The sequence below is a fragment of the Flagellimonas myxillae genome, assembly GCF_023502235.1.
Lineage (GTDB): Bacteria > Bacteroidota > Bacteroidia > Flavobacteriales > Flavobacteriaceae > Flagellimonas > Flagellimonas myxillae.
In genome coordinates, this window is sequence record NZ_JAMFLY010000001.1 from 1,787,819 (window position 1) to 1,845,489 (window position 57,671).

At 42.8% G+C, this 57,671-nt stretch carries 56 protein-coding genes (2 of these 56 running past the window's edge); 28 read left to right on the top strand and 28 right to left on the bottom strand.

Annotation, left to right across the window (positions count from 1 at the left end):
• The 3 genes from M3P07_RS07995 to rpsA form a co-directional block, all read right to left on the bottom strand.
• Positions 1-563 carry the 5' portion of an aspartate carbamoyltransferase catalytic subunit gene (locus M3P07_RS07995; protein WP_249969351.1) on the bottom strand. 361 nt of this gene lie to the left of the window's left edge, so 563 of the gene's 924 nt are visible here — the first part of the coding sequence; the start codon lies at positions 561-563; its stop codon lies off the left edge, out of view.
• Positions 564-569: 6 nt separating this feature from the next.
• Entirely contained in the window at positions 570-1,109 is a 540-nt protein-coding gene (gene pyrR, locus M3P07_RS08000; RefSeq protein ID WP_249969352.1) for a bifunctional pyr operon transcriptional regulator/uracil phosphoribosyltransferase PyrR, read from the bottom strand.
• Between the two features lie 115 nt (positions 1,110-1,224).
• Positions 1,225-3,060 carry a 30S ribosomal protein S1 gene (gene rpsA / locus M3P07_RS08005; RefSeq protein ID WP_249969353.1) on the bottom strand — a complete coding sequence of 612 codons (1,836 nt, stop codon included), beginning with the start codon at positions 3,058-3,060 and terminating at the stop codon, positions 1,225-1,227.
• A 262-nt stretch (positions 3,061-3,322) separates the two neighbouring features.
• Here rpsA and M3P07_RS08010 point away from each other — a divergent pair, with 262 nt between their 5' ends.
• Complete coding sequence (locus tag M3P07_RS08010) at positions 3,323-3,703, top strand: LysM peptidoglycan-binding domain-containing protein (RefSeq protein ID WP_249969354.1); 381 nt, start codon at positions 3,323-3,325, stop codon at positions 3,701-3,703.
• A 29-nt stretch (positions 3,704-3,732) separates the two neighbouring features.
• Here the strand turns inward: M3P07_RS08010 and M3P07_RS08015 are convergent, their stop codons facing one another.
• Entirely contained in the window at positions 3,733-4,680 is a 948-nt protein-coding gene (locus M3P07_RS08015) for a GlxA family transcriptional regulator (protein ID WP_249969355.1), read from the bottom strand.
• Between the two features lie 75 nt (positions 4,681-4,755).
• A complete protein-coding gene (locus tag M3P07_RS08020) occupies positions 4,756-6,225 on the bottom strand; it encodes an MBL fold metallo-hydrolase (RefSeq protein WP_249969356.1) in 1,470 nt (489 codons plus the stop codon).
• 255 nt (positions 6,226-6,480) lie between these two features.
• On the opposite strand from M3P07_RS08020, the gene M3P07_RS08025 reads away from it, so the two are divergent.
• Complete coding sequence (locus tag M3P07_RS08025) at positions 6,481-7,251, top strand: hypothetical protein (RefSeq protein WP_249969357.1); 771 nt, start codon at positions 6,481-6,483, stop codon at positions 7,249-7,251.
• A gap of 101 nt (positions 7,252-7,352) precedes the next feature.
• Here M3P07_RS08025 and M3P07_RS08030 read toward each other — a convergent pair whose 3' ends face one another.
• From M3P07_RS08030 to lon, 3 genes are all read right to left on the bottom strand, one after another.
• The gene (locus M3P07_RS08030) at positions 7,353-7,547 is read right to left on the bottom strand and encodes a (d)CMP kinase (protein WP_249969358.1); all 195 of its coding nucleotides are present in this window, start codon (positions 7,545-7,547) and stop codon (positions 7,353-7,355) included.
• Between the two features lie 153 nt (positions 7,548-7,700).
• A complete protein-coding gene (gene cmk, locus M3P07_RS08035) occupies positions 7,701-8,387 on the bottom strand; it encodes a (d)CMP kinase (RefSeq protein ID WP_249969359.1) in 687 nt (228 codons plus the stop codon).
• A gap of 49 nt (positions 8,388-8,436) precedes the next feature.
• On the bottom strand, positions 8,437-10,887 hold the full coding sequence (gene lon, locus M3P07_RS08040) for an endopeptidase La (RefSeq protein WP_249969360.1): 2,451 nt from the start codon (positions 10,885-10,887) through the stop codon (positions 8,437-8,439).
• Positions 10,888-11,266: 379 nt separating this feature from the next.
• On the opposite strand from lon, the gene M3P07_RS08045 reads away from it, so the two are divergent.
• The 4 genes from M3P07_RS08045 to M3P07_RS08060 are packed head-to-tail and all read left to right on the top strand — an operon-like array spanning position 11,267 to position 14,215.
• Positions 11,267-11,824 carry an RNA polymerase sigma factor gene (locus M3P07_RS08045; RefSeq protein WP_249969361.1) on the top strand — a complete coding sequence of 186 codons (558 nt, stop codon included), beginning with the start codon at positions 11,267-11,269 and terminating at the stop codon, positions 11,822-11,824.
• Positions 11,825-11,826: 2 nt separating this feature from the next.
• Positions 11,827-12,387 carry a hypothetical protein gene (locus M3P07_RS08050; RefSeq protein ID WP_249969362.1) on the top strand — a complete coding sequence of 187 codons (561 nt, stop codon included), beginning with the start codon at positions 11,827-11,829 and terminating at the stop codon, positions 12,385-12,387.
• The gene (locus M3P07_RS08055; RefSeq protein WP_249969456.1) at positions 12,368-13,459 is read left to right on the top strand and encodes a DUF4097 family beta strand repeat-containing protein; all 1,092 of its coding nucleotides are present in this window, start codon (positions 12,368-12,370) and stop codon (positions 13,457-13,459) included. The genes M3P07_RS08050 and M3P07_RS08055 overlap by 20 nt, the downstream gene beginning before the upstream one ends.
• Positions 13,460-13,489: 30 nt before the next feature.
• Complete coding sequence (locus M3P07_RS08060) at positions 13,490-14,215, top strand: head GIN domain-containing protein (RefSeq protein WP_249969363.1); 726 nt, start codon at positions 13,490-13,492, stop codon at positions 14,213-14,215.
• Positions 14,216-14,272: 57 nt separating this feature from the next.
• Here M3P07_RS08060 and M3P07_RS08065 read toward each other — a convergent pair whose 3' ends face one another.
• Positions 14,273-14,890: a hypothetical protein gene (locus M3P07_RS08065; protein ID WP_249969364.1), complete on the bottom strand. Its 618-nt coding sequence runs from the start codon at positions 14,888-14,890 to the stop codon at positions 14,273-14,275.
• A 294-nt stretch (positions 14,891-15,184) separates the two neighbouring features.
• Here M3P07_RS08065 and M3P07_RS08070 point away from each other — a divergent pair, with 294 nt between their 5' ends.
• Positions 15,185-16,030 carry a glycerophosphodiester phosphodiesterase gene (locus M3P07_RS08070; RefSeq protein ID WP_249969365.1) on the top strand — a complete coding sequence of 282 codons (846 nt, stop codon included), beginning with the start codon at positions 15,185-15,187 and terminating at the stop codon, positions 16,028-16,030.
• Between the two features lie 3 nt (positions 16,031-16,033).
• On the opposite strand, the gene M3P07_RS08075 is transcribed toward M3P07_RS08070, so the two are convergent.
• From M3P07_RS08075 to glgB, 5 genes are all read right to left on the bottom strand, one after another.
• Positions 16,034-16,747 carry a hypothetical protein gene (locus M3P07_RS08075; protein WP_249969366.1) on the bottom strand — a complete coding sequence of 238 codons (714 nt, stop codon included), beginning with the start codon at positions 16,745-16,747 and terminating at the stop codon, positions 16,034-16,036.
• Between the two features lie 30 nt (positions 16,748-16,777).
• Positions 16,778-18,118: an MFS transporter gene (locus tag M3P07_RS08080; protein WP_249969367.1), complete on the bottom strand. Its 1,341-nt coding sequence runs from the start codon at positions 18,116-18,118 to the stop codon at positions 16,778-16,780.
• A 92-nt stretch (positions 18,119-18,210) separates the two neighbouring features.
• Positions 18,211-19,020: a M48 family metallopeptidase gene (locus tag M3P07_RS08085; RefSeq protein WP_249969457.1), complete on the bottom strand. Its 810-nt coding sequence runs from the start codon at positions 19,018-19,020 to the stop codon at positions 18,211-18,213.
• Positions 19,021-19,060: 40 nt separating this feature from the next.
• Complete coding sequence (locus M3P07_RS08090) at positions 19,061-21,460, bottom strand: glycoside hydrolase family 31 protein (RefSeq protein WP_249969368.1); 2,400 nt, start codon at positions 21,458-21,460, stop codon at positions 19,061-19,063.
• Between the two features lie 98 nt (positions 21,461-21,558).
• Positions 21,559-23,454 (bottom strand): 1,4-alpha-glucan branching protein GlgB, encoded by a 1,896-nt coding sequence (gene glgB / locus M3P07_RS08095; RefSeq protein WP_249969369.1) that lies wholly within the window; start codon positions 23,452-23,454, stop codon positions 21,559-21,561.
• Positions 23,455-23,613: 159 nt separating this feature from the next.
• On the opposite strand from glgB, the gene M3P07_RS08100 reads away from it, so the two are divergent.
• The 7 genes from M3P07_RS08100 (at position 23,614) to M3P07_RS08130 (ending at position 28,253) form a co-directional block, all read left to right on the top strand.
• On the top strand, positions 23,614-24,201 hold the full coding sequence (locus M3P07_RS08100; protein WP_249969370.1) for a collagen-like protein: 588 nt from the start codon (positions 23,614-23,616) through the stop codon (positions 24,199-24,201).
• 105 nt (positions 24,202-24,306) lie between these two features.
• Positions 24,307-24,798, top strand: a complete 492-nt coding sequence (gene msrB / locus M3P07_RS08105; protein WP_249969371.1) for a peptide-methionine (R)-S-oxide reductase MsrB — start codon at positions 24,307-24,309, stop codon at positions 24,796-24,798.
• A gap of 72 nt (positions 24,799-24,870) precedes the next feature.
• The gene (gene msrB / locus M3P07_RS08110; protein WP_249969372.1) at positions 24,871-25,275 is read left to right on the top strand and encodes a peptide-methionine (R)-S-oxide reductase MsrB; all 405 of its coding nucleotides are present in this window, start codon (positions 24,871-24,873) and stop codon (positions 25,273-25,275) included.
• Positions 25,275-25,799, top strand: coding sequence for a DUF1572 family protein (locus M3P07_RS08115; RefSeq protein WP_249969373.1), 525 nt, complete (start codon positions 25,275-25,277; stop codon positions 25,797-25,799). Before msrB (M3P07_RS08110) ends, M3P07_RS08115 begins: the two co-directional genes overlap by 1 nt.
• A 134-nt stretch (positions 25,800-25,933) precedes the next feature.
• On the top strand, positions 25,934-27,325 hold the full coding sequence (lpdA, locus tag M3P07_RS08120) for a dihydrolipoyl dehydrogenase (protein WP_249969374.1): 1,392 nt from the start codon (positions 25,934-25,936) through the stop codon (positions 27,323-27,325).
• Positions 27,326-27,328: 3 nt separating this feature from the next.
• Positions 27,329-27,610: a DUF3817 domain-containing protein gene (locus M3P07_RS08125; RefSeq protein WP_249969375.1), complete on the top strand. Its 282-nt coding sequence runs from the start codon at positions 27,329-27,331 to the stop codon at positions 27,608-27,610.
• Between the two features lie 328 nt (positions 27,611-27,938).
• On the top strand, positions 27,939-28,253 hold the full coding sequence (locus M3P07_RS08130) for a hypothetical protein (protein ID WP_249969376.1): 315 nt from the start codon (positions 27,939-27,941) through the stop codon (positions 28,251-28,253).
• A 35-nt stretch (positions 28,254-28,288) separates the two neighbouring features.
• On the opposite strand, the gene aroQ is transcribed toward M3P07_RS08130, so the two are convergent.
• The 3 genes from aroQ to M3P07_RS08145 form a co-directional block, all read right to left on the bottom strand.
• Positions 28,289-28,702 carry a type II 3-dehydroquinate dehydratase gene (aroQ, locus tag M3P07_RS08135; protein WP_249969458.1) on the bottom strand — a complete coding sequence of 138 codons (414 nt, stop codon included), beginning with the start codon at positions 28,700-28,702 and terminating at the stop codon, positions 28,289-28,291.
• A 75-nt stretch (positions 28,703-28,777) separates the two neighbouring features.
• Complete coding sequence (locus M3P07_RS08140) at positions 28,778-29,242, bottom strand: hypothetical protein (protein WP_249969377.1); 465 nt, start codon at positions 29,240-29,242, stop codon at positions 28,778-28,780.
• Positions 29,243-29,351: 109 nt separating this feature from the next.
• A complete protein-coding gene (locus M3P07_RS08145; protein ID WP_249969378.1) occupies positions 29,352-29,843 on the bottom strand; it encodes a hypothetical protein in 492 nt (163 codons plus the stop codon).
• A 219-nt stretch (positions 29,844-30,062) separates the two neighbouring features.
• Between M3P07_RS08145 and xerD the strand changes: the two genes are divergently transcribed.
• Entirely contained in the window at positions 30,063-30,965 is a 903-nt protein-coding gene (xerD, locus tag M3P07_RS08150; RefSeq protein WP_249969379.1) for a site-specific tyrosine recombinase XerD, read from the top strand.
• Between the two features lie 26 nt (positions 30,966-30,991).
• Here the strand turns inward: xerD and M3P07_RS08155 are convergent, their stop codons facing one another.
• A complete protein-coding gene (locus M3P07_RS08155) occupies positions 30,992-32,293 on the bottom strand; it encodes an NAD(P)/FAD-dependent oxidoreductase (protein WP_249969459.1) in 1,302 nt (433 codons plus the stop codon).
• Between the two features lie 103 nt (positions 32,294-32,396).
• Between M3P07_RS08155 and M3P07_RS08160 the strand changes: the two genes are divergently transcribed.
• From M3P07_RS08160 to M3P07_RS08170, 3 genes are all read left to right on the top strand, one after another.
• The gene (locus tag M3P07_RS08160) at positions 32,397-33,824 is read left to right on the top strand and encodes an amidohydrolase (protein WP_249969380.1); all 1,428 of its coding nucleotides are present in this window, start codon (positions 32,397-32,399) and stop codon (positions 33,822-33,824) included.
• Between the two features lie 67 nt (positions 33,825-33,891).
• A complete protein-coding gene (locus M3P07_RS08165; protein WP_249969381.1) occupies positions 33,892-34,386 on the top strand; it encodes an RNA polymerase sigma factor in 495 nt (164 codons plus the stop codon).
• Between the two features lie 3 nt (positions 34,387-34,389).
• Positions 34,390-35,040 carry a hypothetical protein gene (locus M3P07_RS08170; RefSeq protein ID WP_249969382.1) on the top strand — a complete coding sequence of 217 codons (651 nt, stop codon included), beginning with the start codon at positions 34,390-34,392 and terminating at the stop codon, positions 35,038-35,040.
• Here M3P07_RS08170 and M3P07_RS08175 read toward each other — a convergent pair.
• Both M3P07_RS08175 and M3P07_RS08180 read right to left on the bottom strand, forming a co-directional pair.
• A complete protein-coding gene (locus tag M3P07_RS08175; RefSeq protein ID WP_249969383.1) occupies positions 35,037-35,849 on the bottom strand; it encodes a lysophospholipid acyltransferase family protein in 813 nt (270 codons plus the stop codon). The genes M3P07_RS08170 and M3P07_RS08175 overlap by 4 nt on opposite strands.
• A gap of 35 nt (positions 35,850-35,884) precedes the next feature.
• Positions 35,885-36,526 carry an NUDIX hydrolase gene (locus M3P07_RS08180; protein ID WP_249969384.1) on the bottom strand — a complete coding sequence of 214 codons (642 nt, stop codon included), beginning with the start codon at positions 36,524-36,526 and terminating at the stop codon, positions 35,885-35,887.
• On the opposite strand from M3P07_RS08180, the gene M3P07_RS08185 reads away from it, so the two are divergent.
• A complete protein-coding gene (locus M3P07_RS08185) occupies positions 36,525-37,241 on the top strand; it encodes a peptidylprolyl isomerase (protein WP_249969385.1) in 717 nt (238 codons plus the stop codon). The two genes, M3P07_RS08180 and M3P07_RS08185, sit on opposite strands and share 2 nt — an antisense overlap.
• Here the strand turns inward: M3P07_RS08185 and M3P07_RS08190 are convergent, their stop codons facing one another.
• Positions 37,242-37,853, bottom strand: coding sequence for a trimeric intracellular cation channel family protein (locus tag M3P07_RS08190; RefSeq protein ID WP_249969386.1), 612 nt, complete (start codon positions 37,851-37,853; stop codon positions 37,242-37,244).
• Between the two features lie 2 nt (positions 37,854-37,855).
• Positions 37,856-38,572: an RDD family protein gene (locus M3P07_RS08195; protein WP_249969387.1), complete on the bottom strand. Its 717-nt coding sequence runs from the start codon at positions 38,570-38,572 to the stop codon at positions 37,856-37,858.
• Between the two features lie 32 nt (positions 38,573-38,604).
• On the opposite strand from M3P07_RS08195, the gene M3P07_RS08200 reads away from it, so the two are divergent.
• Genes M3P07_RS08200 through M3P07_RS08225 form a run of 6 tightly spaced genes read left to right on the top strand, consistent with a single transcriptional unit; the run spans position 38,605 to position 44,687 of the window.
• Positions 38,605-39,576: a stage II sporulation protein M gene (locus M3P07_RS08200; RefSeq protein ID WP_249969388.1), complete on the top strand. Its 972-nt coding sequence runs from the start codon at positions 38,605-38,607 to the stop codon at positions 39,574-39,576.
• The gene (locus M3P07_RS08205) at positions 39,560-40,438 is read left to right on the top strand and encodes a hypothetical protein (RefSeq protein WP_249969389.1); all 879 of its coding nucleotides are present in this window, start codon (positions 39,560-39,562) and stop codon (positions 40,436-40,438) included. The genes M3P07_RS08200 and M3P07_RS08205 overlap by 17 nt, the downstream gene beginning before the upstream one ends.
• Positions 40,439-41,173: a DUF4129 domain-containing protein gene (locus M3P07_RS08210; protein WP_249969390.1), complete on the top strand. Its 735-nt coding sequence runs from the start codon at positions 40,439-40,441 to the stop codon at positions 41,171-41,173.
• Entirely contained in the window at positions 41,166-42,380 is a 1,215-nt protein-coding gene (locus M3P07_RS08215; protein ID WP_249969391.1) for a DUF4350 domain-containing protein, read from the top strand. The genes M3P07_RS08210 and M3P07_RS08215 overlap by 8 nt, the downstream gene beginning before the upstream one ends.
• The gene (locus tag M3P07_RS08220; protein WP_249969392.1) at positions 42,370-43,353 is read left to right on the top strand and encodes an AAA family ATPase; all 984 of its coding nucleotides are present in this window, start codon (positions 42,370-42,372) and stop codon (positions 43,351-43,353) included. Before M3P07_RS08215 ends, M3P07_RS08220 begins: the two co-directional genes overlap by 11 nt.
• 2 nt (positions 43,354-43,355) lie before the next feature.
• Complete coding sequence (locus tag M3P07_RS08225; protein ID WP_249969393.1) at positions 43,356-44,687, top strand: DUF58 domain-containing protein; 1,332 nt, start codon at positions 43,356-43,358, stop codon at positions 44,685-44,687.
• On the opposite strand, the gene M3P07_RS08230 is transcribed toward M3P07_RS08225, so the two are convergent.
• The 3 genes from M3P07_RS08230 to mnmA are packed head-to-tail and all read right to left on the bottom strand — an operon-like array spanning position 44,679 to position 47,329.
• Positions 44,679-45,152 carry a YfiM family lipoprotein gene (locus M3P07_RS08230; protein ID WP_249969394.1) on the bottom strand — a complete coding sequence of 158 codons (474 nt, stop codon included), beginning with the start codon at positions 45,150-45,152 and terminating at the stop codon, positions 44,679-44,681. The genes M3P07_RS08225 and M3P07_RS08230 overlap by 9 nt on opposite strands.
• Before the next feature lie 39 nt (positions 45,153-45,191).
• A complete protein-coding gene (locus M3P07_RS08235; protein ID WP_249969395.1) occupies positions 45,192-46,136 on the bottom strand; it encodes an NAD(P)H-dependent flavin oxidoreductase in 945 nt (314 codons plus the stop codon).
• 2 nt (positions 46,137-46,138) lie between these two features.
• A complete protein-coding gene (gene mnmA, locus M3P07_RS08240; protein WP_249969396.1) occupies positions 46,139-47,329 on the bottom strand; it encodes a tRNA 2-thiouridine(34) synthase MnmA in 1,191 nt (396 codons plus the stop codon).
• A 486-nt stretch (positions 47,330-47,815) separates the two neighbouring features.
• Between mnmA and M3P07_RS08245 the strand changes: the two genes are divergently transcribed.
• Together M3P07_RS08245 and M3P07_RS17765 are read left to right on the top strand one after the other, a co-directional pair.
• Complete coding sequence (locus M3P07_RS08245) at positions 47,816-49,699, top strand: fasciclin domain-containing protein (RefSeq protein ID WP_249969397.1); 1,884 nt, start codon at positions 47,816-47,818, stop codon at positions 49,697-49,699.
• 73 nt (positions 49,700-49,772) lie between these two features.
• Positions 49,773-52,739, top strand: a complete 2,967-nt coding sequence (locus M3P07_RS17765) for a fasciclin domain-containing protein (RefSeq protein WP_284042098.1) — start codon at positions 49,773-49,775, stop codon at positions 52,737-52,739.
• 282 nt (positions 52,740-53,021) lie between these two features.
• Here M3P07_RS17765 and yidC read toward each other — a convergent pair whose 3' ends face one another.
• The 3 genes from yidC to M3P07_RS08275 all read right to left on the bottom strand — a co-directional run bounded on the left by yidC (position 53,022) and on the right by M3P07_RS08275 (position 56,877).
• Positions 53,022-54,884, bottom strand: a complete 1,863-nt coding sequence (yidC, locus tag M3P07_RS08265; RefSeq protein ID WP_249969398.1) for a membrane protein insertase YidC — start codon at positions 54,882-54,884, stop codon at positions 53,022-53,024.
• A gap of 67 nt (positions 54,885-54,951) precedes the next feature.
• Positions 54,952-56,586, bottom strand: coding sequence for a CTP synthase (locus M3P07_RS08270; RefSeq protein WP_249969399.1), 1,635 nt, complete (start codon positions 56,584-56,586; stop codon positions 54,952-54,954).
• Between the two features lie 54 nt (positions 56,587-56,640).
• Complete coding sequence (locus tag M3P07_RS08275) at positions 56,641-56,877, bottom strand: DUF3820 family protein (protein ID WP_249969400.1); 237 nt, start codon at positions 56,875-56,877, stop codon at positions 56,641-56,643.
• A 44-nt stretch (positions 56,878-56,921) separates the two neighbouring features.
• Between M3P07_RS08275 and M3P07_RS08280 the strand changes: the two genes are divergently transcribed.
• Positions 56,922-57,671: the 5' portion of a hydroxypyruvate isomerase family protein gene (locus M3P07_RS08280; RefSeq protein ID WP_249969401.1), read on the top strand. The gene runs 114 nt beyond the window's last position; 750 of the gene's 864 nt are visible here — the first part of the coding sequence; the start codon lies at positions 56,922-56,924; its stop codon lies beyond the right edge, outside the window.

The window sequence follows — 57,671 nt, forward strand, 5'->3', positions numbered from 1 at the left end:
ACCTTTACATTGGCGCCTTGCAATTTAAGGGCAAATATATTGGATAACGCAACCCTGGAATGCAGGATGTCCCCAACAATAACCACATTTTTTCCGCCAACGTCCCCAAGTTTCTCTCTAATGGAATAGGAGTCCAACAAGGCCTGGGTAGGATGTTCGTGAGCGCCATCTCCCGCATTGATAATGGAGGCATCCACATGCTTGGACAAAAAGATTCCCGCTCCCGGATTGGGATGCCTCATAACCACCATATCCACTTTCATGGAAAGTATATTGTTCACGGTATCTATTAAGGTTTCCCCTTTTTTTACCGAAGATTGCGAGGCAGAAAAGTTCACCACATCTGCGGACAACCGCTTTTCGGCAAGTTCAAAGGATAACTTGGTTCGTGTGCTGTTTTCAAAGAATATGTTCGCTATGGTAATATCCCGAAGCGTTGGCACCTTTCTTATGGAACGGTTAATGACCTCTTTAAAATGGTCGGCAGTTTCAAAAATGAGCTCGATATCCTTTTTGTTCAGATACTTAATTCCCAATAAGTGGTCTACACTTAGTTCGCCCATTTCCAATTATTTATTTACCAAATACACAACATCTTCACCATCGTTCTCCTTCCACATCACCTTAACTTTTTCCTCATTTATGGCATCTACCTGTCTCCCACGATAATTGGGCTGTATGGGCAAATGCCTGCTGAACCTGCGGTCTATCAAGGTTAGCAATTCAATGTCCGAGGGTCTTCCAAACGATTGAATGGCAGTCAGAGCAGCCCTTATGCTCCTACCTGTATAGAGCACATCGTCTATAAACACCACATTTTTATCCTCGACCAGAAAATCAATTTTTGTAGTGTTGGCTTTTAAGGTTTTATCGCCCCGACCAAAGTCATCCCTATAAAAAGTGATGTCCAGAAAGCCCAGTTCAATATTCTTTACTTTGTAATCTTCCCTGAGAATCTTGGTCAACCTTTCGGCCAAATAGACGCCTCTGGGTTGAATTCCAATCAATGCAGTGTTCGAAAAATCAAGGTGGTTTTCTAAAAGTTGACAAGCCAAACGGTGCAGAATGATATTGATCTCTTTGGAGGTAAGAAGTACTTTTTGACTCATTTGCTAGGCTTCCAACTCAGGTTGAATGCAAAAGTAAACATTTCTGCAAAAGATTGGGGTACAAAAAAAGCCCCGACTGTTACCAGCGGGGCTTTTGATTTGATAGGAACTCGGATTACTTTTTCTTGGAATCCGCTTCCATTTTATCCTTCAACGCCTGTAGTTGGGCATTGGCATCGCCGAATGTAGTTTTGGTCTCCTCTGCAGAAGCCGCTGCTTTTCTTCGTGCCGCGCTAACATTGCGTTCTTCTTGCTCTCTAAAGATGGCAGTGTGGCTAGCCACAACTCTTTTGAAGTCCTTGTTGAACTCAATGATCTTGAAATCAACCTCTTCTCCCTTACCAACTTTTTTACCGTCTTCTTTTTCCATGTGTCTGGATGGAACAAATCCAACGATATCCTCATTGAAGTTGATGGTCGCGCCTTTATCAACAATTTCTGCGATAGCAGCTTTGTGGATGGTTCCTTCAGCGAACTCCTCGGCATACTTGTCCCAAGGGTTTTCTGTAGTCTGCTTGTGACCCAAGCTCAACTTACGGCCTTCAACATCCAATTCCAATACTTCTACCTCCAAGGTGTCGCCAACAGTTACGAATTCTGATGGGTGCTTGATTTTCTTGGTCCAAGAAAGGTCGGAGATATAGATCAAACCATCGATACCTTCTTCCATTTCTACGAACACACCGAAGTTGGTGAAGTTTCTAACAATTCCTTTATGTCTTGAACCTACAGGGTATTTGGAAGTAATATCGGTCCATGGGTCTGGAGTCAATTGCTTGATACCCAAGGACATTTTTCGGTCCTCGCGATCCAAGGTCAACACTACTGCTTCCACTTCGTCACCAACGTTAACGAAATCTTGGGCTGAACGCAAGTGCGTAGACCAAGACATTTCAGAAACGTGGATCAATCCTTCTACACCTTCAGCAACCTCGATAAAGGCACCGTAGTCGGCAATAACAACCACTTTTCCTTTAACCTTGTCTCCGATTTTGATCTCATCGCCCAAGGCATCCCATGGGTGCTTCTCCAATTGCTTAAGACCCAATTGGATTCTTGATTTGTTATCGTCAAAGTCAAGGATAACCACGTTCAACTTCTGATCCAACTCAACAACCTCGTTCGGGTGGTTGATTCGGCTCCAGGAAAGGTCTGTAATGTGGATCAATCCGTCTACACCTCCAAGGTCGATAAACACCCCGTAAGAAGTAACGTTCTTAACCACACCTTCCAATACTTGTCCTTTTTCAAGTTGACCGATGATTTCTTTCTTCTGCTCTTCGATATCAGCCTCGATAAGTGCTTTGTGGGAAACAACTACGTTCTTGAACTCGTGGTTGATCTTCACCACTTTGAATTCCATGGTCTTTCCAACGTACTGATCGTAATCGCGGATAGGTTTTACATCAATTTGGGAACCTGGCAAGAACGCCTCGATACCAAATACATCCACGATCATACCTCCTTTGGTTCTGCACTTTACAAAACCAGTAACAATTTCTTCCTTGTCGTGGGCCGCGTTAACACGATCCCAAGCCATGATGGTTCTTGCTTTTCTGTGTGAAAGCACCAACTGACCTGTCTTGTCTTCACGGATATCTATAAGAACCTCAACCTTGTCCCCTACTTTTAAGTCTGGGTTGTAACGGAATTCATTTAGGGAAATAACTCCTTCAGACTTAGCGTTAATGTCGATGATGGCCTCACGGTCGGTCATGTGTACCACAGTACCTTCAACCACTTCCTCATCGGCAGTATCCACAAAATTTTCCTCAACTAGTTTTTCAAACTCGTTCAGTTTGCTGTCTTCGACCTTTTCAATACCTTCTTCGTACTTCTCCCAGTCGAAGTTGTCTAAAAATTCTTGGGGGTCTTGTTGGGTTTCAACTTCTTTTACTTCTGCAGTTGCCGTAGTTTCCTCTACTTCAACTTTTGCTTTTTCTTCAGCCATGTGCTGATTAAAATTTGTATTCCACAGTTTTCAAGAGTTGGCGATACTGTGAAAGTGATTAACTATAATTTTCTCAACGTTCCCTTTTTCCTCTTGTCGTTCGCCAAAAAAGGAGTGCAAAAATACAATTAATTCCTTGTTTTACAAACCCTTATTGACACTATTTCCCATCCTCCAACAATTAATGAAAATTTAAGCTGAAATGTGACTTTTATTGATATCTTGTTTCTTAGTATTAACCATTAAAATATAAAAGAACATTATGAGTGTAAAAGCAAAATACCAAGCAGTTTTGGATCTAGGTCAGGAGTTGGCAATAAAAAACGGGGATGTATCCGAAGAAGGTGGTGTCCTTAAAATAAAAGGAGAGGCCGGCACCCAGTACGAGAAGAACGTTCTTTGGGATAAAATCAAGGAAATTGGGGGACAGAGCCCGTCTGATATCAAGGCCAATATTACTGTTACCGATGATTCCGTTTATCACAGACATACCGTAAAAAGCGGAGAGTCGTTAAGCAAAATTGCGAAGCATTACTACGGGGATCCCATGAAATACAAACAAATCTTTGAGGCGAATACCAATATCTTGAAGAACCCGGATTTAATACATCCAGATCAAGTATTGGTGATTCCGAATCTGTAATTTGTCGCTAAAATCAATTAAAAAGGCCACTATTTCAAAGTGGTCTTTTTTTGTGGCATATCACTAGGTGCCCCGCCGTAAATTTTCTTCCAAATCCTTCCCAGATTTTTGGAAGTTGAGAGACCAGAAAGCCTCGCCGACTCAGCAACGGTATTGTTTGAAAAGTGAATCAAGTTTTTAGCCAATTCAAGTTTTACAATTTGGCCAAACTCCGTTATGGTAACACCCGTTGCTTCTTTAAACTTACGGGTCAGATTGCGCGAGCTCATGTTTGCTTCCTCAGCTAGCCTGTCCAAGCTAAACTTTCTTTTAGGAAATTGTGTAAGCAGGTTCTGTACCTTATGAATTCCTCCATAGGGATGATTTCTATAATTGAAATAGGTACTTACCTGATGGTCCTCTGGATTTCTTCTATAATAAACAATTAACTTGGCAGCAACATCGGATGCTATATAGGGTCCGTAATCTTCCTCAACAAGTGCCAAGGAAAGATCTATTCCAGAGGCCACTCCAGCGCTGGTGTAAATTGGAAATTCTTTGGTATAAAGAACATCAGGGATGACATTGATCTCCTGGTAGCTTTTCTTAAAAAGTTCCTGACAAGTCCAATGGGTTGTACAGGATTTCCCATTTAATAGTCCTGCCTCCGCAAGAAAAAAAGAGCCGGTGCAGACAGAACAAATCCTTACATTTTTTTGGCAAAGTGACCGCAACCATCCCCAAAGATTCTTGGGCAAATGGTCGTAATAGCTTTGGTTAAGCAGTTCTGGCCTGGTTCCGGGGATTAAAAGCGTATCTCCCTCCTTGAGTTCAACTTCCTCAAAATACCGTAGTTCACTAAAAACAGGTCCTTGTGCCGTAACAATTCTATCTGATACACCCACAAATTCGATGTCATAATTGGCACCCGAATCATTGGCTTGATCATAGACTTGAGCGGGACCGGCCAAATCCAAAATCTGCAAACGTGGTAGCATTAGAAATACGGTTTTTGACATATTTGACTTCAGTAATACTTCAAGATAATGTTTCCTTGCCTAAAGAGAAATGCCTCATTCATCCATAAGACCTTGCATTCTTAGATATTCTGGATAGACTCCCTTGGATGATGTTTCCATCGCCTTCTGAATTGTTTTGAAAGACGTTGGCTTGACATGAGTCCCTATTATGGTAAAATAATCCAGCTTATTTGAACGAATCCAATCCAAAAAAAAGGAGAAAATATCACCCCATGGTGAAAATTCAAAAAAACTGTCGGCCTCAATCACAACTTCATCCGAATTCACTATAACATATAGCATATCATCCACATGGGGAGTCCTGCCAACATTTACCACCTTGAGCTTTACTTTCCCATCTGATATCTCCTTAAACCTCCCCGGATCAATAATTTCTACTAAACACCTTCGATTTTCTTCAGCTATATACTGACTTACCCGACCTTGGGTTTTCTTGGATGTCAATACGGTAACCCCTTCCAAATTATATCCACGTAACCCGCTAACATGATCAGTGTGATTATGACTCAGCACCACATACTTTACTGGTTTATTGGGAAAATCCTTTTTTATCAAGTGCAAGAATTTATTGGTGATTCCAGGACTAAGCATGGCATCATAGACCAATATAAAATTGGGAAAAACAACAAATGAAATATTGTAGAGCTGCCCGCCCAGACCCTGATATTGAAATACATTTTTAGATACGGCTTTCAACACCCATGAATCCTTATCAAATAAGGATAAATCTTTATCCAATCTAAAGGTATCTTCCAACAATTTATCAGACTGGATTCGTTTTATAGTTCTTATCTGTCGCTTCACATCATCAACATATTGTTCAATACTATTAGGCACCTTAAATCCGTGCAAATTAATTCTTTTACCATAAGAAATGGTATTCTGTCTCTTACCGCTTATAAGGTCATTGGTCACCCAGCTCACCTTTTGAAGCATATTGGAGTCATTGATATAAAGTCTCCTCCTCAATCCATTAAAGGTCAACTCAATAATCTCTTGGCTCTGCTCAGGTTTGCCAATATATGACAGTCCTAGATTTTCATCATCCAATTTGGACAGCCACAGACCAGGGATATTCATACAATCGTCCTTAGTATTTTCAAATGGGTTGCTCGCTGAATTGTACTTCCTCATTTGAGTGGTTATGTAATAGGAGGTACCTTTATGATTGAGTTCTTCAAACCGAAGGTCATGACCACCATGATATAATGCCCGGGTGTAGTTCCTATATTTTTTATTTTCAAAGTCGTAGAACCAATGACCTATAAAAGTTTCTTTGGAATCTTCAATTTTGACCTTTTTGGTCATATCATAAGCTTGTCGTGGGTTATTGTTCAAGCCTATTAAGGTGAAGCTTACTTTTTGAACTCCTTTATACCATTCTGAATTCTCAACTTCCTTCAAGCTTTTAAATAAGGTCACAGCTTGCTGTTGGTCCCTTTTATGGGAAATATCCTGACCTATTGCATAGTAAGTAAGTATGCATTGAATGAGTAGGATCAACCCCAGAGATTTACCATGGAACATCATAGAATTTTCAATTTATCCTAAGGCTAAAACTATTCAAAAAACAAGCTCGAAAAAGGACAAATGATACTCGGATATGGCCAAAATCCATATATCTCAGAGGCTCGAAAACTATAATTCGTTAACCTATGGAGGTGGAATTGATAAAATTATTCGCCTGAGGCCTCACCGTTAAAAAATGAAGAAATATTCCCCATCCATCAACTCAAATGGGGCATTCGTCAATTTGGGATGGATTTTCGTGGTGAAATCTATGAACTTCGTATTTCAAAGGATATCAAAAATCAAAAAGAGTGCTTACCCATTTTGCTAGATATAAAGACTTTGAAAACAATATTAACAACCATACTATTTTTCTGCTTTATCACCATTTGTATTGGGCAGAACTCCATAAACTGTCTTCCTGATAAGGGAATAAAAACAGCCAAAACATTTGCAAAACTTGAGGCAGAAAGTATCGGAAATCCATATAAAATACACTATAGAGAAATAATGTATGACTTGAGTGGGAGACCAGTTTTAATTAGAGATAGTCGTGATGGAACCGAGCATATGAGAGAATATAAAAATGGGAAATTGCATTCGATAATTTCTTCAAGAAAAATGCTTCCTGATTTTTATTCAATTGAGAAATTATATTCTTTAATCCAAACCGCAAGCGCAGTAATCGATACTGCATTTGTTGCTCGATATCATTCAGATGGGGAGTTGGCTGAATTAAAGCACCCTAATGGGGACTACCAATTATTTGAATATAATGGTTGCAATAAAGAACTACATACGTTTCTTTCTAATAAAAGCGATACAATTCATCAATATCAAACGACTTTCAAAAACGGAGTTGTAATAAAAACAATTTGGACACCATTCCTACCCGTTAAATCTAAAGTAATAACAGACTATTATGACTATGAGTTTAACAAATATGGACATTGGACAAAAAGAAAATACAAACACATCAAAGGTGAAGTGATTGAATGGAGAAAATTAACATACCACTAGGTAACAACTTACCTTACAATGACTAAAAAAAAGTCCCTCTACACAAAGGGAACACTTTTTAGCTTTGCGATAAGTGTATTCAAAAACTAGATAACCAAAATCTAACCCGTTTTCGCTATAACCCTTAAAGCAAAATCATGTATCCGTTCAAACTGCTCCTCCAATCCCATATCGCTATTGTCAAATTCTATGGCATCCTCGGCTTTGCGAAATGGCGAGACCTCTCGGGTGGAATCTATAAAATCCATTTTCTGGATGTTTTCAACCATTCCCTCTTGGCGTACAAATTCGCTCATCAATCAACTCAAATGGGGCATTCGTCAATTTGGGAAGATTTCTATTCCTAAAAAATTTGCATTTCACAATGCATGCTATAAAATCATATAAACGATTTAAGCTAAATGGTAAGTGAGCACCAAAAAACTCATTTGGGGTCGGAACTTCTACTCCTAATTTACAATCACTCTTTGTGCTAAATCGTAGATCCTTTCAAACTGCTCCTCCAAGCCCATATCGCTGTTATCAAATTCAATGGCATCTTCTGCTTTTCGTAAAGGGGAGACTTCTCGGGTGGAATCTATAAAATCTCTTTTCTGGACGTTTTCCAGCACCTCTTCATACGAGACTATTTCCCCACGATCTAAAAGTTCCTTATAACGTCGAGTTGCTCTGGCTTTGGGGGAGGCTGTCATGTAGATCTTCAGCTCCGCATCCGGAAAAACGACCGTACCAATATCCCTGCCATCCATTACAAGCCCTTTATCCTTGCCCATTTGTTGCTGCATCTCCACCAACTTGTGGCGAACCTCTGGAATTGTGGCCACCTTGCTAACAAAACTGGAAACCTGCATGGCCCTTATCTCCCGCTCAACGTTTTCGCCGTTCAGGTACATTTCGGACATCCCAAGTTTTTGGTTGGGAATAAACTTCAGATCAATCTTTGGCAAGTCCACAATCAAGGACTGGATATCTTCATTTTCACCAATATAATTTTGATTTAAGGCATACAAAGTAACAGCTCGGTACATGGCCCCAGTGTCCACATAAATATAGTTGAGGGCATTGGCCAGTTTTTTGGCAATTGTACTCTTGCCCGTGGAAGAATAGCCATCAATGGCTATGGTTATTTTTCCCATGTTTCAAAAATAGATAGAAATGCAGAAAGTTCCTGTACCTTAAGTCTAATTAAAGGGTCTTGGCATTTTTCACTTTTCGATTGGTCACGGCAATGTCGATAACCTCACTCATATCCGATACATAGTGGAAGGTAAGACCTTTGAGATAATCTTGTTTGATTTCCTCAATGTCCTTGCGGTTGTCCTCGCACAAAATGATCTCCTTGATTTTGGCCCGTTTTGCGGCAAGAATCTTCTCTTTGATCCCACCGACTGGAAGTACTTTGCCCCTAAGGGTGATCTCCCCCGTCATGGCCAAACTCTTTTTCACCTTTCGCTGCGTGAATAGCGATACCAAAGAAGTCAACATGGTGATACCTGCACTTGGACCATCTTTGGGCGTTGCCCCTTCCGGAACATGGATATGCACATTGTACTTATCAAAAACATCTGGATTAATGCCAAAGGTTGCCGCGTTCGACTTAATGTATTCCATGGCAATTGTAGCGGACTCCTTCATCACCTTTCCCAAATTTCCGGTAATGTTCAATGCTCCCTTGCCCTTGGACAAAATCGATTCGATAAACAGAATATCCCCGCCTACGCTGGTCCAGGCCAAACCTGTCACCACTCCGGCCACATCATTATTTTCATACTTATCACGTTCCAAACGGGCAGGACCAAGAACTTTTTCAACATCTTCGTTGGTTACCTTGATGTTATATTCCTCTTCTATGGCAATGGATTTGGCAGCATAACGTACCATTTTGGCCAATTGCTTTTCCAAACTCCTCACCCCAGATTCCCGTGTATACCCTTCCACAATCTTTTCCAATTGGGGCTTTCCAATCTTCAAATCTTTAGCCGTAAGACCGTGTTCCTTTAACTGCTTGGGCAGCAAGTGCTTTTTGGCGATCTCCACCTTTTCCTCAATGGTATATCCCGTTACATTGATGATTTCCATCCGATCCCTTAAGGCGGGTTGAATGGTTCCCAAATTATTTGCAGTGGCAATAAACATGACCTTGGATAGGTCGTATCCCATTTCCAGGAAGTTATCATAGAATTCGCTGTTCTGTTCTGGGTCCAGAACCTCCAACATAGCAGAAGAAGGGTCTCCCTGATGACTGTTGGAAAGCTTGTCAATTTCATCCAAAATAAAAACCGGATTGGAGGTGCCTGCTTTCTTCAAACTTTGAACGATCCTACCGGGCATGGCCCCAATATATGTTTTCCGATGCCCCCGTATTTCGGCCTCATCCCTTAATCCACCTAAAGACATACGCACGTACTCCCTGCCCAGAGCCTCTGCCACAGATTTCCCCAAGGAGGTTTTTCCAACCCCCGGAGGGCCATATAAACAAAGTATGGGAGATTTCATGTCGTTTCGCAGTTTCAGCACTGCCAAATACTCAATGATCCTACGTTTTACATCTTCCAGACCGTAATGGTCGCGATCCAAAATTTGCTGGGCCCGCTTTAAATCGAACTTGTCTTTGGAAAACTCGTTCCAAGGTAGGTCCAAAAACAAATCCAGGTAGTTTCTTTGGATGGAATATTCGGCTACCTGTGGGTTCATTCGTTGCATTTTGGACAGTTCCTTTTCAAAATGCTCCTTGACCTTTTTGTCCCATTTTTTCTTCTTGGCCTTGGCGCGCATTTCATCCACTTCCTCCTCATAGGAAATACCACCCAGTTCCTCTTGAATGGTTTTCATTTGTTGGTGAAGAAAATACTCCCGCTGTTGCTGGTCCATATCATTCCGAACCTTGGACTGAATGTCATTTTTCAGCTCCAATTTTTGAAGTTCCATATTCATGTACTTCAAGGTGGTCAATGCCCTTTCCTGTAGATTTGGAATTTCCAAAATCTTTTGTTTCTCGGCCACACTCAAATTAAGGTTGGAGGATACAAAGTTGATCAAGAACGAGTTGCTCTGGATGTTCTTTATGGCAAATGTGGCTTCGCTGGGGATATTGGGGTTGTCCTTGATGATCTTAAAAGCCAACTCCTTAATGGAGTCGATAATGGCGGCAAACTCTTCACTGCTTTCTTCCGGTCTTTCTTCCAAAGCCTCACGAACGGTTGCCGTGAAATAAGGTTGCTCCGTAATCACCTCGGAAATCTCAAAACGTTTCTTTCCCTGTATGATCACCGTAGTGTTTCCATCTGGCATTTGAAGCACCCGCAATATTCGAGCAACCGTACCCAGGGTATTGATATCCTCCACACCCGGGTTCTCAGTTTCCTCATCTTTCTGGGACACCACACCTATGGTCTTGGACCCGTTGTTGGCATCCTTGATCAAATTGATGGATTTATCCCTTCCGGCGGTAATGGGGATTACCACCCCTGGAAAGAGCACTGTGTTCCGTAATGGAAGTACAGGAAGGGTTTCGGGAAGGACCTCTCGGTTCATCTCCTCCTCGTCCTCGGGGGTCAACAAGGGTATCAGTTCGGCATCTTCCTCCAGTCCTTGCAGTGATATATTGTCAAAAGTTGAAATTTTTATTTCTCCCATATCTAATTTTCGGTCATTTTGTCATCAATGACATAAATCTTCAGTTCATTCAATGTTCCAGACCCCATCAAACTGTGCAAAAATAGCTATTAACTAGGGGGTTGGACCCATATTCATTGCTATAAGGGCAATTCCTGTGCCAAGCTGGTTTGCGGGTTTATGGTTATTGATTACTCATTATTAATTACTGATTACTGATTATTGGTTATTGGTTATTGGCTATTGATAATTGATAATTGGTTATTGGTAATTGGTTATTGATAATTGGTTATTGATAATTGGTTATTGATAATTGGTAATTGTTTATTGATTAATAAAAATTCAATAAAAGTGTAACAATTGATAAATTCAACAATCTATAAGACAAACCATTCATTTTTTGAGCCACCAAAATGAACATATTGATGCGCTGCTTCAATCGTGCCTAGCAGGTAAACAAAGTGCACAGATGGAGATTTACAACCGCTATTACCGGGCCATGTACAATACATCGTTCAGGATTGTAAAAAACTCCGCCGAAGCCGAAGATGTGATGCAGGAATCGTTTTTGAATGCGTTTACGAAGCTGCACACCTTTAAAGGGGACGTCACCTTTGGGGCATGGCTGAAGCGTATTGTGATAAACAACAGCATCTATCATTACAAAAAACAACAGAAGTCAAAAGCTGTTGATTTGGATGATGTAATGTACAAGGTCGAAGATAATGACGGAGTTGATCTTGATCACAATGGTTATACAGAACTGAAGGCTCAAAAAGTGATGGAGACCATGAAAAGTTTGAAAGACAATTACAGAGTTTCTTTGACCTTACATTTAATTGAAGGGTACGATTATGAAGAAATCAGTGAGATCATGAACATTAGTTATGCCAATTGCAGAACCACGATTTCCAGGGCTAAAGAAAGTCTAAGAAAGAAATTGATAGTAAACGTTTGATTATGGAAAATGATAATCTAGACAAGTTGTTCGAAAGACTACAAGGCAGTTTTGACCTTGAGGAACCCCAGCTCGGGCACCAAGACCGATTTTTCGAAAAATTAAATCAGGTCAAAGGTGTAACCTCCTTGCGATCCAAGAAGTCCAATTGGTGGAAGCCATTGTCCATTGCCGCATCCGTAGCCTTCCTTTGTCTGCTTGGTGTACAGGTATTCAGTACCCGTCCCAGTATTAAGGAACAGGTTGTGGAGATTGCCCCGGAAGTGTCGCAGACCGAGTTTTACTTTGTAAACCTTATTGAGGAACAAGTGCAGCTCCTGAAGGATGAAAAATCCCCAGAGACCGCCAAGCTTGTCGACGATACCCTGGTGCAATTGGAAAAACTGGAAGCGGACTATGACACCTTGGAACAAGAACTTGTGAACGGTGGCAACAGCAAAATTATCCTGAATGCCATGATCACCAATTTCCAGACCCGAATTGATTTGATAAAAGAAGTATTGACCAATATTGAAAACATTAAGAATATAAAATCACATTATGATGAGAACTTTACGATATAAGTATGTCTTTTTGACATTAGCCCTACTCCCACTTTTATTGGTTGCCGGAACTGGTAAACCCACAGGGAAGTACACCAAGGAAAAGACCATTAAAAAAGAGTTCAGTGTTAACTCGGATGCCCTTTTTAAGGTGCATAACAGCTACGGGAACCTGAACATCACCTCTTGGAACGAAAACAAGATCGTGATTGAGGTGCACATCAAAACCAATGGCAACAATGAGGAAAAAGTGGAAAAGCGATTGGACGAAATTGATGTGGATTTTGAAACCAGCAGCAGTTTGGTATCGGCCAGAACCCGATTCGGCGATGGCGGTAAAAACTGGGGATGGAACTGGGGGAAACGCAACAACGTGAACGTACAGGTAAACTATACGGTAAAAATCCCGGTAAAGAACAGCGTAAACCTAAACAACGATTACGGAAACATTTATGTAGATCGTGTGGACGGGCATGCCAAAATTAATTGTGACTATGGTAAAATAGATATAGGCGAGCTTCGGGGAAGAAACAACGAACTACGCTTTGATTACACCAGCAGGTCCAATTTTGAATACATCAACAGTGCGGAAATTATTGCGGATTATTCCGGATTTACGGTGGAAAAGGCCGGTGATCTTACCATTAAAGCGGATTACACCAACAGTGTGGTGAAGGAAATGGAAAATTTGGAATATGCCAGTGATTATGGCTCCCTTGAAGTGGGCAATGTGGGCAATGTAAATGGAAATGGGGATTATGTAAGTGTAAAACTGGGTACGGTACACGGCAACGTAAACATAACTTCGGACTATGGCTCCCTAAAAATAGGACAGATGGCCGAAGACGCTGGAAATATCGATATCAGAACGGATTATACCGGAACCAAGATTGGTTACCACCCCAACTATCACTTCAATTTTGAGATATCGGCCGAGTATGCCGGGGTAAGTGGTAAGGAACCCTTCGAAATCAACATCAGCAAGGAGAAAACCGGAGAAAAATATTATAAGGGATATTACGGTAGCGAAAACTCCGGAAATACCGTTAATATTACCACGGACTACGGTGGAATAACCTTTCACCAAAACTGAAAATCAAAAAACAAAAATTAAAACACGATCATGAAAAAACTAATCACATTGACACTGGCACTATCCATGGTGGCAGTCACGAACGCCCAGTGGGGCAAGCGAGTTAAAGGCAACGGCAATGTTGTTACCATAGAACGTTCTGTGGGCGATTACGACGAAGTGGCCATGGCTGGATGGTTCAACCTGGAACTTGTTGCCGGTACCGAGGGAGAAATAACCCTAAAAGGGGAATCCAATCTTTTGGAACACATTAAAACCGAAGTGAAAAACGGAAAATTGGTCATTAAGCAAGAACGGGGTGTCAATCTAAGACCCTCTAGCTGGAATTCTGGAATTGTGGTGACGGTTCCCGTCAAAGATATCAATGCTGTCTCTCTATCTGGGTCAGGAGATATTGTTGGGCACACCACTTTAAAAGCAGATGATTTCCATGCTAGCATGTCCGGTTCTGGAGATGTAAGCCTTACCGTGGAAGCACAGAATGTAAGTGCTTCGCTTTCGGGATCGGGAGACATTAATCTGGAGGGAAAAACTACCGATTTAAACGTGCAGGTTTCCGGTTCTGGTGATGTTAAGGCCTATGACCTTGAAGCGGAATTTGTTACCGCCCAGGTTTCTGGTTCTGCGGATATAAAGGTAACCGCCAACCAATCCATAGATGCTAGGGTATCGGGATCAGGGGACATCAGTTACCGCGGAAATCCCAAAAAAATCAACAGCAAATCATCCGGGTCTGGAGATATATCCAAGGGATAGATACTACGAGTTTATTCCAATCAAAAAACCAAAACCCTGTAGCTACTGCAGGGTTTTTTAGTTGTAGTTCTTTATTTCTTCGGAATATCTTGAGGCGTTGGAGAGGATTCTCACCAAAGCCTCCTCTGGTTGGGAAACGCTTCTGGGGGCGTTAACAAATTTGTCACCGGAGTTGAGCCAAATGGCAAGCCCATCATACGATATTTTTCTTGTTACAACCATCGGAACCTTCTTCCGTTTGTTGAACCCCTTTTTGGTTTGTGCCAAAATATTGGCATCAGCGGTCCAATCCCCCCAGCACAATTCTCCATCATCCAAGCTGAAGTTATCATCCAGCCCCTCCAACAATGGATTTGTTGAGTGCTCTGGTACGATTTCGACGTCGATGGGGGCATCGAGTCGTCTAAAATTGTTCAGTTGACATCCATAAACTTTTTGCAAGGCAAAGTTCCTGCATCTTCTATAGATAATATCGTGGGTTCCTACCAAGGTACCTCCTTCTTTTAAATGGTTCAGTAATTTGCTCTGGATCAGTTTTCTTTCCTTCGGAAGTTCAGAAAATTTGGTCACATCCGTAACAAACAGGATAATCAGGTTCACATACTTTTTCCCAATGGGGTAAAACAACAAATCCCGGGGTTCGTCAATCACGCAGTACAAATAATCCGGGTTCATGCTTTTGAGTTTCTCACAGATTTTCTCACTGTGCATAAGGTGGTCATCATTCCAAACAATCACCATTTTTTTTCTCAGAAGTAAGGATTTTAATTTTCTTGCCGTAACACTAAAGAAATAAATATTGGACCTGGACCAGCTATAACAAAAGCCTAGGAAAAAGATTAAAATGTGGGAAAAATAGTTTACTATTATATCATCAAAATATTCAGAGATTGACATAAAATGATTTTATCGTTATTCTGTTGTTCATAAATCTAAATGAAAGTTGCCAATAAAAAAAAGTTGCTTACAATGACATTTTCGTTATTCATTTTCCTTGTCATCACCATTCTATACCCTTTTTTACGATTCAAACTTTCCTCCCCTTCAAATAATACAACCATAGACTTCCCTAAAATTGTGGGGCATAGAGGGGCTGCTGGATTGGCTCCCGAAAACACTTTGGCATCTTTTAAAAGAGCTTTGGACCTCAAGGTGGACTATATTGAACTCGACCTACATGTTTCCGCTGATGGCGAACTTATCGTAATCCACGATTCCAACGTAAAAAGAACTACGGATGGGGAAGGCGAAATTGCGGATATGACCCTTCAACAAATAAAGCAATTGGATGCTGGAAGCTGGTTTGGTCCAGAATTCGGCTCTGAAAAGGTGCCCACTTTTGAAGAGGTCTTGGATTTGGTCAACGGGCAGTGCAAGATCCTTGTGGAACTCAAATGGTCCAAAAAAGGAGCTTACCCCAGTTTGGTGGATAAATTGTTACAGCTTATCCAAGATCGTGGGGTCTCTGACCAACTGATTATCCAATCGTTCGAAAGGTCGTACTTGGAGGAAATTACAACCTCGAACAACCCGGTTGAAATTCAACAGTTGATTTTTGGGAAATCGTCAATTTTGCCTATTTACTTCGATACCCAACTTAGATTTGGAAGCTTTGAACCGGTGGCAGGCATCACCTCCTTAAACATGTTTTATCTCTATTTGAACAAGGGCTGGGTAAATACCAATGAACAACTCGGGTTTGGCACCGGGGTTTTCACGATAAACGATGAAAATGACATGAAAAAGGCGGCTACTTTCGGTGCCGACCTGATCATAACGGACTTTCCCGATAAAGCGATCAAGATTTTACGATAACCCTTAGTCCTTTAAGCGGGCATTTTTACCGTAGTAGGGTTCCATGTACTTGCGATAAAAGGTAGAGTATCTCTTATTTACTTTGATGACATAAAAGAAGAGGAGAAAGGAAGTTGCTATAGCGATTATAATGAAAAATGTGGCCAGAATAAATGGAATCATATAATCGGTTAGATTGTCGAATCTCAGCAAATATATCCATAATGCGAATGCAATAAGATTGGGTAAAAAATAGATAAAAAAGCCAATGGAGGCATTTAGCAACCTAGCTACATTGTTCTTAAACCGCTTTCTAAAAAACACCTTTCCATATAGGTATCCGAGCCACGAAAAAAAGATATGCTCTGAAGTATTGTAAATGGTCTTCACCAAATCCAGGGTGTAGAGCTCAATTCGCTTTTCGATGAGGTGGTTCGCATTCTGAACACCTACCCATGCCGAAATCACGATCAAGATGGCGATGGAGGTCATCATGAACAGATTGGGGTTCTCATTGATACTTTCGAGAATTTTGTTGTCCGAGCTAAACAACTGACCAATGATGAAGGTAATAACCGAAATAAAGGCAATGCTGGAATTATAGGCTGCTTTCACCCTCCAATTGATTTCTTCCCGCATGCTTTTGATTTCCTCAATATTGAAAATGACAATCTCGTTTTTATCGAGTTCCATTTCCTCATATAGGGCGGGCTGCTTTTTCTTTTTGCTCTTTTTCATGCTTCCAGAATCCTTTCTTGTTTATTGCTGTTATTCCAATTCCCCCTTTGGAGCCAACTTTCTCACTCGGAGCAGTAGCACTACGCCCATAAAAAACAAAAACGCCATAAAAATCGTCGCGTTCCGCATACTACCGGTTACCTGGGAGATATATCCAAAGATAAAGGTGCCCAAAATCAGGCCTATTTTTTCCGCAACATCATAAAAACTAAAGAAGGATGTGGTGTCTGTGGTCTCCGGTAAAAATTTGGAGTAGGTCGAACGGGAAAGGGTTTGAATCCCACCCATTACCAATCCAACCAATCCGGCTGCGATATAAAAATCCAGGGGGGTAATCAAAAAATAAGCATAGATGCACAAGAAAATCCAAAGGACATTTAGCAATAACAAGGTACTGATATTTCCTCTTTTTTTGGACAGATAAGCGGTTGCCAAAGAGCCCAATATTGCTACCAACTGAATCACCAAAATACTGATGATCAATCCAGTGGTGCGCTCACTATCGCTCCCCCATGCAATTTCCTCTTCGCCGTAGAAAGCCGCTATCAGCATAATGGTCTGAACCGCTGTGCTGAAAACAAAAAATGCCACCAAATACCGTTTAAGTCGGGTTTCGGTTCCCAATTGTTTCCATACCCCTTTGAGTTCCCTAAACCCATTGAGCACAATATTGGTTCGTTCCCCTTCCCTTTTGTATCCTTTAGGCAGGTGGTAAAAGGTATATTGGCTGAACAAAATCCACCAAACCCCGACCGATACAAAGGAATATTTCATGGCCTTGATCTCAGCAGCTTCCCCTCCACTATCCGTTATTCCAAATAGGTCGGGTTGCATTACCATGGCCAAGTTGAACAGGAGAAGAATTACGCTTCCCACATAACCTAATGAAAAGCCTTTGGCACTTACCCCATCTTGCTGTTCCGGAAAAGCAATATCTGGCAAATAGGAATTATTGATGGCAAAACTGACCCAAAAGCCCACTAGGCCAAAGAAATAGCAAATCAATCCGAAGTAAATGTTCTCCAAGGAAAACCAGTAGAGCCCAATACAGGAAATGGCTCCCAAGTAGCAGAAAAACTTAAGAAATACGCGTTTGTTCCCCAAATAATCGGCAATTCCCGAAACCAAGGGTGTTACTATGGCAATAAACACAAAGGCTAGGGACGTTACGTAACTGATCAAGGGAGCCCTCGCGATCTCCCCACCAAAAATGGTGACTTTTTCTATCTCGGCCACTCGGAACAGGGCTCCATAGAAAATGGGAAATATTGCTGAGGATATCACTAGGCTATATACGGAATTCGCCCAGTCGTAGAAGGCCCAAGCATTCAACAATTTCTTGCTTCCCTTCATTGCGAATACCTGTGCCATAGTCTATAAATAAAAATATCACCTATAACCTAATTAGAGTTGTAAAAAACCCAAACTAAGCTATAGGTGACATAAAGTTTTTTATCAATTGTTTATTTAAAAGAGGTAACCCCGTATTTGGCCGCTTCTTGTTTTGCAATGGGCGCCCAAGCTGTTAGGTTATTAATTCTTGTATCGTTCGATGGATGTGTGCTCATAAATTCGGGAGGTGCCTGTCCACCTGATTTAGCCTTCATCCGTTTCCATAATTCCGCTGCTTCATCCGGATTGTATCCAGCAATGGCCATAATTTGAAGACCAATTCTATCGGCTTCTGTTTCATGGCTTCGGCTAAAGGGAAGCATAACCCCTAGGGTTGACCCCAAGCCATAGGCTTGGTTAAAGGTGTTCCGTTTTTGCGGGTCTTTTATGGCCACATTTCCAGCTACGGCACCAATCTGTTGCAACATTCCGGCACTCATCCGCTGTGCCCCATGGTCGGCAAGGGCGTGGGCAACCTCGTGGCCCATAACCACCGCAACCCCAGTTTCCGTTTGCGTAATGGGAAGTATACCCGTGTAGAAAACGATTTTCCCGCCTGGCATGCACCAAGCATTTACCGTTTCATCGTTGACCAGGTTGTACTCCCATTTGTAATCCTTCAAATATCCTGGATAACCGTTGGCATCCAACCAACGTTCCGCCGCTGTGGCGATGCGTTGCCCTACGTTGGCAATCATCTTGGCATCGGAAGTCCCGGTAATAACCTTGTTTTCGTTCAAAAATTGGTCGTACTGGGCAAAAGCCATTGGAAAAATCTGGCTATTGGGATAAAAATTCAACGTACTTTTCCCTGTAAACGGATTCACCTTACAGGCAACAACCGCCATAAAAACCGCCGCTGTTAGAATAAATTTTCTCATCATCTGTTAATAGTGTTTAGTCTAGGGAATTTACGAAAAATTATTTTCCAATCAGGTGCAGCTCGGTAAAATCCTTGCTGATCTCTATGCTGTTGTTCCCATTGAGTTTGATGTCCTTTAGGTTGACCTGTTCGTTATCCACCTCCACTACTCCAATTTGGAATGGAAGGCCGTGGAAAGTCAGTTTTATATTCTCATAGGGGGTGATGAAATTTCCATCCTTAAACTGCTGAATGATCAGTTCATTTTCCTTACCTCTCAGCCTAAACCTTCTTAGACTGAATCTTCCTTTTTTATAGTCATAACCATCTTGTTGGTCCTCATACACCCTTGATATTTCAATACCCTCCTTGAAATATACGTCGATGGACAATTCCTTTATTTCTTTTTCCCCAACATATTGCTGTACCGGGTATTTCGGGATAAGCGCACCTTCTTTTACGAACAGGGGAATCTTGCGTATATCTGCCGGCACCCACTTCTCAACCCCACCGGTAACAACCTCGTCCGTCCAGTAATCATACCAATTTCCCTTTGGGAAGTACATGCGTCTTCCTTGTGCATTGGATTCCTGCACGGGACAGACCAACATCTGCTCTCCAAATAAAAACTCGTCTGTCCTAAAATGGGTCTGTGTATCCTCTTGATCATAAAATACAAGGGATTGGAGCATTGGGGTTCCGTCCTTGATGTATTTGTAGAACATGGTGTATAGATAAGGTAATAGTTGATACCTCAACTCTATGTACTTTCTGACGATGTCGGTAATCTCATCCCCGAAAGACCAAGGTTCTTGTTCCCCGTGGTCTCCGCTGGAATGCACCCTACAGAAAGGGTGGAAAATTGCCAATTGCATCCAGCGAGCGAACAATTCCCCATTGGGTTGCTCGGCAAATCCTCCAATATCTGAACCAACGAAGGAGTATCCACTCATGCACATACGCTGCATCTGCACGTTTGCGATCCAAAGGTGCTCCCAAGTTGCCACATTGTCGCCCGTCCATGTGGCACAATATCTCTGGGTTCCCGCATAGGCTGCCCGAGTGAGTACAAATGGTCTTCTGGGGAACATGAACTTTTTTACCCCATTGTAGGTAGCTCGTACCATTTGCATCCCATACACATTATGTGCCTTTCTATGGCTACACGGATGCCCATCATAATCGTGTCTAACATCTAAATTGGCCGTTTTGGAGGGAACCTCCATGATAGCAGGTTCGTTCATGTCATTCCACACACCCTTAACACCCAAATCCGCTATCATTTCTTTATAAAGACCAGCCCACCATTCCCTCACTTCGGGATCGGTGAAATCTGGAAATTTACATTCCCCAGGCCATACTTTGCCCTTAAAATGGGGGCCATCTGCCCTTCTGCAGAAGTAACCGTTGTCCATAGCCTGCTGGTATACCCAGTAATCCGGATCAATCTTTATTCCCGGGTCGATCATGGTGATGGTCTTAAAACCATCTTCCTCCAATTCCTCGATCATTTTTTTGGGATTGGGAAAACGTTTGTTGTCCCAAGTAAAACATCGGAAGCCTTCCATATAGTCGATATCCAGATATATCGCATCACAAGGGATTTTGAGCTTTCGAAACGTAGCGGCAATATTCTTTACCTTTTTTTCTGGGAAGTAGCTCCATTTGGATTGATGAAAACCCAAGGCCCAAAGTGGCGGAAGCTCGGGAACCCCGGTTAAATCGGTGTAGGCCTCCACGACCTGTGCCATTTTTGGTCCGTAGAAGAAATAATAGTTCATCTCGCCCCCATCTGCCCAAAAACTGGTCACATTCCGCTTTTCATGGGCAAAATCAAAATAGGTACTAAAAGAATTATCAAAGAAAATCCCATAAGCGATTTCTTCTTTTAATCCGATATAAAAAGGAATGGACTTGTACAGAGGTTCTTGATCCTTGCCGTAGGCGTAGGAATCCGTTACCCAATTGTTTACCCGCTTGCCCTTCAAATTGGTGTGCGAGGCCTTGTCCCCCATACCGTAATAACTTTCCCCGGAGTGGCAGACCTTGCCCATTTTTACAATGTTTCCACCGTAATCGTAGTTTTCTTCCCAATGAAATCCCAATTCGTCATCCAGAATCACGGTCCCATCCAAATCCACTATTTGCATCTTTAAGGTGGACTTGTTCACATGAATCTTGATTTTGGAAGTTGAAATAACGTATTCCGGAACTTCTTCCTTTACTTCCAATTCGTTATATCCCAAACTCACATCATCACTAAGGGCATAGGAAAAATCGGGCTCAAACACATGTTCCGTGGCAAACCTGAATCGGATTGCACTGTCCCTCAAGATGGTAAGCTCAAGTATAACTCCGTTTTGGGTGGTAAAATAAAGTTTGTCGTTTTCTTGTTTAAAGTCGACTATATGGTTAGGGTATTGATTGCCCCTTTTTTCTATTTCAGTGTTGGTAATCATCGCTGATGGGTTATGTAACGCACAAAAGAAAGACTTTAGGGCGAGATATTAAAAAGATGTTGTAAACAGCTTTTAACTACAACGTTTGAGATACGTCACTATTTGTAAACAACCACACTAAGGGGAGGAAGCGTCATGTTTACAGACTGTTCAAAACCGTTCCATGCTTTGTCCGTGGGCTTAAGTGTCTTCTTGCCCACACCGCTACCAGAATATTTGCTGTCATCACTGTTAAAAAGCAATTTCAGCTGCGTGGCTTTGGGTACGCCCACCCTATAATTTTCCCTCGGAACCGGCGTAAAGTTGCAAGCCACGATTACATCGTTTTTGGGGTCATTTCCCTTTCTGATATAGGTTAACACTGAGTTTTCCTGGTCGTTATGCTCAATCCATTGAAAACCTTCCGGGCTGAACTGTCTCTCGTGTAGGGCGGGATTGTTTCTATACAATCCGTTCAAATCTTTGATGACTTCTTGGATTCCAGAATGAAAATCGTACTGGGTAAGGTGCCAATCCAGGCTTTCCTGGAAATTCCATTCGGAAGATTGACCAAATTCACCACCCATAAAGAGCAGATTGGCCCCCGGGTGTGTAAACATGTATCCGTATAACAACCGTAGGTTGGCAAAGCGCTGCCACTCATCACCTGGCATTCGGTACAAAAGTGAATTTTTCCCATAAACCACTTCATCGTGGGAGAAGGGCAGCATAAAATTCTCTGTAAAAGCGTAGGTGAGGCTAAAGGTCACCTGATTGAGGTCATACGATCTATGGATAGGTTCTTTTTTGAAAAACTCAAGGGTATCGTGCATCCAACCCATCATCCACTTCATACCAAATCCCAAACCTCCTAAATCCACAGGTTTGGAAACACCATTGAAAGCAGTGGATTCCTCCGCGATGGTCTGAACCCCCTTAAAGCTGGCATAAACCTCGGAATTCATTTCCCTAAGGAAGGACATGGCCTCCAAATTTTCGTTGTTGCCATACATATTGGGTTCCCATTCCCCATCTTCACGGGAGTAATCTAGATACAGCATGGATGCCACGGCATCTACCCTAAGTCCATCAACATGGAACTGGTCCAGCCAAAAAACAGCATTACTGATCAAAAAGGCCCGAACCTCGTTTCTCCCATAATTAAAAATCAAGCTTTTCCAATCTGGGTGGTATCCACGTCTTCTATCGGGATGTTCGTATAGGTGGGAACCGTCAAAAAAGCCAAGTCCATGGGCATCTTCGGGAAAATGTGAGGGTACCCAATCCAAAATCACCCCGATTTCCTTCTCATGAAATTTATCCACCAACATTTTAAACTCCTCTGGGGTCCCGAAACGGGAGGTAGGTGCAAAATAGCCAGTTAGTTGGTAGCCCCAACTAGGATCAAACGGATATTCCATCACCGGCATGAACTCTACATGGGTAAAGCCCATTTCGCTAACATAGGAGACCAATTCATCGGCCATTTCGGTATAGGACAAAAACTCCCAACCGTTCTTTTTCTTCCAAGAGCCCAAGTGGACTTCATACACCGAATAAGGCTTGTCCAAGGCATTGTGCTCTTCCCTTTTCTCCATCCATTTCTTGTCTTTCCAGGAATAGGGTGCATCCCAAACCACAGACGCAGTATTGGGCGGTTGCTCACAATATCGAGCAAATGGATCTGCCTTTTCGGTCCAGATGTCGTTGTTATGCGAGTGGATCTTGTATTTGTATTTGGTTCCCTTTGCAACCTCAGGAATAAATCCCTCCCATATACCACTGGCATCCCAACGCACATTGAGTTCATGTTCCTTATCATCCCAAAAATTAAAATCGCCAATTACCGAAACGGATTTGGCTGTAGGTGCCCAAACCGCAAAATAGGTACCTTTTTTTCCATCCACTTCGGTGATATGGGAACCTAATTTATTATACAGTCTAAAGTGCTTTCCAGATTTAAAAAGATTGATATCAAACTCCGTGAAAAAGCTATGGGCAATGACTTTGGACATAAGCGTTGGTTTAACAAGTGCAATATTACACATCTTTGCCCAAGTATCCGATTTTAGGTGTACTTCATCACAAAATATCAACGTAAATCAAAAAATGGAATGCTTTTTGATTTTTACCGGGAAAGAACAAATTTGAACGCAAATCAAAAATCAAAAATCATGACAAAATTTAATACAATTGTAGGCGTAATTCTAGTATTGCTGATATCGGCCTGTGAAGGTCCAGCTGGCCCTCCCGGGTTCGATGGACTCGATGGAAGAGATGGCCTTGACGGACTTGATGGCCAGGACGGTATTCAAGGACAAGTAGTTGAGGTTGATGGTGTTAACTTCGATTACGATGTCGCTGGAAACATATTTAATACCCTCATTACCTTTAGTGATGTAACGGATTTCGAGGTCTTTGAATCGGATGCCGTATTGATCTATAGGTTCGATGGAACCATAGATCTGGATGATGGTAGTACAGCAGATGCCTGGAGCCAAATTCCACAGAGCTTTTTCTTGCCGGAAGGGACCATCCAATACGTTGCAGCGCATACCTTCGTGGACGTGGAACTTTTTATTGACGGAAATTTTGACCTTTCTGCCTTGGACACCAGTTTTACCGATGATCAATCCTTTAGGATTGTATTTGTGCCCAGCGTATTCGCCGAATCTTCCAAAATGGACACATCCAAGCTCTCCAATGTGATGTCGGCCCTGGGAATTCAGGAAGATGGGGTTAAAAAAATAGAGCTGCAATAGTCGCTCAGAAATGTTAACTTATGGTCCTGTTGGTTTCAACAGGACTTTTTTTTTGTTTCCTTGTTGAAAGGAATTCACAAAACAATCGTCTACATATAAAAAGAAATGGGAAAAAAATTGTTTTTGGCAGTGTTGTTGGCTTTTGTAGGATGCAAGGGCGTTTCGCAAGAGGACAACAAGTCAGTTAAAAAAGAAAAAGTATTTCCGGTCACAAAGACCGACGCAGAGTGGCGAGCAGAGCTGACCGAAATGGAATACTACGTACTTCGGAAAGCTGCAACCGAGAGCCCCTTTACCAGCGAATTGTTGGAAAATAAGGAAAAGGGTACCTACGTTTGCGCCGGCTGCTCTACCCCTTTATTCCGTAGCGAAAACAAATATAGATCGGGAACGGGCTGGCCTAGTTTTGATCGTGAGATTGAAGGTAATGTGGCCTACGATGTCGATTATAAAATAGGCTACAAACGCACGGAGGAACATTGCGCAACCTGCGGAGGACACCTAGGCCATGTTTTTAACGATGGTCCTAAAAGAACAACCGGGGAAAGACATTGCATCAATGGTGTTGCCCTGGATTTTGTTCCGGATGAAAAATAGTTAGCATAGCTACCTTACTTTTTCACTAACCCACTATTTCACTATCTTACTGTATCACTTCACCACTTCAAAATGAACAAATACGCCATCAATAAGACTGAAGAAGAATGGAAACAGGAACTTTCTCCTGAAGAATTCCATGTATTGCGGAAAAAAGGAACTGAAAGACCTTTTACAGGGCAATACAATCTACATTTCGAGAATGGGGATTACCATTGCAAAGCTTGCAACGCCAAGCTATTTGAAAGCGATAATAAGTTCGAAAGCGGGTGCGGTTGGCCTTCGTTCGATCAAGCCATTGAGGGTGCCATTGAGTACGTTCGGGATACGAGCCACGGGATGCTGCGTACGGAGACCCTTTGCGCCAATTGTGGAAGCCATTTGGGGCATGTGTTCAACGATGGGCCAAAGGAGACCACGGGACAGCGCTATTGTATCAATTCGGTGAGCATCGGTTTTAATCCTGAAGAAGCATAATGGACTTTCAAGAAGACTATCTCCAAAGTGTAAAAAAGGAGTTCAATCGGTACAAATCCATGGGCGAAAAAACCTTTGCCCAACTGGCGGATGACGATATCCATTGGACATACACTAAAGAAGACAATTCCATTGCCATAATTGTAAAGCACATTGTAGGCAATATGCTGAGTAGGTGGACCAACTTTTTAACCGAAGATGGGGAAAAGACCTGGCGCAATAGAGACACCGAATTTGAAACTCCTTATGCTTCCAAAAAGGAAATGCTGATAGCCTGGGAAAAGGGATGGGCATGTCTTTTTAGAGCCCTAAATAGTATCGACAGGACCAACTTTGACTCCAAGGTCAAAATTAGAAACGAGGAGCACTCCATAATCCAAGCCATCAATCGTCAACTAGGTCATTATCCCAGCCATATTGGTCAAATTGTGTTTATCGGAAAAATGATAAAAAAAGCGGATTGGCAATCCTTATCCATTCCTAAGGGCCAGTCCGAAGCTTTTAATAAAAAGATGTTCGGATAAGCTCCTTCAACAAATTCATCATTATAACAATTCGGCAAAACCAAAGCTTGGATTTTGGTGCCTGAATTGCGTACTTTTGCACCTGCCTTCCAAAAGGGTAGGTTTCAATTTTTATCAACTAAATTCAAATTCTGATGAGCAACTTCGATGTTATTGTTTTGGGTAGTGGTCCTGGTGGATATGTAACGGCCATCCGTGCCTCCCAACTTGGATTCAAAACAGCCATTGTGGAAAAGGAAAGTCTTGGTGGTGTATGCCTAAACTGGGGCTGTATTCCAACAAAGGCCCTATTGAAGTCCGCACAGGTATTTGAATACCTCAAGCATGCCGAGGATTATGGCTTAAGCGCCAAAAAAGTGGAGCACGATTTTGGGGCCGTGGTAAACCGAAGTAGAGGTGTAGCGGAAAGCATGAGTAAAGGCGTGCAATTCTTGATGAAAAAGAACAAAATCGAGATCCTGAACGGCTACGGCAAGGTGCAACCTGGAAAAAAAGTATTGGTCAAAGGGGAACATGGGGATACTGCCGAGTATACCGCCGACCATATAATCATAGCTACCGGTGCGCGGAGCAGGGAACTGCCCAGCTTACCCCAAGATGGCAAAAAAGTTATTGGATATCGCGAAGCGATGTCCTTGGAATCCCAGCCCAAAAAGATGATTGTTGTGGGAAGTGGGGCCATTGGGGTTGAATTTGCGTATTTCTACAATTCCATGGGAACCGAAGTCACTATCGTGGAATACCTTCCGAACATCGTTCCAGTAGAAGACACCGATGTTTCCAAGCAATTGGAGCGTAACTTCAAGAAAAATGGAATCAAAATAAAGACCTCGGCCGAAGTCACCCAAGTGGATACCTCTGGAAGTGGTGTTAAAGCCACGGTAAAAACGGCCAAAGGCGAGGAAGTTTTGGAAGCCGATGTGGTACTGTCCGCAGTAGGTATCAAAACAAATATTGAAGATATAGGATTGGAAGATGTTGGAATTGCCGTGGATAGGGACAAAATCCTTGTCAATGACTACTACCAGACCAACATCCCAGGTTACTACGCCATTGGTGATGTAACCCCAGGTCAAGCTTTGGCACACGTTGCCTCTGCCGAAGGTATCCTTTGTGTTGAAAAAATTGCTGGCATGCATGTCGAAGCCTTGGATTATGGCAACATTCCTGGATGTACCTACTGCATTCCTGAAGTGGCTTCTGTTGGAATGACAGAGCAACAAGCCAAAGATCAAGGTTACGAGCTCAAAATTGGGAAATTTCCTTTTTCAGCTAGTGGAAAAGCAAAAGCCTCAGGAACGCCAGATGGTTTCGTAAAAGTGATTTTCGATGCCAAGTATGGCGAATGGCTGGGTTGCCACATGATTGGTGTTGGCGTTACCGATATGATCGCAGAGGCCGTTGTTGCCCGTAAGTTGGAAACGACCGGACATGAAATTCTCAAGGCGGTCCACCCCCACCCTACCATGAGTGAGGCAGTAATGGAGGCTGTTGCAGATGCTTACGACGAAGTAATCCATCTATAATCCATGCTGAAAGCATTCCGATTAACCGCAATTCTAGAAGGAATATCCTATTTACTTCTATTTGGAATCACCATGCCACTAAAGCATTGGGCCCAGATTTTAGAACCCAATTTGGCTGTGGGTTATGCCCATGGGGGGCTGTTTATTCTTTATGTATTGTTGGCCTTGGTCCTGTGCTGGGAGCGTAAATGGGGCATAAGGCGGTTTGCCATTCTATTTATGGCTTCGTTGCTTCCCTTTGGGACGTTTTATGCGGATAGGAAATACCTTCAAAACCTTGGGTAAGTACTTTGCGCTACTTTTAGTTTGTATAGGTATATCGTGCTCAACATCGTCCCATTTAGGTGATTATCCTCAGAAGGATACCCCTTTGAACGATGTTGCTTTTTATTCATGTGCGAACCAACCGAAGGTAGCGGATAACAACACTGAATTTAATCAGCTTAATAATCTTTGGGGTCTTTCATTTTCCCAAGCCTATCATAGGTTCCACATTAACTACGATTCCCTGTCCATCCGTCCGATTAGACTTAACAATCAAAGACTAATTAACTCCGTTGTCAACAAATCTTTCCCAAAATTGGAAGCGGTACCCTCAACTCGACTAAAAGAGATGAGGTATATCGAACAAATGAAGGCTTCCAGCAAAATCAAGTGGTACGATAGCGATCCATCGGACATCCAAAAGCTGGTTGAAAAAGGAAGTGGAAACAAGCAACTTTATGTGGAAGTTGTCACCTATGGTGCCAAAGATTCCCAAATTCCTAAATGGAAAAACAAGGTCAGCATATTTGTCTTTGATTTGGAGTTAACACGCTTGTTGTATCTTAACGAATTTGAATACAACTGCGACCCGAGGGACTCCAATGCCCTAGAAAAAGTGATACATTATGGACTCAACCAATTGAAGGATGAACTAGGGCAATAACCCAAATGAATTTTAGCTTTCGCTTTCTTGGAATGCTATAAAAATGAGGTAATCGCCAAATCGTAACTCTGGAGTCCGAATCCTAAAATTACACCCTTGGCCCCGGCAGAAATATAGGAAACATGTCTAAAATCCTCACGTTTGTGGGTATTGGAAATATGAACTTCAATGACAGGTGTGGATACAGCCTTTACCGCATCTCCGATACCCACTGAAGTATGGGTATAAGCCGCAGCATTTAAGATGATACCATCATAGGAAAATCCCACATCCTGTATTTTCCCAATCAATTCCCCTTCAATATTGGATTGAAAATGTTCCAAATCCACATTGGGAAATTTTTGCTGTAATTCCTGAAAGTATTCCTCAAAAGTAGTGCTGCCGTAGACTTCCGGCTCCCGTTTGCCCAATAGGTTTAGGTTGGGGCCGTTAATGATCATTAATTTCATGGATATAAAAGTACAATAACTATGGAAAAGAAAAAGCAGGGCAAACCCTGCTTTCATATCTTATGTAATCGGAACCTATTTTAAGACAAATTGAAGCCCAAAACCAAAGGCCGCCGCTTCACTATCTCCGGTTTCGCTCAGCACTAGGGCGGGCCTCCAGTCAAAATTTACCACGAAGGGTACTCCTTTTGGTTTAAAATCCAGGCCCAGATGGGGTCTAAGAGCAAAGACATTGTCAAAATCCTCAATCAAAATAATACTGGGACCTACACCTCCATACCAGCGCAGTTGGTTTCTACTGCCCAAGATTGCTTTGTGGTATGAGTAGAAAATGGAAATTGCAGTTCCTCCTTTGTCAAAACCCAGGTCCGCCTGCCCAACATGGTGGTCGGAAAAGAAATATTTTCCAGTTGCGCCAAAAAAGGTGGCCTCATTAAAGGCATCAACGCCAAGACCTAGGGCTGCCCTATAACTGGTCTGGGCAGCGCAAGTAAAAGTGAATAAAACAGTTAAGGTGAAAACAAAGCATACTTTTCTCATTGTGAATGTATTTACGGTTATTATTTCTTGGACAAACCAAAAGCACGATTTGAGGTTTTCAAATCAAAAACACCATAACCGTTTTCACATGAGATTGAAGTTCGCTGTTTTAAAACAAGAACAAAATTCCAACGGTTGCAATGGCAAAAGTTCCGTTATTGTCCACTGCCGAATAAGAAACATTTAGTTCGGTGTTGCCTGTAATATTATAGCCAATCAAGGGTCTATAAAACAGTCCGCCCTCATTGCCTTCATTTATTCCAACGGCATACCCAACATCCCCTCCAAACTTGAAATGATAGGTCGGATAGATCCTTACAGATCCCGCTACCGGAATAAATTGAATGTCCTCGAACTCGGATTGGTCTGGTAAGGTTTCCCCAAAGGCATTGATAAAGCCAGTGACCGCACCAACATCCAAAAGTTCGGAAACACCCCAATGGTAATTGAATTCCAGACCAATACTAAAACTGGACATTGCCTCGGCATCGCCTACAGGAATACCTGCATTAAAACCAGCCTTGAAATTGCTCCTATCCTGGCCGTGGACCATAGACATTATGGCAAAAAGTGCAATGGCAACTAAGTACGTTCTTTTCATAATTGTTAAAACTTTGTGAATAGCTAGAACGCAACCTTAACAAATCTAGTATGGCAATGGGCAAAATTCAGCCGGTTTTAAAGGGCAAAATGTCTATAACAGAACTTGCTGCCAAGGTATGGGGGTTTGGCATTTTTTTTGGTTGTGAATTGACCAATGCTCCTTTTGAGTTGATCAATGCGTCATTCCAGCAAATATTATTGTGTTTATCTTTAAACCATGAACTGGATGCAAGGGCTGAAGGACTACCAACATTATATGAGAATCGAACGCGGGCTTTCCGACAACTCCGTTGCTGGATACACCCAGGATTTACAGAAATTGGTGGACTACCTCAACGAATTTGAAATTAAGGTATCCCCTTTGGAAATTCAGCGGGAAACCATCCAACAGTTTTTGTATGAACTTGCCAAAGTCATAAACCCAAGGTCCCAAGCGCGGATTATATCAGGGCTAAAGGGCTTTTTCAACTATCTCATTTTTGAAGATTACCGGGAAGACAATCCTATGGATTTGATAGAATCCCCGAAAATTGGGAGAAAATTGCCGGATACCCTTTCCGCTACGGAAATTGACACCTTAATTGGCCACATAGACTTAAGCAAGTCTGAAGGAGAACGAAATCGTGCGATTCTGGAAACCTTGTATGGCTGTGGACTTCGGGTATCCGAACTCATCAACTTGAAACTTTCCGACCTGTTTTTTGAAGAAGATTTTATCCAGGTTACCGGGAAAGGGAACAAACAGCGATTTGTGCCTATTGGTCCTATAACCAAAAAGTATATTGGTCTATACAGCAATGAAGTCAGAAACCATCAAAGAATAGCGCAGGGGCATGAGGATTTCCTTTTTCTAAACCGGAGGGGCAAACAACTGACCCGAGCCATGATCTTTACCATCATAAAACATTTGGCCGAAAAAGCCGGTCTACAGAAAAATATCAGCCCGCATACGTTTAGGCACTCTTTTGCAACCCATTTGTTGGAAGGCGGCGCGGATCTCAGGGCCATTCAGCAAATGTTGGGCCATGAGAGCATTACTACAACGGAAGTCTACATGCATGTAAACCGAAAATATCTTGCAGATGTACTAACCGATCACCATCCCAGGAACAAGCAATAAAATCAAACTGAAGAAATTGAAACCAACTAAGCCTGGTGCCTTTTGGTATTTTGGTATTGCTTTTTAAAAGGTCGGATGATCAAACGTGCCTCACGATCAAACCGGATGTAGTTATACACCCAATTGATAAAAACCACAACACGGTTTCTAAAACCGATCAGGAAGAACAAGTGGACGAACATCCATACAAACCAAGCAAATACGCCTTGGAACTTCACACGTTTTAAATCGGCTACCGCCTTATTTCTTCCCACCGTGGCCATACTGCCCTTATCCTTGTATACAAAGGGGGTTAGGGGTTTGTTTTCCAACATTCTTACCAAATTTATCCCAAGATTCTGTCCTTGTTGAATGGCAGGTTGTGCCATCATGGGGTGTCCGTGGGGAAAGGCTTTGGTTTCCATTTGGGCCACATCACCAATGGCAAAGATTTCTGGATGACCTATCACTTGGTTAAACTCGTTCACCGCCAATCGGTCACCTCGGGAAAGCAGTTCATCCGCATCCAAACCTTGAATACTGACCGCCTTAACCCCTGCCGCCCACACTAAAGTGGCTGCTTCAAATGTGGTTTCGGAATCGGTGCTTATATGTTTTCCATCGTAATCGGTAACCCTAATGTCCTTCCAGACGTTTACCCCAAGTTTTTCTAGAAATTTTTCGGCCTTACTGGAAGCAATTTCACTCATGGCCGGAAGAATTCGGTCACTCCCCTGCACCAAATTTATTTGTGCCCTTCTTGTATCAAGGTCAGGGTAGTCTTTGGGCAAGATTCCCTTTTTGATTTCTGCCAAGGCTCCCGCAAGCTCCACCCCTGTGGGACCACCACCAACAATCACAAAATTCATTAGAGCATCTCGTTCGTGAAGATCATCGGTAAGTAGGGCCTGTTCAAAATTCTCCAGAATCAAACTCCGTAGGTTCAAGGACTGCGGAATGGTCTTCATGGCCATGGCTTTTTCCTCAATATTTTTATTTCCGAAGAAATTGGTCTCCGAACCAGTGGCAACCACGAGATAGTCGTATGAAATATCACCAATATTGGTAAAAACCTTTCTATCCGAAGGTTCAATACGGACCACTTCGGCCAATCGAAAATAAAAATTGGGATATCCTTGGAGCACTTTTCGGATGGGATACGCAATGGAATCGGGTTCAAGTCCCCCAGTGGAAACCTGATATAACAGCGGTTGGAAGTTGTGGTAATTGTGCTTGTCCAATAAGACCACTTGAATGTCTTTTTTGGATAGTTTTTTGGCCAAGGCTATACCGCCAAAACCACCGCCAATGATAATAACCCGAGGAAAACTTGATTGTGGAATATTCATGCTGGACATGTGTGCAAATTTACGCATTCCGCCATGGGTAAAACCATGTTTGGAAGGGTTTTTTGCTATCTTTAAATCCTGACTAACAAAACAACCCATACCGATGAAACAAACTATCCTTTTGGGCTTTGCCCTTGTCCTTTGCTTCCAGGTCTCCCACTCCCAAAAAGACCGGGAATCCGTAGTTAAAAACTTGGACTCCAAAACTGAAAAATATAGTGATATTGCCCTTGAAATCTGGGATTTGGCCGAAATGGGCTATTTGGAATACCAAAGTTCGGAGTTGTTACAGAAAACTTTGTCTGATGAAGGCTTTTCCATTACCAAGGGGGTCGCGGGAATTCCCACAGCCTTTATCGCGGAATACGGCTCTGGATATCCCGTAATTGCCATTTTGGGAGAATACGATGCGTTACCAGGATTGTCGCAACAGGCGGTTCCCGAGAAAAAATCGGCCAATGCCGCTGCCGGGCATGCCTGCGGGCACCATTTATTTGGAACTGCATCAGCCGCTGCTGCCATTGAAGCCAAAAATTGGTTGAAGAAATCCAAAAAACAGGGCACCGTACGATTCTATGGATGCCCAGCTGAGGAAGGGGGCTCTGGAAAAGTTTATATGGTTCGCGAAGGATTATTCAATGATGTTGATGTAGCCCTGCATTGGCATCCTGGGGCGCAAAATGCCGCTAGTGCGGGAGCCGCCTTGGCAAACAAATCGGCTAAATTCAGATTTTATGGCACCTCTGCCCATGCAGCTGGAGCCCCAGAAAGGGGACGTTCTGCCTTGGACGGAGTTGAAGCCATGAACATTATGGTAAACATGATGCGTGAACACATTCCACAAGAGGCACGAATCCATTATGTGATCACAGATGGCGGTAAAGCGCCCAATGTTGTCCCCAATTTTGCAGAAGTTTATTACTATGCAAGACACAACAGTCGCGATGTGGTCATTGATATTTTTGACAGAATTGTAAAGGCTGCTGAAGGAGCTGCCTTGGGAACCGGGACCACTATGGATTACGAAATGATTGGGGGCACCCACGAGCTTTTGCCCAATCTGACCCTCCAAAAATTGATGCACGAAAATTTGTCCAAAATTGGGGGAATGACATATTCTACCGAGGAAAAAGTTTTCGCCGAAAAAATTTCAAAAAGCCTGGGGTATGCTCAACTAGACGAAGCCAAAGCCAAAAACGTACAGCCCTATAAGGAAATCGCCCGGGCCTACGGTTCCACAGATGTCGGGGATGTGAGCTTTGCTGTTCCCACTGTGGGGATGGGCGCGGCCACTTGGGTCCCAGGTACTCCTGCCCATAGCTGGCAAGCTGTGGCAGCGGGAGGAACTTCCATTGGTACGAAAGGCATGATGATTGCCGCCAAAACGCTGTCACTGACCGCAATTGATCTTTTGGAAAATCCCGATACTGTTGTAAAGGCCAAGGCAGAACTGGAAGAAAAAAGGGGTAAGGATTTTGTGTATATCCCCCTTTTGGGAGATCGACCACCTGCTTTGGACTACAGAAAGTAAACAAATACAAAAAAGTTTGTAACAAAAACTGCCATATCCCTACCAATTAGGCAAACAACCAACCTTAGTGAATAAAGAACTGGAACATCGTTTTGTGACGGAGCTTGAGAACAATCAGAATATTGTTCATAAGGTCTGTAGTCTTTATACCAATGATAGGGATTCCCACAACGACCTTTTCCAGGAAATCACCATTCAGCTGTGGAAGGCTTATCCCAAGTTTAGGGGTGATGCCAAATTCAGCACATGGATGTACCGAGTAGCATTGAACACGGCCATTACCTTGTATCGAAAGTCCAAAAAAAGGGTGCAGACCCGGGACTACGACTCTGTAATTTTTAAAATCAAGGCCGACGAATATGACGATACGGAAGAGCAACAACTTAAGTTGATGTACAAGGCCATTAAACAACTTGGCGACATCGACAAGGCGTTGGTATTTCTCTACTTGGAGGACAAGGATTACTCAGAGATATCGGAGACCTTGGGAATATCAGAAGTTAATGCCCGTGTAAAAATGAACCGGGTTAAAAATAAATTAAGAACCATACTAAATCCTTAGTCTATGATGGATGAACTGGAACTCTTAAAGAAAGATTGGCAGAAAAAAGGGGAACATCTTCCCAAACTGTCCTTCGACGAAATCCACACGATGATTTGGAAAAAATCATCCTCGATTGTGAAATGGATATTTCTTATCAGTATCATTGAATTTATCATTCCCCACCTACTCTATCTCATTCCCTCCATGAGGAATAGTTCCCTGGATATTTATTCCAATTTGGGATTGAACAGTACCATGCTGACCGTCAATATCCTCCAATATCTGGTCATTTTCTATTTTATCTTTCAATTTTACAAACGCTATAAGGAAATTTCGGTTTTGGACAGCGCCAAAAGGCTCACCTCAAATATTTTAAGAACTCGAAGAACAGTGAAGCACTATGTAATTTTTTCACTATCCATGGTACTTTTAAACTTTGCCATTTTAGTGGTGGGCATCTATTTTAGTGACAACGTTGTCCAAAGCTTGGACCTCCACGGCAATTTTGAAGGCATGACGGAGGAAAAAGCAAAATGGATCATTATGGCCGCATTTGCCATTTCTGGTGTAGTTGTTACCGCCTTGTTCGGGGGAATTTACTTTTTGTTGTATGGCCTGCTGACCCGGAAGCTAAGAAGGAATTTTCAAGAACTGCAGAAATTAGAGGTTTAATCCCCTCGGTAACTGTATCTTCTCTTTTGGTGGTCTGCCTCATAGGCGGCCAACTCTTCTTTGGAAATCACTTTTAAGAATGAAGGATGTTGTTCTATGGCATATTCCAACTTTTCCAGGATGGAATCAATGGATTCATTGTCATAGTCAATTTCCAAAGGGGGCTTGACCTGCATTGACTGCAATATCCCTTTTTTCTTAACCCGTAATCCCTTTTTATCAAAAGACCTTCGGAAACCATCAATGACCACAGGGACCACAACAGGTTTGTACCTTTTGATTATATGGGCCGTACCCTTTCGTAAGGGTTTCCAAGGGGTTGTGGTTCCTTGGGGAAAAGTTATTACCCAACCATCGTCCAGGGCCTTGGCAATATTGCTGATGTCACTGAATTTTACCTGTCGGTTCACATCCTGGCCATCAGCCCGCCAGGTACGCTCAATACTGATTGAACCGGCGTACGCCAATATTTTGGTCAGTAAACTTTTTTTCATGGTCTCCTTTGCCGCAACATAGTATATGTTGAGTTTGGGGTTCCAGAGGTAGCCCAAATTCTTAATGGAGTCATCCCTGCCTTTTAAACTGGCATTGAATACGTGGAACATAGCCACAACATCAGCAAAATAAGTCTGGTGGTTGCTTACGAAGAGAACATTGGTGTCGGGTAAATCCCGAATGATCTGGGACCCTTCGATTTCCAAGGTATTAAACCCTTTGTAGCGCTGATGGGTCATCATTCCGGCGATGCGAATTAACCAACGCTTTAATAAAAGTATATGACCAAAAGGATTTTTTTTGAATAGACCCATCTGTTGTGTATTGCGGCTAATTTACAAAATAGGCGCTAAAGGACTTGCTCCAAAAGGTCTTGAATCTCGCTTAGCATCATGGCTGTGGCGCCCCACACCGTATAACCATTTAATTTATAAGCAGGTACATCGATACTTTTTGCATACGAAGTGCTTAAAGTTTCTTCAATGCGATTTCCATTGTCAAGAAAATCCGACAAATTTACCTCGACCAGGGCTTCCACCTCGCTTTGCTGCTTCACGAAAGGCTTCGGTTCAGGATAAAACCCCATATAGGGTCTTACCATAAAATTGCTTGGCGGAATGTAAAGTTCACTAAGTTCTTTTATGACCTCAACAGCAGTGGGCAAAACCCCTACTTCCTCAAAGGTTTCCCGTAAGGCCGTTTCCTCCAAACTACGGTCCCCCTCTTCTACTTTACCTCCTGGAAAACCAATTTGGTTGGAGTGCACCCCCTCATACGCTTTGCGCAATATCAACAACATTTTGGTCTGCTGCTCCAAATCCGGATAAAATAAGGCCAAAACCCCGGCTTGTTTGGGGTTTCTCTTTTGGATATCATTGGATATTAGCCATTGGATACGCATCGTGGGCGACATTTTATGGTGGGATTCCTCTCCGGGAAGTGGCAGATTCTTTATTTTTAAAGCTTGTTGATAAAATTCGTTGAAATCCATGTTGATCAAACCGTCGGCATTAACTGCAATTATACTATTTATTTTTCTCGTCTCCTGCGGCGAAACCCCTAAAAAGGAAAGTCCAAATAATGAGGAAACCACCGTGCAAAAAGATTCAATTCCGGAAGAGCGCCCAGAACCGGAGGTTGAGGAGGAGGAGGAGGCTTTTGTTCTTAATGAAGAAAATGCCATCGATTTCTTTTTCAACTATGCACAAGAAGTCAAGGAAGATAAGGTCCGATTGACCACCAGTATGGGCAGTTTCACTATTCAACTCTACGACAATGTGCCCTACCACAAGGCAAATTTCATCTACCTAAGTCGTATGGGATATTTTAACGACACCCAATTTCACCGAGTTGTGAAGGATTTTATAATCCAAGGTGGGAATTCCGACGATAAGGAAACTTCCAAAAAAAGAAGGCTTATAGGAAGGTATTTGCTTCCACCAGATACCCGAAAGGGACACAAACATCATAGAGGTACCATTTCCATGCCCAGTAGTGAACGTGATAATCCGCATAAGTTGGCTTCGCCCTACGAGTTTTTTATTGTGGTGACCAAACCGGGCTCCTATCACCTGGATGGTTCCTATACTCCCTTCGGAAGGGTAATTGAGGGAATGGATGTGGTGGATGCCATCAACAATGTCCCCGTTGGTGATGGAGATTGGCCTTGGCAGAATATTTACATCCTAAAGGCCGAAGTGCTTTAACTAATCGGTTTTTCGATAAATATTGGGAAGGCTGATCCCAAACCGAACCGCCAACAGCCGTAGACTGATCACTACCATTATAGCCGCTATATAGGCGAAATTCTCCTTTATCGGGAATTGTACAAACAGGAAATAACTGGCACCACCCAGAATACAGGCTGTGGCATAAATCTCCTTCCTGAATATCACCGGAATCTCATTACAAAGCATATCCCGAATGACCCCTCCAAAACTCGCTGTCATTGTTCCAAGGGCAATGCACATTATGGGCGAAAGTTCTGCTTGTAGTCCCTTTTCAACCCCAATCATTGTAAAAAGTCCTAAGCCGATGGTATCAAACAAAAACAAGGACCGACGCAGGTACTTAAGTTGGTTCACAAATAGTATCCCAATGACGACAGCACTAAAAATAGTGGTCACATAGGTAAGGTCGCGCATCCAGACAACCGGAGTGTTTCCAATAAGCAAGTCTCTCAGGGTACCTCCTCCAATGGCAGTGACAAAGGCGATGATCAATACCCCAAACAAATCCAGTTTTTTGTCCATGGCCACCAATACTCCGGAGATGGCAAAGGCAACAGTACCCAATATGTCGATGGTCTGATAAAACACGCTTACATTTTTTGTGTGTAGTAGTTGTAGTCCTTGATTACCTCATCCACAAACTGAATGGGGTGCAAGGTAGTCTGGATTCCCGTAACTTCCTTAATTCTTTTGTCCAAGGATATAATCACATTATGGTCCCCATTGAGCTTGGATTTATCGTAAAGTTCCTTGATGGTCTGCATCTCCGAATCCTTAAAAACCGTTACCTGCGGAAATTGGGGCTTATAATCCTCCGGTAATTCCCTGAGGAGCGTATCGCGAAGCGAAACTTTCTTTTTTTCACTAATTACGGTAGTGCCGGCGGCAATATCTCCCAATCGTTGCCCTTTGCCCCGGATTAAAATGGTGAGCACGGCCCCACCTCCAGAAGTAAGTACCACATCGATGATTCGGAGTACCCATCGCACAAAGTAATTTGCAAAACTGGGTTTGGACCCATCCAGTTTAACCACCCGTAACGACATTAACCCCTTGCCAATGGTTTTTCCATCAGAGAAAGTCTCGAAAAGCACATAGTATAAAAATGCGGGAAGGCTCAGGACCAAATAATAAGCCCATTGGTCGAATAAATCCATGTCCAACGAAGCCAAAAGAATAAAGACCAAAATAGTGTAGACCCCAATTACAAAGCTATCGATAATGTACGCCAACATGCGTTCTCCGAGATTGGAGGTGTTTTGGGTGATGCTTATATTTTGGGCCGTTTCTATTTGAAATTGATCCATATTTTAGTTTCTTTACTTATAAACCAGATTTAATGCGAGAGGCGGCTTTTGTAAAGCAAAATAAGGACAAATGGATCGCTTTTGAAAATGTCCTGAACAATCAGGGCCAACTGAAACCAGATAAGCTATCTGACCTCTACATTGAAATCACGGACCACCTTAGCTACGCCAAAACCTTTTATCCAAAAAGCAATACAGAACTTTACTTAAATGCCCTGGCTTCCCAGGCGCACCAAAAAATCTATAAGACCAAACGGGAATCCAAGAACCGTATTGTGGAGTTTTGGAAAACGGAATTCCCATCCATGTTCCACCAGCACCACAGGGAATTGCTGATTTCCTTTTTGGTGTTTGTGTTTTTTGCCCTTGTTGGGGCCTTCTCTTCGGCCAACGAAGGGGATTTTGTCCGGTCTATTTTGGGGGATGGTTATGTGAACATGACCTTGGACAACATTGAAAAGGGAGACCCCATGGCGGTGTATAAGGAACAAGGAGAGTTCAATATGTTTTTGGGAATCACCATCAACAACATAAAGGTGGCGGTTTACGCATTTGCCTTTGGAATTTTTTTGGGCATTGGCACCTTGATGATCATGTTGCAAAATGGGATCATGGTGGGCAGTTTTCAATATTTCTTTTATGAGAAAGGCCTTCTTTGGGAATCGGCCCGTACGATATGGATCCATGGCACCATCGAAATCTCCGTGATCATTATCGCGGGATGCGCTGGCCTCGTCATGGGCAATGGCATGTTGTTTCCCGGGACCTACACCCGATTGGAATCCTTTAAGAGGGGCGTGAAAAATGGGCTAAAGATCATGGTCAGTACCGTTCCGTTTTTCATCATTGCGGGGTTCTTGGAAGGTTATGTTACCCGACATACGGAGATGCCCGATTGGCTGGCACTTGTGATCATAGGTTCATCCCTGTTCCTAATCATTTATTACTATATCATTTATCCTAACCAATTCAAACGAAAAGCAAACCATGCAGCAGTACATTGAATTTAAAAAACAACGGGAGTTGGGCGAAATTTTGTCCGACACATTTGGTTTTATGCGCAATCAATACAAACCTTTCTTTGGTTCTATCCTAAAAATAGTTGGACCTTATTTAGTGGTGATGTTGATTACCCTAGGCTTCTATTATTATTTTATTGGGGATATGTTCGCCTTCAATATTGAAACTTCCAATGAGTCTTTTAACCCATTGATGACAGCCTTGGTTTTTATCCTGTTTTTTGTAGCTATCATTGCAGCCTATGTCATGGCCCAGGCCACGGTACTCTTTTATATCAAATCGTATGCGAATAACCAAGGGGTCATTGATTTTGATGAAATCAAAAAGAACGTGTACACCCATTTTTGGAGTTTTATAGGCCTTGGACTTTTGGTCGGGATTTCCCTAGCGGTTGGTTTTATGCTTTGTGTCATCCCCGGGATATATCTGTATCCTGTACTGGCCCTATCCTTCAGTGTTATGGTGTTTAACCAGAAGGGCGTAAGTGAAGCCTATGGTTACAGTTTTACCTTGATCAAGGACAATTGGTGGATTACTTTCGCGACATTTTTTGTTATCGGAATCATTGTGGGAATAGCGGGTTATGCCTTTAATATACCAGCATACATTTATATGATGGTTCGTATGGGCACCTTGGCCGGGGAGGTTGATCCCGTGGGAATGGCCGGTGGTATCTTTGACCCCATATATATTATACTGAACCTGCTATCGGTTTCTGTTCAATTTTTGCTTAACCTGATCACCTTGGTAGCCAGTGTACTTATCTATTTCAACCTTAATGAAAAGAAGAATTTTACCGGGACTTATGAGCGTATTGAAAATTTAGGGAAATCAGCTGAGGAATAAATGCGCAAACTATTGCTTTTAGGGGTTTTTATGTTGATTTGGAACCAAGTCTTGGCCCAAAACGATACCCTTGTAAAGTATGATTCCTCCCAAAGGGCTCCCGTGGAAATCGCCCAAGAAGATCTCCAAACCTATCTGGATGACGACAAGTTCAATTATGAAATTGTAAAAGCCGAGAACACTTGGTGGGACAATTTCAAGAATTGGTTGTACAACCAATTTCTTAAGATTTTTGAGTGGCTTTTTGGTGTGGAGGAAGCTGTGGGCGCACTCGGCTCTTTTTTACGGATACTTCCCTACATTTTGTTGGCAGTACTGTTATTCCTGATTATTAGATTTTTTGTCAAGTCGAATACCCAATCCTTGGTCTATTCCGAGCACAACCCCAACACCGTTTCCCTTTCGGAGGATGAGCGGATCATCAAAACCGAGGATATCCAGCAACTCATTCGAAATGCCCTGGCCGATAAAAACTACCGTCTTGCCATTCGATACTATTACCTCCATGTGCTCAAACTGCTTTCAGAACAAGAACTTATAGATTGGCAACTACAAAAAACCAACGACGATTACATAAATGAACTGGGCAATAGTGCGTTGAAATCATCCTTTAGCAGGGCCACCTTACTCTACGATTACATCTGGTACGGAGAATTCAACATTGACCAAGAACGCTATTCAAAGGCCGAAAAGGTATTTGTCTCGCTTAAAAATTCAATTGCCGCCGATGTTTAAAAAAGGAAGGATATATATCGTCATTGGCATTTTCACCATGGGTTTGGTATTGCTACTCGAGTACAACAAACCAAAAAAAGTGAACTGGTTCCCTTCCTATGTGGCCCATCATAAAATTCCGTACGGGACCTATGTTCTCAACGACCTTTTGGAACAATTTTATCCAAATCGGGTTCAACAGATTGGCAGGCCTCCCTTTGAATTTTTAAGCAGTAGGGATTCTTTGAAGGGCACTTACTTTTTTATTAACCAATCCGTTTATTTTGACGAAGCGGAGCTCTACTCCCTTTTGGATTGGGTACAAAAGGGCAACACGCTATTTGTTGCCTCACAGGGATTTGATGAAGTGCTTTTGGACACGCTACAGCTGGAAGAGCAATATCTTTTCAGTTCCGATGGAATTTCTCCGACATTCCATCATAGATTGGTCAATCCAAATTTGGATACTGAATCGGTCACTTTCGACAAGAACTTCAATGCCAGAACTTTTAAAAAGATAGATACCCTAAACACGATAATTGTAGGAGAGGTCCTAAACGCCGTGGACAGCACTGAAACCCAATCCAAGGGTATCAATGTGATCCAGCAATCATTTGGGGAAGGGAATATTATTTTATCCACTTTCCCAGAAGCCTTCACCAACTATTTTATGCTAAAGGACAATTACCGCAACTATACGGCCGGGCTATTGTCTTATTTGCCCAGTCAAGGTTCCATTCTAATGGACAATCATTACAAAGAAGGAAAAACCTATTATACATCCCCCATGTATCTGTTTTTGAACACCAAGGAATTTAAGTGGGCGTATTATTTGGTCTTGATAGGTGCCTTGTTTTATATCATTTTTGAAGGTAAGCGGAAACAGCGCGCCATTCCGGTGGTGACCCCCTTGAAAAACCAAACTTTGGCTTTTACACGGACGATAGCGGACATGTATTTTGAAAATGGGGAACAAAAGCAGATTACATCGCATAAAATCGCTTATTTTTTGGACTATATCCGTTCGCGCCTGCACCTACCCACGCAACAACAGGATGACACATTCCTTAAAAATCTCGCCCTGCGGAGCAACAATGAACTTGACGATGTCCAAGCCCTGTTTAAGCTCATAAACTCACTTAAGGACAAACCTCAAATTTCGGATACCGAACTTGAAGAATTGAACAAAAAAATAGAAGCATTTAAAGCAAAAGCTGATGGAAAATAACGAATTGAACTTTGATAGCAGGGTTCCCTTGGAAGACCTGAAAAACACCGTGGCAGAAATCAAGGAAGAACTGTCCAAGGTAATAGTGGGGCAGCAAAACTTTATGGACCTGCTCATCGTCTCCCTGTTGGTGGATGGCCATGCCCTGATAGAGGGGGTACCTGGGATTGCGAAGACCATTACCGCAAAATTATTTGCCAAAACCCTGAAAACCGGATTTAGCAGAATTCAGTTCACTCCTGATCTGATGCCCAGTGATATTCTGGGAACTTCGGTATTTAATGTCCAAAAATCCGAGTTTGAGTTCAAGAAGGGACCCATTTTTTCCAATATCGTATTGATTGACGAGATCAACCGGGCACCGGCCAAAACCCAGGCAGCGCTTTTTGAGACAATGGAAGAGCGACAGGCCACCATTGATGGCACCACCTACCCGATGGCCGAACCATTTATGGTCCTTGCCACACAAAACCCCATTGAGCAGGAAGGCACCTATGCCCTACCCGAAGCACAACTGGATCGGTTTATTTTCAAAATTAAGGTGGACTACCCCTCTGTCGAGGAAGAAGTACTGATCGTTAAAGGACATCACGAACGGAAGGGCGCTAAGCCACAGGACAATGTAAAGGCCATTCTTACGCCGAAGAAAATGGCGGAATTTAAAACGAACATTCACGATGTAATCGTGGAGGAAAAAATCATCAGCTATATTGCCCATATCATCACCAATACCCGAAACCATCCCCATCTGTATCTCGGCGCTTCCCCAAGGGCCTCAATTGCCACCCTATCTGCGGCCAAGGCGTTTGCGGCAATATCTGGTCGGGATTTTGTAATTCCGGAAGATGTGAAAAAGGCTCTGGTCCCAGTGCTCAATCATAGAGTAATCCTAAGTCCGGAAAGGGAAATGGAAGGAATGACCACAGAAAATGTGATCAACATGATCATGGAATCCGTAGAAATCCCGAGATAGGCATGCGTACGTTTAGGTCGTTTTATATCCATAACCACTTTTTTTGGTATATCGCTATTTTGGCGGCCTGCTTTGTTGTTTCCTATTGGTTCACATTTTTATATCCAATTGCCTGGTTATTGATTTTTATAGCTTGTGCCCTCTTCTTGTTGGATTGCTATTTTCTGTACAGCACCCCCAATGCTAACCAAGCACAAAGGGAGTTGCCCCAAAAGTTGTCAAACAGCGATGAGAATCTGCTTGCCGTACAGCTTAGTTCCCGTTATCCTTTTGTAGCTGGAATCACGATAATCGATGAGCTTCCTATCCAATTCCAAAAAAGGGATTTCGCCTACCATACCTCACTATCCAAAAACGAAAAGCACACTTTTGACTATACCGTGCGACCTGTGGAGCGCGGCGAATATGTTTTTGGTAACCTGAATGTTTTTGCCTCCTCTCCTTTACGGATTGTTAAGCGACGGTTTGTTTTTCAAAAGGATCAAATGGTTCCTGTGTATCCTTCGATCATCCAGATGCAGCAATATGATTTTCTGGCCATCAACAATCGATTAAGTGAAATTGGTCTGAAGAAAATCCGGAGAATTGGGCATACCCAGGAATTTGAGCAGATTAAGGAATACATTAAAGGCGACGATATCCGGACCATTAACTGGAAGGCCACTGCGAAGAAGAACCAATTGATGGTGAACCAATACCAGGATGAAAAATCACAGCCCATCTATTCTGTAATCGATACCGGACGGGTCATGAAAATGCCCTTCAACAGTCTAAAATTACTCGATTACGCCATAAACTCTACCCTGGCGTTTTCCAATGTGGCCTTAAAACGGAATGATAAAACAGGGATGATCATCTTCTCGAAGAACATCGAAACCTTTGTTCCCGCGGTTCAAAAGATTTCCCATTTGAATCTGATCCTGGAAAAGTTATACAACATAAACACGGCCTTTACCGATACGGATTTTGGATTGCTGTACGCCCATATCAAAAGAAAGGTGAATCAACGGAGCCTGCTATTGCTCTACACCAATTTTGAACACATTTCTGCCCTTAAAAGGCAACTTCCCTATCTGCTCGCCATTGCCAAAAAACATGTTCTGGTGGTTGTGTTTTTTGAAAATACGGAGCTGGAATCCCTAATCTCTAAAGATGCCGAAGATCTGCAGACCATCTACCATAAGACCATCGCGGAAAAATTTTCTTTGGAAAAAAGACTCATGCAAAAGGAGTTACAACAATACGGGATCCAAACCATTTTAACCAAACCAGAAAGCCTGACCATCAATACCATTAATAAGTACCTTGAAATTAAAGCACGGGGATTACTCTAGGGAATAGCTATTATCAGAAAAACCAAGAGCGGTCAAAGTAGGAAGGGAGTCCGTGGTTAACTTTAGATAAGCCACTTTGTCAATTTGAAAGTCTTCCAAATTTAGGTTTTGGGTAGTTAAACTCTCCTTGGGTGTTTTCTTGTTCCTTTTTTTGGAGAATAATTCAATGGTAACTCCCACAGTGACTCCTCCCAAGACCGTCGCCATTAAATCGTCGTTGTCCCATCCATTTTCACGTTGACCAGCATCAACAGATTCCTTGGCCACGCCAATCAATGCACTGCCAGCCACTGAACCAACAAAAGTCCAAAGTCGATTCCCATCCGAAACTTGTTTAGCTATTCCTGCGCCGGCCAAACCAAAAAGGTTGCCGCCCAAAAAATGAAGTGCTTTGTCCCGTTCCACTTGTGCATGCAATTGCGATGCAAAAAGGAACACGACTAGTGTGGGGATTAGTGTTCTCATTGCTTGGTAAAAGTAGAAAAAAATATCCAATTGACTGGGCTAAAGCCCTTTGACGGCAGCTCTTGCAGTCTCATATTCGTGCATCATCTTCCGGACAATTTCTTTGGCGGGTAAAATTTCATGGATCAACCCAGATACCTGTCCAATCTCCAATTCACCTTCCTTCAAATCTCCTTCGAACATCCCGCGTTTGGCCCTTGCCCGACCCAGCAATTGCACTAAATCTTCTTTGGTCGCGCCATTGGCATAAGCCTCTTGTATATCTTGGTAGAATTTATTTTTTAGCAGGCGAACGGGAGCCAGTTCCTTCAAGGTTAGGTGGGTGTCGCCTTCTTTGGCGTTCACAATATAATCTTTGAATAGGTCATGGGCAGAACCCTCTTCGCTGGCCGCAAAACGACTTCCAACCTGCACACCGTCCGCACCCAATACCATCGCCGCCAACATGGCGTTCCCGGATGCAATCCCTCCAGCGGCAATCAACGGAATATTTATTTGTTCACGTATTGAAGGAATGAGGACCATGGTTGTGGTTTCGTCCCTACCGTTGTGCCCCCCAGCCTCAAAGCCCTCGGCAACTATGGCATCCACCTCAGCTTCTTGGGCCTTCAACGCAAACTTTACACTACTGACCACATGTACCACCGTGATTCCCTTTTCCGTTAAAAAAGAGGTCCATGTCTTGGGGTTGCCGGCCGAAGTGAAAACTATTTTAACCCCGGATTGGACGATGATGTCCATGATGTCCTCAATATTGGGATAGAGCATGGGCACATTAACGCCAAAAGGTTTGTTTGTGGCTTGTTGGCACTTTTTAATATGATCTTTGAGCACTTCGGGATACATACTCCCAGCTCCAAGTAGTCCCAATGCACCTGCATTGGATACGGCGGAAGCTAGCCGCCAACCGCTTGTCCATATCATTCCCCCTTGAACAATGGGATATTTGATTCCAAAAAGTTCAGTGATTTTGTTTGGGTTCATAGTCATGAAATAACACCAGAGCCCACAAGTTCGTCATTTATGTACCAGGCCACAAACTGCCCCTCTGTAATGGCAGATTGTTTATCCTTAAAGTCGACATAAAGACCATTATCCGTTTTGTACAAGGTTGCTTGCTGCAGGGGTTGTCGATATCGTATTCTGGCCATAACCTTCATGGATCCATCAACCTCAAGGGCCATATCACTTCGTACCCAATGCAGTTCATCATCCTTTACGAACAATGTACTCCTATATAAACCAGGGTGGGACTTTCCCTGTCCGGTATAAATAACATTGCTCTCCACATCGGTATCAATTACAAACAAAGGCTCCTTGGTCCCGCCTACATTCAATCCCTTGCGTTGACCAATGGTAAAGTAGTGCGCGCCTTGATGCTCCCCCACGACCTTGCCGTCATGTACCGAGTAATTGGGTTTTTCCGCTTGAAAGGCCAACTCCTCCTGTTTGTTTTCAAAGGATGGACTAGCTGTATTGAATTGCTCCGCACTATCTGGAACCTCGACAATAACTCCTTTTTTGGGTTTTAGTTTTTGCTGCAAAAAATCGGGCAAGTGCACTTTGCCCACAAAACAAAGACCTTGGGAGTCTTTTTTATCAGCTGTGATCAAATTGTTGTCTGCGGCAATCTGCCTAACCTCCGGTTTGGTAAGTTCCCCAATCGGAAACAGGGTCTTGGCCAACTGTTCTTGGGAAAGTTGGCACAAAAAATAGGATTGGTCCTTGTTGCCGTCAACACCTGCCAAAAGTTGGTAGGTTTCAGTTCCGTCGTCATTTTGGATGGTACCCTTGCGACAATAATGCCCTGTGGCCACATAATCAGCGCCCAATTGCAAAGCTATTTTTAAGAAAACATCGAATTTGATTTCCCTATTACAAAGGACATCTGGGTTTGGAGTACGTCCCCTTTCATATTCATTGAACATGTAATCCACGATGCGTTCCTTGTACTCGGCGCTCAAATCCACCGTTTGGAAAGGAATTCCCAATTTTTCGGCAACAATCAAAGCGTCATTGCTATCCTCCAACCACGGACATTCTTCAGAAATGGTAACCGAATCATCATGCCAATTCTTCATAAACAAGCCAATGACCTCATACCCTTGCTGTTTTAAAAGGTAGGCTGTAACGCTCGAATCCACTCCTCCAGAAAGTCCAACTACAACTTTTTTCATCCCATTTAATTACCAAGTGCAAAAATACAAAATGACAAACATTGGGAGTATGTCGTAAATCTTAAGTGTAGGTTACAGGACAATTGAATGAAATACAACAGAGTTGTTTACACCCCAAAAAATGCCTGACCGAGGCGACATTATATTCGAATTTGTTAAAATTATGATTAATTATTATCTATTATGGTTAAACAATTATGATTTTCTGTTTTTTTGAAATTTTCAACGTTTATCCAAACTCCCTGTTGAAACACCTAAGGTGCCCCTCCATTATCAATCTGCTTTATAGCATCCGTTAATTGTAGTATACCCACTACCTTTTTAAGCTAAAATGCAAAGACATTAACCGATTATTGTCAAAAAATCAAACGATGGATGATAATTTTGTTAAAGTTTTAATAAAAACCGTTAAACAATTTGATTTTAGTTTTGTTTAATTTAATATTTGTTTTGTTAAACAAAATGTATAATCAAAAAAACTACCCTATGAAAGCACTAATGAACTTTTCAAAATTGTCATTACTGATTTTTGCTTTGACCTTTACTTCCTGTTTGGAAGATGATAACGGAATTACGGATCCCCCACCTGAGGAGTCACCTAACATTGTTGAGGCTGCCCAGGCCACTGCAGACTTAAGCAGCTTGGTAAGTGCTCTACAAAAAGCCGATGAAAGTGCCAATAATGATTTAATTAGTGCTTTAAGTGGTGACGGGCCTTTCACGGTCTTTGCACCTACCAACGCTGCGTTTGCAGACCTTTTGGCCCAACTGGATGGTTTTGATTCCTTGGATGACTTTAATTCCGAACAACTTCAGGATTTGCTGGCCACCATTCTTACCTATCATGTAATTTCAGGAACTGCGGCCATGTCTACCGATCTGACCGACGGACAATCCTTGACCACACTACAAGGTGCAACACTTAGTGTGTCCCTCGATGGTGGAGTCTTTATTGGAGACGATACCGATGCCGATGCCCAAGTAACTGCTGCCGATGTGGAAACATCCAATGGTGTTGTACATATCATTAACAAGGTGTTGCTACCTCAAACTATTCTGGATGATTTAGCGGATATTCTTCTTGTGCCTATTACGGATTTGGCGATAGGTAACGAAAATCTGGAAAATCTTGTTGCTGCTTTGGTTGCTGCTGATGGAGATCTACCCAATGTGCTACGAGGAGCCGGACCATTTACGGTATTGGCCCCGACCGACGAAGCTTTTGAAGCCTTTTTGGATGGTGCCGCCCTGGGAGATATTCCAGTAGAGGTGTTAACCAATGTGCTATTGAACCATGTACTTAGCGGAGCCATCTACAAAGAAGATTTGGAAGGACTAGGTTCTGGATATTCGAACACCTTGGCAACTGGGGCCGGAGACCAAAATATGAGTATCTTCTTCGATGCCATGGATGGGGTTTCCTTTAATGGTGTATCCTCCGTTTCCACAGCAGATGTAAAAGCCCTGAATGGTGTGGTACATATTGTTGATGCTGTAATCGGTTTACCCAACATTGTCGATCACGCTGTTGCCAATCCTAATCTAACCGCTTTGGTTGGCGCCCTTACAGATGGCGGAAACACAACGTTTACCGATCTATTGTCCAATGAAGAGGAAGTATTCACGGTTTTCGCACCTATTAACGCTGGCTTCGATGCGTTCATGAATCCAAATGGTAATGCACTTAATGATATTCTTTCGAATCACGTTGTAGTTGGTGCAGCGGCCTTCTCATCCGGTTTGTCAAATTCCTATGTGAACACAGCAGCCACTTTTGATGCTGACAAGCCATTAAGCCTTTATATCAATACCGATGACGGAGTTACGCTAAACGGAATCAGCCAAGTGGCAATTGCCGACATTGTGGCTACTAACGGGGTAATCCACGCTGTGGATATGGTTATTGACCTACCGACTGTGGTAACCTTTGCCACCGCAGACCCCAATTTCTCCACCTTGGTTACTGCACTGACGGATTTGACGCCAAGTACTGATTTTGTTTCGGTATTATCCGATCAAGATGGAAATGGAGCTGACCCGTTCACGGTCTTTGCGCCTACCAACGCAGCCTTTGATGCTCTTGCTGCGATTCCAGAAGAAGCTGATTTGATTCCAATCCTGCAGCACCATGTGATCGCGGGAGCCAATATCCGTTCAGGAGACCTGAACGCGGATGGCGATACAGTAACCCCTGCCACGCTGGAAGGTGATACGTTTACCATTACCCTTCCTGGCACTGAAGGCAACATCGCTGATGTAACCGATGGGGCTGGAAATATGGGCATTGGCATTGATGCTGTTGATGTACAAGCCATTAATGGAGTAATCCATGTCTTGGATGCTGTTCTAGTTCCAGATACAATGAACTAAATTGAAATGGGCCGGTTTCATATCCGGCCCTTTTTCATCCCACCAATTATAGAGAACATTTAACAACACTACAATGAAAACATTACTACAATCAAACAAGCCTTTCCTATGGTTGGCTCTTTTCCTGTTTACATTCGTTTCGTGCGAATTGGAAGATGACCAAGCGGTAGTTGATGACGAAATTCCAACGAAGAATATTGTGGAAACCGCCCAGGACACTGAAGCGTTAAGTTCTTTGGTTGCTGCATTGGCCAAAGCAGATGAAAATGAAGATTCGGATTTAATCCCCACCCTAAGCGGAACTGGCCCATTTACCGTTTTTGCACCGACCAATGACGCATTTACCGACTTGCTCAATAGTTTAGACGGATTTAATTCGTTGGACGATTTTGATACAGACGAAGAACGTTCCCTCCTGGCAACAATCCTTCAATATCATGTTATTGCAGGAACTGCCGTAGCTTCCGGAGACCTTACCAACGGTCAGGAAGTCACAACGGTTCAAGGGGAGGATTTAAAGATAATTTTAGACGGTGGGGTTTTTATAGATGATGCCACCGAAAGCAACGCCGAAGTGGGTACCCCAGATGTATCTGCATCCAACGGCATTGTACACATTATAGATAAGGTGCTGCTTCCACAAGCCATAATTGATGCCTTAAACGAAGGAGGAACTTTGGTGGATATCGTTGTTGCTACAGAAGCTTTATCCTTGTTGGAAGCTGCCGTAATCAAGGCCGATTTGGTGGATACCTTGAACGGGGATGGACCTTTTACGGTCTTTGCTCCTACCAACGATGCATTCGAAGCCTTGTTAATCGCATTAGGTGGTGATTATATGAGCTTGGACGATTTTGATACGCCCGAAGAAATTGAATTGTTAAAGAGTATTTTACTATATCATGTGATTCCGGCACAAGTACTTGCAGCAGACCTTACTGAAGGCGAGGTAGGCACCGCCCTTCCCGAAAATGCATTGACCATTATTGAAGAGGATGGCAAATTTGTGATTGGGGACGCCTCCGATACCAATGCCAATATTACTGGAACGGACATTATGGCCTCCAACGGAGTTGCCCATACCATAGATAAAGTGCTGCTTCCACAAGCCGCTATAGATTTTGTGGCTTCCCTGCAGATGAAAAATATCGTGGAGCTCGCCATCGAGACAGATGATTTGAGTTTGTTGGTGGATGCCTTGGTCCAGGCCAATGCCGGACTTGTGGAAACCCTTAGCGGGGAAGGTCCATTTACGGTATTCGCTCCTACCAACGAGGCGTTTGCTGCCCTTTTGGATGTGTTGGGTGATGACTACAACGCCCTCTCCGATTTTGACACCCAGGAAGAATTGGACCTTTTGGTCGATATTCTTACCTATCATGTTGTAGCGGGAACAGCTGCTTTCTCCACAGATTTATCTGATGGACAAATGATAGCAACAGTTTCTGAAGACGAGGTGACCATTAAATTGGACGGGGATTACGTATTTATCAAAGATGCTTCCGAGGACAAGGCCAAGGTGATAATTCCAGATGTTTCTGCCAGTAACGGGGTGGTGCATGTAATTGATAAAGTATTGCTTCCGCAGGCGGCCATAGATTTCGTAGCTGCATTACAATTAAAGAACATTGTGGAGCTGGCCATCGAAACTGATGACTTGAGTCTATTGGTAGATGCATTGGTCCAGGCCAATGCCGGACTGGTGGAAACCCTAAGTGGGGAAGGTCCATTTACTGTATTTGCTCCTACTAACGAGGCATTTGCTGCCCTTTTGGATGTGTTGGGTGATGACTACAACGCCCTCTCCGACTTTGATACCCATGAAGAACTGGACCTTTTGGTCGACATCCTTACCTATCACGTGGTAGCGGGGACAGCTGCTTTCTCCACGGATCTATCCGATGGACAAATGATAGCAACCGTTTCGGAAGACGAAGTGACCATTAAATTAGACGGTGGATATGTGTTTATCAAGGATGCTTCGGGAGATAAGGCCAAAGTGGTCATTCCCGATGTTGAAGCCAGCAATGGAGTGGTTCATGTCATTGACAAGGTACTCCTTCCGCAAGCAGCAATTGATTTCGTGGCTTTCCTCCAATTGAAGAATATTGTGGAAATTGCCATAGAAACCGATGACTTGAGTCTATTGGTAGATGCATTGGTCCAGGCCAATGCGGGATTGGTGGAAACTCTAAGCGGCGATGGCCCCTTTACGGTTTTCGCACCCACCAATGAAGCCTTTGAGCATCTTTTGGGAGATTTAGGATTCCACGGAATTGGTGATTTTGACACGGACGAAGAAATAGAATTGTTGATCAAGGTACTCACTTACCATGTTGTTGCTGGAACAGCAGCCTTCTCAACAGATCTTTCCGATGGTCAACATATCGAAACCTTCCAAGGTGAAAACATAGGAATCAATATCAAGGATGGCGGCGTTCATATCGTTGATGCCACTGACACCAATGCCACCGTTGTACTGCCCGATGTGGAAGCTAGCAATGGTGTGGTCCACGTAATCAATAAGGTGCTTTTACCACAAGAGGTATTGGATATTCTAAATCCACCAGTACCCAACATTGTGGAGCTGGCTGCTTCTGTTGAGGATCTAAGTCTTTTGGTGGAAGCGATAATTCAAGCTGATGCCGGTTTGGTAGAGGTCTTGAGTGGCGACGGTCCTTTTACCGTGTTCGCTCCTACCAATGAGGCTTTTGAAGATTTGCTTCACGCACTGGGCGACGATTATAACAGCTTAGAGGATTTTGAAGATGACGACGACATGGAACTCTTGGCCAAAATACTCACCTACCATGTAGTGTCAGGGGCAGCACTGGCTTCTGGAGATTTGTATAATCATCAGCAATTGCACACAGTTCAAGGCGAATCCTTGTTTGCCATAATTAACCATGAGGTGTTTATCCGGGATAAAACCCATGTCGATGCAGAGGTTATTGCACCCAATAATGTGGCCAGCAACGGTATTGTGCATTTAATAGACAAGGTCTTGCTTCCCAAGAAGGTTTTGGACGAACTACACTAAAATTAAATATGGAACGCCTATAGTTTTGTAGGTCAAATATTACAAACGAACTCCCTTAATTTGCTTTAAGGGAGTTCCTTTATCTATAAGGGTTGACCGTTCGTCGATGACACATCAAAACAGGTCTCTTTTACCATACAAAATACCCCCTTTTACAACTATTAATTTTTTAGGCTGGTTTTATGTGGCATCTTTGGAGTCCCAAATCTTTCCAAACTATACCTATCAATGGTGAAAGCTCCCCCAAAGTTCTTGGGGGAGTTTTTGTTTTTTTGTGAAGGATTATCTTCTTCCGGCCTTCTTTTGTTCCTCGGCCTGCTCCATCATCTCCCGCATCTTTTTCTGGAATTTGTTTTCCTTCTTTGGCTTCTTTTTGTTCTCTTGAATTTGTGCATGGATCTTGTCCTCATCCAAAATGTAGTTCTTGATGGCCAACATAATAAAAATGGTAATCAAGTTAGAGATGAAATAATATAAACTCAAACCACTTGCATAGTTGTTAAAGAAGAACAACATCATTAGTGGAGACAAATACATTATGAACTTCATGTTGGGCATTCCAGGCTGCTGTTGCATCTGCATAGTCTGGCCTGTGGTCAAAGTCATATAGAAGAAAATTGCAATGGATGCCAAAATTGGAAACAAACTTACGTGGTCCCCATAAAACGGAATTGAAAATGGAAGATTGAAAATAGTATCATATGACGATAAGTCTTCCGCCCATAAAAACGATTTCTGTCTCAATGCAAAAGAAGTTGGGAAAAACATAAAGAGTGCATAGAAAATAGGCAACTGCATCAAGGCCGGGATACACCCGCTCATTGGACTCACACCTGCCTTGCCATACAGCTTCATGGTCTCTTGCTGCTTTTTCATGGCATTGTCCTTGTACTTCTCGTTGATCTCCGTAATCTCTGGTTTCAAAACCTTCATCTTGGCCTGGGAGAGATACGATTTATAGGTAACTGGTGATAAAGCGAGTCTCACCAAAATCGTCATTACAACAATAGCAATACCAAACGGCAGGAAGGAACTTAAGAAACTATAGAATGGAGTGAACACATATCTATTGATCCAGCCAAAAATTCCCCATCCAAAATATATGGTGTCCTCGAGTCCGTACTCATCATATTTACTTAGCACTTCGATATCTGTTGGACCATAATACCAATTCAGATTTTCAGAAAACTCTCCTCCTTCCAAGGATAATGGAATTGTTGTCCCAAAACTCTTGGTAAACGCAATGTCTTTGTTTTCCTCTTCCACCAAATTTACAGAACGAAGGTCTGCCGACTTAAAATTCTTTTTGGTCGCTAAAATTGATGTGAAAAAATGCTGCTTATAAGAAATCCATTTTACGTCCTCATCCGACTCCTCGTCATCACTATTAGCTGACAAATAGTCGATTTTTCCGTCATCGAAATTGCGCATGATCTCAGTGTATCGATTTTCATACTGTACACTTTTGTCATGGCGAATCCCTTTAAGATTCCATTCCAAATCAATGGGCCTTCCAGAATTGATTACTCCATTCAAGCCTTGCGACCGAAGGGTAAAGTCCAACAAATAATCGTTGGGCTTCATCTCATATCGGTATTCCAAAAATTTATTCTGGGAAACTTTGGCCTTCATGGAAAGCACCTGGTTATCCCCATTTGTGGACAGGGAAGGTTCAAAATATAAGTCCGATGTGTTTAAAACCCTATTGTCCGAAGAAGTGAAGTTGATGCCAAAACTGGCATTGCCGTCTTTAACCAAATACACAGGAACAGAATCATAAGTGACATAATTCTTCATCCTAGCTTCCACAATCTGCCCCCCTTTGTTGGACACCTCCAAATAGAGTACGTCGTTTTCCAATTTGGTTGTCCCCTCAGAAGTTGTGGTAAATCCAAAAGCGCCAACCGAATTTTTGTAGTCGGCCACAGCTGTCGAATCCTGTTTGTTGATGGGTTTGGGGGTCTCTATTTGGGGAACTTTGGCCTCTTCTTCCTGTTGCGCTGCCGCCTCAATTTTTTCCTGTTCCGCTTTTTGGGCTTCCAATTCCTCAGGAGTAGGTTGATTTTGGTAAAACATAAATATGAGTATTCCAAAAATCAACACGAATCCAATAATGGAATTGATGTCCAGTTTCTTTTCTTCCATGAAAGTTATTTAGTGAAAATCTTTATCTGCGCTTTTCCGGTCGCAAATATATGTCCAAAACCGCAGTTTATGCCAAACTGGCATTAGTTTGTTGCTGTTTTTGCGCCAAAACCGCCTTAACAAATCCTACAAATAATGGATGCGGGTTGGCCACGGTGCTTCGGTACTCTGGATGGTACTGCACCCCAACAAACCACGGATGCGATGGAATCTCTATTACCTCCACCAATCCGGTTTTTGGGTTAAGCCCAGTGGCTTTTAATCCAGCTTCCTCCATTTGTGTTTTGTAATCGTTGTTAAATTCAAAACGGTGGCGGTGCCTCTCGGCTATTTCGGTATCGCCATACACTTGATGCACCAAGCTACCTTCCAAGAGATGGCAGTCCCAAGATCCCAATCGCATGGTCCCTCCCATATCGGTCACCAACTTTTGCTCCTCCATTAAGCTTATAACAGGGGCAGGTGTATTCGGTTTCATTTCGGTGGAATTGGCATCTTTAAGCCCAAGTACGTTTCTGGCGAATTCAATTACGGCCATTTGCATTCCCAAGCAAATTCCCAAAAAGGGCACGTCGTTTTCCCTGGCATATCGAACGGCCATAATCTTGCCTTCAATTCCTCGCGCCCCAAATCCAGGAGCCACCAGAATGCCGTCAAGGCCCATTAATTTTTTATCAATATCGTTGACCGTTAAATGTTCGGAATGGATAGATCGCACCTCAACCTTTACTTCGTTGGCTGCACCGGCATGAATAAAAGATTCCAGAATGGACTTATACGAATCCTGGAGTTCCACATACTTACCAATAAGACCAATGGTCACCTTATTTTTTGGGTTTTTGTGTTTCTTCAAAAACTGCTCCCACTGTTCCAACTCGGGTTCAACATCGTTGGGTAGTGCCAATTTTTCCAGAGCTACTTTGTCCAAGCCTTCCTGCTGCATCAACATGGGCACATCATAAATGGTCGATGCATCTATGGATTGAATCACGGCTTCCTTTCTTACATTACAGAAAAGGGCCAGTTTTCTTTTGATGTCATCCGATATTTGATGTTCGGTACGGCAAACCAAAATATCCGCATTTATCCCACTTTCCATCAAGGTCTTTACAGAATGCTGGGTAGGTTTGGTCTTTAATTCGCCCGCTGCAGATAGGAAAGGAACCAGGGTAAGATGCACCACAATTCCGTTGTTCTCGCCCAACTCCCAGAGCAATTGCCTTACTGCTTCAATATAAGGTAGGGATTCAATATCACCCACTGTACCCCCAATTTCGGTAATCACGATATCGTAGTCACCGCTCTTGCCCAATATTTGGATTCGCTCCTTTATCTCATTGGTGATATGGGGAACCACTTGAACCGTTTTTCCCAAAAATTCACCTTTGCGTTCTTTCTCGATGACACTCTGGTAGATTCTTCCGGTAGTTACATTGTTGGCTTGGGATGTACGCACATTTAGAAAACGCTCGTAATGCCCCAAATCCAAATCCGTTTCAGCTCCATCATCCGTAACATAGCACTCCCCATGTTCATAAGGATTCAAGGTTCCGGGATCTACATTAATGTATGGATCTAACTTCTGAATGGTGGTTCGGTAACCTCTGGCCTGCAGTAGTTTGGCCAAAGATGCTGCTATAATTCCTTTTCCCAAGGATGAAGTAACCCCTCCCGTAACGAAAATGTACTTGGTCTGTGCCATATTGAATGCTCTATTACGGGGTGTAAAGTTACAAATTGCCGGAAGAAATTTGGCTCATTCCCTAGGAAATTCTTTTTGAATTTTACGGATCAAGGGTTCCAGACCATTATCCTTGATATCCAAAGTGGTCTGAAGATACTCTCCCAGCTTTCCATTTGGGAATCCCTTTTGCTTGAACCACACGAGATAGGCCAAGGGCAAATCGACCAAATATCGGTCCTTGTATTTACCAAAGGGCATTTTATAATGTGCCAGTTCGAACAACTTTTCCTTGTCGGGCCTAATTTCCATATCCGTCCCTAAAGTACTATCTTAACCTCAATAATCGACCGATCATGGAAAGAAGAAAATTTATTGCGACCACTGCCGTTGGAGCAGCCGGTATTGCAACAACCAAAGTTAATGCACAAAACATGGAAACCACCAAAGACTTTAAGCTTAAAAACAATATCAACCATAGTGTCTGCCAATGGTGTTTTGGTGACATACCTCTAGAAGAATTTCTAAAAACATTGAATGAGCTAGGCATTAAGGCCATTGACCTTATCGGTCCAAAAGATTGGCATTTGCTCAAAAAATATGACATTCATTGTTCCATGTGCAACGGGGCGGAAATTAGCCTGACCGAAGGTTGGAACGACCCCAAGAACCACGAGGTCCTGATCAAGAACTATACGGAAATGATTCCCAAGGTGGCCGAGGCCGGGTACACCAACCTCATCTGCTTTAGTGGCAATCGCAACGGGATGAACGATTATGTGGGATTACAAAATTGCGTGGACGGGCTTTCCCAAATTATTCCCTTGGCCGAAAAACACGGGGTCGTCATCCAGATGGAACTCTTTAACCAAGTAAACCATCCGGACTATATGTGCGACAGCTCTTTATGGGGGGTGGAACTTTGTAAGCATCTGGGCAGCGACAATTTTAAATTGCTCTACGACATCTATCATATGCAAATCCAGGAAGGTGATATTATCAGGAGCATCCAAAATTACCACCCCTATTTTGGACATTACCATACGGCTGGTGTTCCAGGGCGGCATGAAATTGATGAAAGCCAGGAACTGTACTACCCGGCCATT

Excerpts from the sequence above, each read along its gene's own strand:
- pyrR (WP_249969352.1), bottom strand. The coding sequence starts at position 1,109 with ATGAGTCAAAAAGTACTTCTTACCTCCAAAGAGATCAATATCATTCTG.
- rpsA (WP_249969353.1), bottom strand. The coding sequence starts at position 3,060 with ATGGCTGAAGAAAAAGCAAAAGTTGAAGTAGAGGAAACTACGGCAACT.
- M3P07_RS08010 (WP_249969354.1), top strand. The coding sequence starts at position 3,323 with ATGAGTGTAAAAGCAAAATACCAAGCAGTTTTGGATCTAGGTCAGGAG.
- M3P07_RS08015 (WP_249969355.1), bottom strand. The coding sequence starts at position 4,680 with ATGCTACCACGTTTGCAGATTTTGGATTTGGCCGGTCCCGCTCAAGTC.
- M3P07_RS08025 (WP_249969357.1), top strand. The coding sequence starts at position 6,481 with ATGGATTTTCGTGGTGAAATCTATGAACTTCGTATTTCAAAGGATATC.
- M3P07_RS08030 (WP_249969358.1), bottom strand. The coding sequence starts at position 7,547 with ATGAGCGAATTTGTACGCCAAGAGGGAATGGTTGAAAACATCCAGAAA.
- cmk (WP_249969359.1), bottom strand. The coding sequence starts at position 8,387 with ATGGGAAAAATAACCATAGCCATTGATGGCTATTCTTCCACGGGCAAG.
- lon (WP_249969360.1), bottom strand. The coding sequence starts at position 10,887 with ATGGGAGAAATAAAAATTTCAACTTTTGACAATATATCACTGCAAGGA.
- M3P07_RS08050 (WP_249969362.1), top strand. The coding sequence starts at position 11,827 with ATGGAAAATGATAATCTAGACAAGTTGTTCGAAAGACTACAAGGCAGT.
- M3P07_RS08055 (WP_249969456.1), top strand. The coding sequence starts at position 12,368 with ATGAGAACTTTACGATATAAGTATGTCTTTTTGACATTAGCCCTACTC.
- M3P07_RS08060 (WP_249969363.1), top strand. The coding sequence starts at position 13,490 with ATGAAAAAACTAATCACATTGACACTGGCACTATCCATGGTGGCAGTC.
- M3P07_RS08065 (WP_249969364.1), bottom strand. The coding sequence starts at position 14,890 with ATGAACCCGGATTATTTGTACTGCGTGATTGACGAACCCCGGGATTTG.
- M3P07_RS08070 (WP_249969365.1), top strand. The coding sequence starts at position 15,185 with ATGACATTTTCGTTATTCATTTTCCTTGTCATCACCATTCTATACCCT.
- M3P07_RS08075 (WP_249969366.1), bottom strand. The coding sequence starts at position 16,747 with ATGAAAAAGAGCAAAAAGAAAAAGCAGCCCGCCCTATATGAGGAAATG.
- M3P07_RS08080 (WP_249969367.1), bottom strand. The coding sequence starts at position 18,118 with ATGGCACAGGTATTCGCAATGAAGGGAAGCAAGAAATTGTTGAATGCT.
- M3P07_RS08085 (WP_249969457.1), bottom strand. The coding sequence starts at position 19,020 with ATGAGAAAATTTATTCTAACAGCGGCGGTTTTTATGGCGGTTGTTGCC.
- M3P07_RS08090 (WP_249969368.1), bottom strand. The coding sequence starts at position 21,460 with ATGATTACCAACACTGAAATAGAAAAAAGGGGCAATCAATACCCTAAC.
- glgB (WP_249969369.1), bottom strand. The coding sequence starts at position 23,454 with ATGTCCAAAGTCATTGCCCATAGCTTTTTCACGGAGTTTGATATCAAT.
- M3P07_RS08100 (WP_249969370.1), top strand. The coding sequence starts at position 23,614 with ATGACAAAATTTAATACAATTGTAGGCGTAATTCTAGTATTGCTGATA.
- msrB (WP_249969371.1), top strand. The coding sequence starts at position 24,307 with ATGGGAAAAAAATTGTTTTTGGCAGTGTTGTTGGCTTTTGTAGGATGC.
- msrB (WP_249969372.1), top strand. The coding sequence starts at position 24,871 with ATGAACAAATACGCCATCAATAAGACTGAAGAAGAATGGAAACAGGAA.
- M3P07_RS08115 (WP_249969373.1), top strand. The coding sequence starts at position 25,275 with ATGGACTTTCAAGAAGACTATCTCCAAAGTGTAAAAAAGGAGTTCAAT.
- lpdA (WP_249969374.1), top strand. The coding sequence starts at position 25,934 with ATGAGCAACTTCGATGTTATTGTTTTGGGTAGTGGTCCTGGTGGATAT.
- M3P07_RS08125 (WP_249969375.1), top strand. The coding sequence starts at position 27,329 with ATGCTGAAAGCATTCCGATTAACCGCAATTCTAGAAGGAATATCCTAT.
- M3P07_RS08130 (WP_249969376.1), top strand. The coding sequence starts at position 27,939 with ATGAGGTATATCGAACAAATGAAGGCTTCCAGCAAAATCAAGTGGTAC.
- aroQ (WP_249969458.1), bottom strand. The coding sequence starts at position 28,702 with ATGAAATTAATGATCATTAACGGCCCCAACCTAAACCTATTGGGCAAA.
- M3P07_RS08140 (WP_249969377.1), bottom strand. The coding sequence starts at position 29,242 with ATGAGAAAAGTATGCTTTGTTTTCACCTTAACTGTTTTATTCACTTTT.
- M3P07_RS08145 (WP_249969378.1), bottom strand. The coding sequence starts at position 29,843 with ATGAAAAGAACGTACTTAGTTGCCATTGCACTTTTTGCCATAATGTCT.
- xerD (WP_249969379.1), top strand. The coding sequence starts at position 30,063 with ATGAACTGGATGCAAGGGCTGAAGGACTACCAACATTATATGAGAATC.
- M3P07_RS08155 (WP_249969459.1), bottom strand. The coding sequence starts at position 32,293 with ATGAATATTCCACAATCAAGTTTTCCTCGGGTTATTATCATTGGCGGT.
- M3P07_RS08160 (WP_249969380.1), top strand. The coding sequence starts at position 32,397 with ATGAAACAAACTATCCTTTTGGGCTTTGCCCTTGTCCTTTGCTTCCAG.
- M3P07_RS08170 (WP_249969382.1), top strand. The coding sequence starts at position 34,390 with ATGATGGATGAACTGGAACTCTTAAAGAAAGATTGGCAGAAAAAAGGG.
- M3P07_RS08175 (WP_249969383.1), bottom strand. The coding sequence starts at position 35,849 with ATGGGTCTATTCAAAAAAAATCCTTTTGGTCATATACTTTTATTAAAG.
- M3P07_RS08185 (WP_249969385.1), top strand. The coding sequence starts at position 36,525 with ATGTTGATCAAACCGTCGGCATTAACTGCAATTATACTATTTATTTTT.
- M3P07_RS08180 (WP_249969384.1), bottom strand. The coding sequence starts at position 36,526 with ATGGATTTCAACGAATTTTATCAACAAGCTTTAAAAATAAAGAATCTG.
- M3P07_RS08195 (WP_249969387.1), bottom strand. The coding sequence starts at position 38,572 with ATGGATCAATTTCAAATAGAAACGGCCCAAAATATAAGCATCACCCAA.
- M3P07_RS08200 (WP_249969388.1), top strand. The coding sequence starts at position 38,605 with ATGCGAGAGGCGGCTTTTGTAAAGCAAAATAAGGACAAATGGATCGCT.
- M3P07_RS08205 (WP_249969389.1), top strand. The coding sequence starts at position 39,560 with ATGCAGCAGTACATTGAATTTAAAAAACAACGGGAGTTGGGCGAAATT.
- M3P07_RS08210 (WP_249969390.1), top strand. The coding sequence starts at position 40,439 with ATGCGCAAACTATTGCTTTTAGGGGTTTTTATGTTGATTTGGAACCAA.
- M3P07_RS08215 (WP_249969391.1), top strand. The coding sequence starts at position 41,166 with ATGTTTAAAAAAGGAAGGATATATATCGTCATTGGCATTTTCACCATG.
- M3P07_RS08220 (WP_249969392.1), top strand. The coding sequence starts at position 42,370 with ATGGAAAATAACGAATTGAACTTTGATAGCAGGGTTCCCTTGGAAGAC.
- M3P07_RS08225 (WP_249969393.1), top strand. The coding sequence starts at position 43,356 with ATGCGTACGTTTAGGTCGTTTTATATCCATAACCACTTTTTTTGGTAT.
- M3P07_RS08230 (WP_249969394.1), bottom strand. The coding sequence starts at position 45,152 with ATGAGAACACTAATCCCCACACTAGTCGTGTTCCTTTTTGCATCGCAA.
- M3P07_RS08235 (WP_249969395.1), bottom strand. The coding sequence starts at position 46,136 with ATGAACCCAAACAAAATCACTGAACTTTTTGGAATCAAATATCCCATT.
- mnmA (WP_249969396.1), bottom strand. The coding sequence starts at position 47,329 with ATGAAAAAAGTTGTAGTTGGACTTTCTGGAGGAGTGGATTCGAGCGTT.
- M3P07_RS08245 (WP_249969397.1), top strand. The coding sequence starts at position 47,816 with ATGAAAGCACTAATGAACTTTTCAAAATTGTCATTACTGATTTTTGCT.
- M3P07_RS17765 (WP_284042098.1), top strand. The coding sequence starts at position 49,773 with ATGAAAACATTACTACAATCAAACAAGCCTTTCCTATGGTTGGCTCTT.
- yidC (WP_249969398.1), bottom strand. The coding sequence starts at position 54,884 with ATGGAAGAAAAGAAACTGGACATCAATTCCATTATTGGATTCGTGTTG.
- M3P07_RS08270 (WP_249969399.1), bottom strand. The coding sequence starts at position 56,586 with ATGGCACAGACCAAGTACATTTTCGTTACGGGAGGGGTTACTTCATCC.
- M3P07_RS08275 (WP_249969400.1), bottom strand. The coding sequence starts at position 56,877 with ATGGAAATTAGGCCCGACAAGGAAAAGTTGTTCGAACTGGCACATTAT.